At 69.4% G+C, this 57,671-nt stretch carries 49 protein-coding genes and 1 pseudogene (1 of these 50 running past the window's edge); 24 read left to right on the forward strand and 26 right to left on the reverse strand.

From position 1 onward, the window contains the following. Window positions 1-111: 111 nt before the first annotated feature. The gene (gene metG / locus AB0878_RS34910; RefSeq protein WP_364049188.1) at window positions 112-1,905 is read right to left on the reverse strand and encodes a methionine--tRNA ligase; all 1,794 of its coding nucleotides are present in this window, start codon (window positions 1,903-1,905) and stop codon (window positions 112-114) included. Window positions 1,906-1,967: 62 nt separating this feature from the next. Between metG and AB0878_RS34915 the strand changes: the two genes are divergently transcribed. The 5 genes from AB0878_RS34915 to AB0878_RS34935 all read left to right on the forward strand — a co-directional run bounded on the left by AB0878_RS34915 (window position 1,968) and on the right by AB0878_RS34935 (window position 6,374). Then, window positions 1,968-2,564, forward strand: coding sequence for a helix-turn-helix transcriptional regulator (locus AB0878_RS34915; RefSeq protein WP_366584595.1), 597 nt, complete (start codon window positions 1,968-1,970; stop codon window positions 2,562-2,564). Between the two features lie 82 nt (window positions 2,565-2,646). Further along, window positions 2,647-3,639, forward strand: coding sequence for an ATP-binding cassette domain-containing protein (locus AB0878_RS34920; protein WP_366584597.1), 993 nt, complete (start codon window positions 2,647-2,649; stop codon window positions 3,637-3,639). Then, entirely contained in the window at window positions 3,629-4,393 is a 765-nt protein-coding gene (locus tag AB0878_RS34925) for an ABC transporter permease (protein WP_366584599.1), read from the forward strand. The genes AB0878_RS34920 and AB0878_RS34925 overlap by 11 nt, the downstream gene beginning before the upstream one ends. Window positions 4,394-4,483: 90 nt before the next feature. Then, a complete protein-coding gene (locus tag AB0878_RS34930) occupies window positions 4,484-5,095 on the forward strand; it encodes a GH25 family lysozyme (protein WP_366584601.1) in 612 nt (203 codons plus the stop codon). Between the two features lie 34 nt (window positions 5,096-5,129). Continuing rightward, complete coding sequence (locus AB0878_RS34935) at window positions 5,130-6,374, forward strand: aminodeoxychorismate synthase component I (RefSeq protein ID WP_366584603.1); 1,245 nt, start codon at window positions 5,130-5,132, stop codon at window positions 6,372-6,374. Between the two features lie 175 nt (window positions 6,375-6,549). On the opposite strand, the gene AB0878_RS34940 is transcribed toward AB0878_RS34935, so the two are convergent. Then, a complete protein-coding gene (locus tag AB0878_RS34940; protein WP_366584605.1) occupies window positions 6,550-7,506 on the reverse strand; it encodes a zinc-binding dehydrogenase in 957 nt (318 codons plus the stop codon). Window positions 7,507-7,733: 227 nt separating this feature from the next. Between AB0878_RS34940 and AB0878_RS34945 the strand changes: the two genes are divergently transcribed. After that, complete coding sequence (locus AB0878_RS34945) at window positions 7,734-8,204, forward strand: QsdR family transcriptional regulator (protein ID WP_366584826.1); 471 nt, start codon at window positions 7,734-7,736, stop codon at window positions 8,202-8,204. Between the two features lie 51 nt (window positions 8,205-8,255). On the opposite strand, the gene AB0878_RS34950 is transcribed toward AB0878_RS34945, so the two are convergent. Together AB0878_RS34950 and AB0878_RS34955 are read right to left on the reverse strand one after the other, a co-directional pair. Continuing rightward, complete coding sequence (locus AB0878_RS34950) at window positions 8,256-8,642, reverse strand: hypothetical protein (RefSeq protein ID WP_366584607.1); 387 nt, start codon at window positions 8,640-8,642, stop codon at window positions 8,256-8,258. 17 nt (window positions 8,643-8,659) lie between these two features. Continuing rightward, complete coding sequence (locus tag AB0878_RS34955; RefSeq protein WP_366584609.1) at window positions 8,660-15,244, reverse strand: RHS repeat-associated core domain-containing protein; 6,585 nt, start codon at window positions 15,242-15,244, stop codon at window positions 8,660-8,662. Window positions 15,245-15,263: 19 nt separating this feature from the next. Between AB0878_RS34955 and AB0878_RS34960 the strand changes: the two genes are divergently transcribed. After that, entirely contained in the window at window positions 15,264-15,557 is a 294-nt protein-coding gene (locus AB0878_RS34960) for a hypothetical protein (protein ID WP_366584611.1), read from the forward strand. Between the two features lies 1 nt (window position 15,558). Here AB0878_RS34960 and AB0878_RS34965 read toward each other — a convergent pair whose 3' ends face one another. The 5 genes from AB0878_RS34965 to rsmI all read right to left on the reverse strand — a co-directional run bounded on the left by AB0878_RS34965 (window position 15,559) and on the right by rsmI (window position 22,901). Further along, window positions 15,559-19,731 (reverse strand): LamG domain-containing protein, encoded by a 4,173-nt coding sequence (locus AB0878_RS34965; protein WP_366584613.1) that lies wholly within the window; start codon window positions 19,729-19,731, stop codon window positions 15,559-15,561. Window positions 19,732-20,873: 1,142 nt separating this feature from the next. Continuing rightward, the gene (locus AB0878_RS34970; protein WP_366584615.1) at window positions 20,874-21,068 is read right to left on the reverse strand and encodes a hypothetical protein; all 195 of its coding nucleotides are present in this window, start codon (window positions 21,066-21,068) and stop codon (window positions 20,874-20,876) included. 3 nt (window positions 21,069-21,071) lie between these two features. After that, window positions 21,072-21,479, reverse strand: coding sequence for an SMI1/KNR4 family protein (locus AB0878_RS34975; protein WP_366584617.1), 408 nt, complete (start codon window positions 21,477-21,479; stop codon window positions 21,072-21,074). A gap of 12 nt (window positions 21,480-21,491) precedes the next feature. Then, window positions 21,492-21,875, reverse strand: a complete 384-nt coding sequence (locus AB0878_RS34980) for a hypothetical protein (RefSeq protein ID WP_366584619.1) — start codon at window positions 21,873-21,875, stop codon at window positions 21,492-21,494. Between the two features lie 198 nt (window positions 21,876-22,073). Beyond that, window positions 22,074-22,901 (reverse strand): 16S rRNA (cytidine(1402)-2'-O)-methyltransferase, encoded by an 828-nt coding sequence (gene rsmI, locus AB0878_RS34985; RefSeq protein WP_366584621.1) that lies wholly within the window; start codon window positions 22,899-22,901, stop codon window positions 22,074-22,076. Window positions 22,902-22,955: 54 nt separating this feature from the next. On the opposite strand from rsmI, the gene AB0878_RS34990 reads away from it, so the two are divergent. Then, window positions 22,956-24,524 (forward strand): phospholipid carrier-dependent glycosyltransferase, encoded by a 1,569-nt coding sequence (locus tag AB0878_RS34990; protein ID WP_366584623.1) that lies wholly within the window; start codon window positions 22,956-22,958, stop codon window positions 24,522-24,524. Here the strand turns inward: AB0878_RS34990 and AB0878_RS34995 are convergent. Then, on the reverse strand, window positions 24,475-25,257 hold the full coding sequence (locus AB0878_RS34995; protein ID WP_366584625.1) for a helix-turn-helix transcriptional regulator: 783 nt from the start codon (window positions 25,255-25,257) through the stop codon (window positions 24,475-24,477). The two genes, AB0878_RS34990 and AB0878_RS34995, sit on opposite strands and share 50 nt — an antisense overlap. Before the next feature lie 55 nt (window positions 25,258-25,312). On the opposite strand from AB0878_RS34995, the gene AB0878_RS35000 reads away from it, so the two are divergent. Beyond that, window positions 25,313-25,885, forward strand: a complete 573-nt coding sequence (locus AB0878_RS35000) for a class I SAM-dependent methyltransferase (RefSeq protein ID WP_366584627.1) — start codon at window positions 25,313-25,315, stop codon at window positions 25,883-25,885. A gap of 452 nt (window positions 25,886-26,337) precedes the next feature. Here AB0878_RS35000 and AB0878_RS35005 read toward each other — a convergent pair whose 3' ends face one another. After that, a complete protein-coding gene (locus AB0878_RS35005; protein ID WP_366584629.1) occupies window positions 26,338-28,065 on the reverse strand; it encodes a serine/threonine-protein kinase in 1,728 nt (575 codons plus the stop codon). Window positions 28,066-28,271: 206 nt separating this feature from the next. Between AB0878_RS35005 and AB0878_RS35010 the strand changes: the two genes are divergently transcribed. From AB0878_RS35010 to AB0878_RS35025, 4 genes are all read left to right on the forward strand, one after another. After that, on the forward strand, window positions 28,272-30,146 hold the full coding sequence (locus AB0878_RS35010; protein WP_366584631.1) for a propionyl-CoA synthetase: 1,875 nt from the start codon (window positions 28,272-28,274) through the stop codon (window positions 30,144-30,146). A gap of 46 nt (window positions 30,147-30,192) precedes the next feature. Next, window positions 30,193-30,975, forward strand: a complete 783-nt coding sequence (locus tag AB0878_RS35015) for an alpha/beta fold hydrolase (RefSeq protein WP_366584633.1) — start codon at window positions 30,193-30,195, stop codon at window positions 30,973-30,975. Between the two features lie 23 nt (window positions 30,976-30,998). After that, on the forward strand, window positions 30,999-31,820 hold the full coding sequence (locus AB0878_RS35020; protein ID WP_366584635.1) for a helix-turn-helix domain-containing protein: 822 nt from the start codon (window positions 30,999-31,001) through the stop codon (window positions 31,818-31,820). 99 nt (window positions 31,821-31,919) lie between these two features. Continuing rightward, window positions 31,920-33,494, forward strand: coding sequence for a beta-N-acetylhexosaminidase (locus AB0878_RS35025; RefSeq protein ID WP_366584637.1), 1,575 nt, complete (start codon window positions 31,920-31,922; stop codon window positions 33,492-33,494). 51 nt (window positions 33,495-33,545) lie between these two features. Here the strand turns inward: AB0878_RS35025 and AB0878_RS35030 are convergent, their stop codons facing one another. Next, a complete protein-coding gene (locus AB0878_RS35030) occupies window positions 33,546-34,241 on the reverse strand; it encodes an MOSC domain-containing protein (protein ID WP_366584639.1) in 696 nt (231 codons plus the stop codon). A 189-nt stretch (window positions 34,242-34,430) separates the two neighbouring features. On the opposite strand from AB0878_RS35030, the gene AB0878_RS35035 reads away from it, so the two are divergent. Beyond that, on the forward strand, window positions 34,431-35,576 hold the full coding sequence (locus AB0878_RS35035) for a hypothetical protein (RefSeq protein WP_366584641.1): 1,146 nt from the start codon (window positions 34,431-34,433) through the stop codon (window positions 35,574-35,576). Between the two features lie 69 nt (window positions 35,577-35,645). On the opposite strand, the gene AB0878_RS35040 is transcribed toward AB0878_RS35035, so the two are convergent. Both AB0878_RS35040 and AB0878_RS35045 read right to left on the reverse strand, forming a co-directional pair. Further along, window positions 35,646-36,020 carry a DUF779 domain-containing protein gene (locus tag AB0878_RS35040; RefSeq protein ID WP_366584643.1) on the reverse strand — a complete coding sequence of 125 codons (375 nt, stop codon included), beginning with the start codon at window positions 36,018-36,020 and terminating at the stop codon, window positions 35,646-35,648. Further along, complete coding sequence (locus tag AB0878_RS35045) at window positions 36,020-37,543, reverse strand: aldehyde dehydrogenase family protein (RefSeq protein ID WP_366584645.1); 1,524 nt, start codon at window positions 37,541-37,543, stop codon at window positions 36,020-36,022. Before AB0878_RS35045 ends, AB0878_RS35040 begins: the two co-directional genes overlap by 1 nt. Before the next feature lie 105 nt (window positions 37,544-37,648). Here AB0878_RS35045 and AB0878_RS35050 point away from each other — a divergent pair, with 105 nt between their 5' ends. After that, window positions 37,649-39,121, forward strand: a complete 1,473-nt coding sequence (locus tag AB0878_RS35050) for a GAF domain-containing protein (protein ID WP_366584647.1) — start codon at window positions 37,649-37,651, stop codon at window positions 39,119-39,121. A 20-nt stretch (window positions 39,122-39,141) separates the two neighbouring features. Here AB0878_RS35050 and AB0878_RS35055 read toward each other — a convergent pair whose 3' ends face one another. The 4 genes and pseudogenes from AB0878_RS35055 to AB0878_RS35070 form a co-directional block, all read right to left on the reverse strand. Then, window positions 39,142-40,050 carry an NAD(P)H-binding protein gene (locus AB0878_RS35055; protein WP_366584648.1) on the reverse strand — a complete coding sequence of 303 codons (909 nt, stop codon included), beginning with the start codon at window positions 40,048-40,050 and terminating at the stop codon, window positions 39,142-39,144. 892 nt (window positions 40,051-40,942) lie between these two features. Further along, complete coding sequence (locus AB0878_RS35060; protein ID WP_366584650.1) at window positions 40,943-41,269, reverse strand: helix-turn-helix transcriptional regulator; 327 nt, start codon at window positions 41,267-41,269, stop codon at window positions 40,943-40,945. A gap of 73 nt (window positions 41,270-41,342) precedes the next feature. Further along, window positions 41,343-41,519: pseudogene (locus tag AB0878_RS35065) on the reverse strand (LuxR C-terminal-related transcriptional regulator); the annotation flags it as partial. Between the two features lie 46 nt (window positions 41,520-41,565). Beyond that, the gene (locus AB0878_RS35070) at window positions 41,566-42,168 is read right to left on the reverse strand and encodes a DinB family protein (RefSeq protein WP_366584652.1); all 603 of its coding nucleotides are present in this window, start codon (window positions 42,166-42,168) and stop codon (window positions 41,566-41,568) included. Window positions 42,169-42,394: 226 nt separating this feature from the next. Here AB0878_RS35070 and AB0878_RS35075 point away from each other — a divergent pair, with 226 nt between their 5' ends. Further along, the gene (locus AB0878_RS35075) at window positions 42,395-43,180 is read left to right on the forward strand and encodes an SGNH/GDSL hydrolase family protein (protein WP_366584654.1); all 786 of its coding nucleotides are present in this window, start codon (window positions 42,395-42,397) and stop codon (window positions 43,178-43,180) included. After that, on the forward strand, window positions 43,177-43,746 hold the full coding sequence (locus tag AB0878_RS35080) for a TetR/AcrR family transcriptional regulator (RefSeq protein WP_220244346.1): 570 nt from the start codon (window positions 43,177-43,179) through the stop codon (window positions 43,744-43,746). Before AB0878_RS35075 ends, AB0878_RS35080 begins: the two co-directional genes overlap by 4 nt. Window positions 43,747-43,885: 139 nt before the next feature. Here AB0878_RS35080 and AB0878_RS35085 read toward each other — a convergent pair whose 3' ends face one another. After that, window positions 43,886-45,349 carry an NAD(P)/FAD-dependent oxidoreductase gene (locus tag AB0878_RS35085; protein ID WP_366584657.1) on the reverse strand — a complete coding sequence of 488 codons (1,464 nt, stop codon included), beginning with the start codon at window positions 45,347-45,349 and terminating at the stop codon, window positions 43,886-43,888. Window positions 45,350-45,479: 130 nt separating this feature from the next. Between AB0878_RS35085 and AB0878_RS35090 the strand changes: the two genes are divergently transcribed. From AB0878_RS35090 to AB0878_RS35100, 3 genes are all read left to right on the forward strand, one after another. Then, the gene (locus tag AB0878_RS35090) at window positions 45,480-46,208 is read left to right on the forward strand and encodes a DUF2786 domain-containing protein (RefSeq protein ID WP_366584659.1); all 729 of its coding nucleotides are present in this window, start codon (window positions 45,480-45,482) and stop codon (window positions 46,206-46,208) included. A 138-nt stretch (window positions 46,209-46,346) separates the two neighbouring features. Beyond that, complete coding sequence (locus tag AB0878_RS35095) at window positions 46,347-47,081, forward strand: GNAT family N-acetyltransferase (RefSeq protein WP_366584828.1); 735 nt, start codon at window positions 46,347-46,349, stop codon at window positions 47,079-47,081. Window positions 47,082-47,228: 147 nt separating this feature from the next. Then, entirely contained in the window at window positions 47,229-48,368 is a 1,140-nt protein-coding gene (locus AB0878_RS35100) for an adenosylhomocysteinase (protein WP_366584661.1), read from the forward strand. On the opposite strand, the gene AB0878_RS35105 is transcribed toward AB0878_RS35100, so the two are convergent. From AB0878_RS35105 to AB0878_RS35115, 3 genes are read right to left on the reverse strand one after another with little or no spacing between them, the layout of a single operon-like run. Continuing rightward, on the reverse strand, window positions 48,369-48,746 hold the full coding sequence (locus AB0878_RS35105; protein ID WP_366584663.1) for a VOC family protein: 378 nt from the start codon (window positions 48,744-48,746) through the stop codon (window positions 48,369-48,371). Beyond that, complete coding sequence (locus AB0878_RS35110; RefSeq protein WP_366584665.1) at window positions 48,743-49,111, reverse strand: SgcJ/EcaC family oxidoreductase; 369 nt, start codon at window positions 49,109-49,111, stop codon at window positions 48,743-48,745. Before AB0878_RS35110 ends, AB0878_RS35105 begins: the two co-directional genes overlap by 4 nt. Then, the gene (locus AB0878_RS35115; RefSeq protein ID WP_366584667.1) at window positions 49,108-49,707 is read right to left on the reverse strand and encodes a hypothetical protein; all 600 of its coding nucleotides are present in this window, start codon (window positions 49,705-49,707) and stop codon (window positions 49,108-49,110) included. Before AB0878_RS35115 ends, AB0878_RS35110 begins: the two co-directional genes overlap by 4 nt. Window positions 49,708-49,793: 86 nt before the next feature. On the opposite strand from AB0878_RS35115, the gene AB0878_RS35120 reads away from it, so the two are divergent. Next, entirely contained in the window at window positions 49,794-50,759 is a 966-nt protein-coding gene (locus AB0878_RS35120) for a LysR family transcriptional regulator (RefSeq protein ID WP_366584669.1), read from the forward strand. Between the two features lie 33 nt (window positions 50,760-50,792). Continuing rightward, window positions 50,793-51,281, forward strand: a complete 489-nt coding sequence (locus tag AB0878_RS35125; protein ID WP_366584671.1) for a VOC family protein — start codon at window positions 50,793-50,795, stop codon at window positions 51,279-51,281. A 2-nt stretch (window positions 51,282-51,283) separates the two neighbouring features. Here the strand turns inward: AB0878_RS35125 and AB0878_RS35130 are convergent, their stop codons facing one another. Then, on the reverse strand, window positions 51,284-53,953 hold the full coding sequence (locus tag AB0878_RS35130) for a P-loop NTPase fold protein (RefSeq protein ID WP_366584673.1): 2,670 nt from the start codon (window positions 53,951-53,953) through the stop codon (window positions 51,284-51,286). A gap of 65 nt (window positions 53,954-54,018) precedes the next feature. After that, window positions 54,019-54,495: a M15 family metallopeptidase gene (locus tag AB0878_RS35135; protein ID WP_366584675.1), complete on the reverse strand. Its 477-nt coding sequence runs from the start codon at window positions 54,493-54,495 to the stop codon at window positions 54,019-54,021. 86 nt (window positions 54,496-54,581) lie between these two features. On the opposite strand from AB0878_RS35135, the gene AB0878_RS35140 reads away from it, so the two are divergent. Then, on the forward strand, window positions 54,582-55,259 hold the full coding sequence (locus tag AB0878_RS35140) for a response regulator transcription factor (RefSeq protein WP_366584677.1): 678 nt from the start codon (window positions 54,582-54,584) through the stop codon (window positions 55,257-55,259). Further along, window positions 55,252-56,346: a HAMP domain-containing sensor histidine kinase gene (locus AB0878_RS35145; protein ID WP_366584679.1), complete on the forward strand. Its 1,095-nt coding sequence runs from the start codon at window positions 55,252-55,254 to the stop codon at window positions 56,344-56,346. The genes AB0878_RS35140 and AB0878_RS35145 overlap by 8 nt, the downstream gene beginning before the upstream one ends. Here AB0878_RS35145 and AB0878_RS35150 read toward each other — a convergent pair. Beyond that, window positions 56,318-57,403, reverse strand: coding sequence for a UDP-N-acetylglucosamine--N-acetylmuramyl-(pentapeptide) pyrophosphoryl-undecaprenol N-acetylglucosamine transferase (locus AB0878_RS35150; RefSeq protein ID WP_366584681.1), 1,086 nt, complete (start codon window positions 57,401-57,403; stop codon window positions 56,318-56,320). The two genes, AB0878_RS35145 and AB0878_RS35150, sit on opposite strands and share 29 nt — an antisense overlap. Beyond that, window positions 57,400-57,671 carry the final stretch of a D-Ala-D-Ala dipeptidase VanX gene (vanX, locus tag AB0878_RS35155; protein WP_366584683.1) on the reverse strand. 361 nt of this gene lie beyond the right edge of the window, so the window shows 272 of its 633 coding nt (coding positions 362-633); the start codon falls outside the window, past its right edge — the gene reads right to left on this strand; the stop codon is at window positions 57,400-57,402. The genes AB0878_RS35150 and vanX overlap by 4 nt, the downstream gene beginning before the upstream one ends.

A 57,671-nucleotide genomic window follows, 5' to 3' on the forward strand; every position in this document is an offset into this window, starting at 1 on the left:
ACACGCACCCCCACCTCGCCCTACTGAGAAAACCTCAATGTGGCGTTCGGTGCGCTCAACGCACCCCATGCGGCGTTCGGTGCGGCCGGCGCACCGAACGCCGCATGGGGGTCACTTGACGATCGGCGCCCAGTCGGGGCCGGTCTCGCCGAGGCCCGGGTCGAGCTTGGTGAACAGCGGCGTCGGCTTCTGCAGCGGACGGCCGACCTCGATCGGCTGCGACTCCCACTTGGCCTGCTCGCCCGCGTAGTCGCCGGTCAGGATCGGGTTGATCCGGCCCGGGATGTCGAGGTCCTCGACCTCCTGCAGCTCCGGCTGCGCGGCCCACACGCCCGTGCCGCCCAGCGCCTCGTGCACCTTCTGCGCCGAGTGCGGCAGGAACGGCGTGAGCAGCGTGTTCGCGTCGCTGACCACCTGCAACGCCGTGTGCAGCACGCTGTCACGGCGCGCGGGGTCGTCCTTGAGCTTCCACGGCTCCTGGTCCGACAGGTACCGGTTCGCCGCCGTGACCACGCGCATGGCCTCGGACGCCGCCGCCTTGAAGCGCGAGCGGGCCAGGTGGGCACCGGCGACGTCGAACGCCTTGCGCGACAGCGTCTTCAGCTCCTCGTCGGCCGCCGTGGGGGCGTCCGGACGCGGGATCGCGCCGACGTTCTTGTGCGCCATCGAGATCGAGCGGTTCACGAGGTTGCCCCACTCGTTGGCCAGCTCGAAGTTCGTGCGGCGGACGAACTCGTCCCACGTGAAGTCGGTGTCCTGCGTCTCCGGGCCCGCCACGGAGATGAAGTAGCGCAGCGCGTCGGGGCCGAATTCGCGCAGGAAGTCGTGCACGTAGATGACGGTGCCGCGCGAGGTGGAGAACTTCGAGCCGCTCATGGTGAGGAACTCGCTGGACACGATCTCGTCGGGCAGGTGCAGCTTGCCGTACTTACCCGGCTGGCCGCCGTGGTCGCCCTCGCCGTTGTGGCCGAGCAGCAGCGCCGGCCAGATCTGGGCGTGGAAGGTGATGTTGTCCTTGCCCATGAAGTAATAGGAGCGCGCGTCGGCGTTGTTCCACCACTCCTGCCACGCGTCGGGGTTGCCGGAGCGGCGGGCCCACTCGACGCTGGCGGAGAAGTAGCCGATCACCGCGTCGAACCACACGTAGAAGCGCTTCATCGACTGGTCGCGCCAGCCGTCGAGCGGGATCTTCACGCCCCAGTCGAGGTCGCGCGTGATCGGGCGCGGGCGCATGTCGTCGATGAGGTTCTTGGTGAAGTTGAGGACGTTCGGGCGCCAGTCGTTCTTCGTCGACAGCCAGTCGCCGAGCGTCTTGGTGAACGCAGGCAGGTCGAGGAAGTAGTGCTCGGTCTCCACGAACTTCGGCGTCTCGCCGTTGATGCGCGAGTGCGGGTTGATGAGCTCGGCGGCGTCGAGCTGGTTGCCGCAGTTGTCGCACTGGTCGCCGCGCGCGAACTCGTAACCGCAGATCGGGCAGGTGCCCTCGACGTAGCGGTCGGGCAGCGTGCGCCCGGTCGACGGGCTGATCGCGCCGCGCGTGGTCTTGGGGACCACGTAGCCGTTGCGGTTGAGCGCGAGGAAGATCTGCTGCGTGACCTCGGCGTGGTTGCCGGTGGAGGTGCGGGTGAACAGGTCGTAGGACAGGCCGAGGCCGCGCAGGTCCTCGTCGATCTGGCGGGTGTACTTGTCGGCGGTCTGCTGCGGGGTGAGGCCCTCGTTGTCGGCCTGGACGGTGATCGGCGTGCCGTGTTCGTCGGTACCGGACACCATGAGCACCCGGTTGCCGGCCATTCGCTGGTAGCGGGAGAAGACGTCGGACGGGACGCCGAATCCGGATACGTGGCCGATGTGGCGGGGGCCGTTGGCGTAGGGCCAGGCCACCGCTGTCAACACAGAGGTGCTCATACCTGTTTAGCCTACGGAAACCGTCCAAGGCATTGTTGGGCGGTACGCGAAGGGAGAACGCGGTGTCGGCGACGCGTCTGCTCGTGCTCGGCGTGGTGCGCATGTTCGGCCGGGCGCACGGCTACCAGGTGCGCCGGGAGCTGCTCACGTGGTCGGCGGAGAAGTGGGCGAACGTCCAGCCGGGCTCGATCTACCACGCGCTGAAGAAGATGACGGCCGAGAACCTGCTGGAGAAGGTGGACGTCGAGCCCGGCGACTCGGGGCCCGACCGCGTCGCCTACCGGCTGACCGACGACGGCGAGCAGGAGTTCCAGCTGCTGCTGACCCGGGCGTTGTCCGACCCCGAGGTGGGTCATCCGGAGATGTCGGCGGGCATCGGGCTCATGCCCGCGCTGCCCCGCCAGCACGCGATCAGCCTGCTGCGGCAGCGGCTCGTGCACCTCGAAGGCGAGGAGCGGCGGGCGCGGCTGATGCTCGACGATCAGGCCGATTGGGGCCAGCCGCCGCACGTCGTGGAGCTGTTCCGGCTGTGGGCCGGCATCTCGGGCGCGAGCCACACGTGGCTGGAGCAGCTGATCGAACGCCTCGAGAAGGGCGAGTACGTGATGGCCGACGACGCCGAACCGTTGTTCCGCAACCCGCCGAGTAATCAACTTTGACTAGCGCAACCGGCTCGGGCACAGTGTGCTCGTCGATTAGTCAACTTTGACTAGTTGATCTCTGGGAGGAGAGGGGTTCTTCATGATCACGGCACGCGGCCTCGAGCGGCGGTTCCGCCGCAAGGGCCGGGGCGGGGGTGAAGTCCACGCCGTCAAGGGGGTCGACCTCGATGTGGAGGCCGGCGAGCTGGTGGGGTTCCTGGGCCCGAACGGGGCGGGCAAGACGACGACCCTGCGCATGCTCACCACGCTGCTGAAGCCGTCGGCCGGGACGGCGACCGTCGGCGGGCACGACCTGCTCGCCGATCCGCTGGGGGTCCGGCGCAACATCGGCTACGTCGCGCAGGGCGGGGGCGCGTCGCCGGAGGTGCGCGTCGCCGAGGAGATCGAGCTACAGGGCCGGCTCTACGGCATGTCCAAGGCCGACGCGATCGCGCGCGGCGCGGTGCTGAGCGAGCAGCTCGACCTCGCGGGGCTGGACCAGCGGCTCACGAAAACGCTGTCCGGGGGTCAGCGACGGCGGCTCGACATCGTGCTCGGGCTCGTGCACAACCCGGGTCTGGTGTTCCTCGACGAGCCCTCGACCGGGCTCGACCCGCAGAGCCGCGCGAACCTGTGGGACCACATCCGGCGGCTGCGCGCGGAGCACGGCGTGACGATCTTCCTGACCACGCACTACCTCGACGAGGCCGACGCGCTGGCCGACCGGCTGATCGTGATCGACGACGGCCGAATTGTCGCCGAGGGCACGCCCGATTCGCTGAAGTCCCGGGTTTCCGGCGACGGCGTGGTGATCCGCGTCGACCCGTCGGTGGCCACGGACGCGGCGGATGTCGCCCGCCAGCTCACGGGCGCGCACGAGTTCGACGTGGCCGGCGGGTCGATCCGCTTCCGCGTGCCGCGCGGCGACACGGCCATGCCGGAGCTGCTGCGCGCGCTCGACGCGAAGGGCATCGTGATGGAGTCCATGCAGGTCACGCGCCCGACGCTCGACGACGTGTTCCTCACCCTGACCGGCCGCACCCTACGTGACGCCGAGCAGCCGAGTTCCCCGGAGGTGTCCGGTGTTGCTTGACGTCTGGCTGATCTTCCGCCGCGACATGACGGCGGCGCTGCGCAATCCCGCGTGGCTGCTGATCGGGATCATGCAGCCGCTGCTGTACCTGTTCTTCTTCGGGCCCCTGCTGGTGAAGACGCTTAACGCGCAGGGCCTGTCCGACGTCGACGGCTGGATGGTGCTCACCCCCGCGCTCATCGCGCAGCTGGCGCTGTTCGGCAGCTCGTTCGTCGGGTTCTCGCTGCTCGCCGACTACCGCTCCGGCGTGGTCGAACGGCTGCGCGTCACACCGGTGAGCCGCGCGGCGCTGCTGCTCGGGAAGGTGCTGGCCAACGCGTTGCAGGCGGTGGTGCAGTCGGTGCTGATCATCGTGCTCGCGTACCTGGTGTTCGACCTGAATGCGCCGGTCGGCGGGGTGCTGCTGAGCCTGCTGATCGTGTTCCTGCTGGCGCTGACGCTGGCTTCGTGTTCATACGCGCTGGCGCTCACGTTGAAGAGCGAGGAGTCGTTCCCCGCGCTGCTCAACGCGGTGCTCATGCCGCTGCTCCTGCTGTCCGGGATCCTCATCCCGATCACGGCCGGGCTGGCGCCGAAATGGCTGTACACGATTTCGCAGATCAATCCGTTCCGGCATGTGGTGGACGTGGAGCGCAACAGCTTCCGCGGCGACTACTCCATGGACGCGTTGTTCACCGGCAGCGTGGTGGTGCTCGTGATGGCCGCGCTCGCGATCTGGTGGGGCACGCGCACGTTCCAGCGGGAAAACGCCTGATCGGACGTCGGACACGCCGGGGTTCGATTTGTGCCGCCGCTCGTTTGCCGACGTAGGGTGGCCTTTCACTTCACCGGACGTGGGGCTGGCGTGACCGAACCGGAGAGCGAGCGTGGGCTCACGCTCACCCATCGCGAGCAGGTGCTCGACTGGACGGCGGTGCGTGCCGCCGACGTCCGCTTCGCGTCGGTGACGATCAGCGAGAACGTGAACTGGCGCGACCCCGGCGCGGAACGGATGCTCACGTCGGCTCAGCACGCGGGCCTGCACACCGGCGCCCGGCACTTCGCGCGGCCGGGCGCCGTGCACGACCAGGCCGAGCACTTCGTGCGGACGGCCAGCAAGCTCGGGGCTTTTGCGCCCGGCTCGCTGGCCCCCGCGCTGGAAGTGGACGCGGTCAGCGTCGACGACCGGTTCGTAAAGGCGTGGATCAAGCACGTGCGGCACGCGGCCCGGATCCGGCGAGTGCTCGTGTACGCCGGGCACGACTGCTGGGCCCATCGCCTGCACCCCGACCGCTGGGCCGACCCCGACGTGGTGCTGTGGCTGGTGCGGCACAACGGCATTCCCGGCCGGCCCGGCTGGTTCCACGCGCGGCTCGGGCTGCACCAGCACGCGTTCTCCAGGCTGCCGGGCGTGGCGGGACCGGTCGCGCAGGACGCGGTGGTCTATCCGTTCACTATGTCGGACGTGCTGCTCTGATTTTCTTGTCGGGGCCACTTGGCAAGATGTGCGCATGCGGTTCTGGCGGCAGCGGCTTTCGACGGACGTGACACCTTCACGGGCCGTGGTGTTGCTGTCGGCTTTCGCTGCGGCGCAGGGGCGGCCAGGGCCGGCGGCGCTGTGCGGGTCGTGGTTCGGGTCGTCGGCGGTGGTGGCGCCGTTTGTGTCGGTGTCCGCTGGGCCGTTTCCTTCTGGTTTCTCGTTTGACGCACCTGAGGAGTGCGTCGGAGGCGGGTGGTTCGGGTATCTGTCGTACGACTCGGCTGATCCCTCTGGGCGTTCTTCCGGGGTGCCTCGGTCCGCTTGGGGGTGGGCCGATCACGTGCTGCGGTGGGATTCTTTGGGTGACTGCTGGTTCGAGTCACTGGCGGATGACCCGAGGCCACTGTTGTCCACTGTGGAGGAGGCGCTGTCCTCTTATTCTTCGTTGACGTGGACGGCTTCGGTGTTGGAGCGCCCTTCTGTTGCTTCGCACGAGCAGGCGGTGAAGTCGTGCGTTGCCGCGATTGAGGCGGGCGAGCTTTTTCAGGCGAACATCTGCACGCGGTTCACGGGGTCTTTTTCGGGTTCCGCCGCGGCACTGTTCTCGGAGGGCGTGCGGCGGTTGTCGCCGACGAGGGCTGCTTTTGTTGGCGGTGCTTGGGGTTCCGTGGTTTCGCTGTCGCCGGAACTGTTTTTGTCGCGCCGGGGTCGCCGGGTTTCTTCGGTGCCGATCAAGGGGACTCTGCCGCGCCGGGGCCCTGCTGACGACGGGAATGCTCTGCTGCTGCGGCAATCAGCCAAGGACGTCGCCGAGAACGTGATGATCACCGACCTCGTACGCAACGACCTGGGGCGGGTGTGCGCGGTCGGGAGCGTGGTGGTGCCGTCCTTGCTGACCGTGTCACCGGCGCCGGGGGTGTGGCACCTGGCGTCCACGGTGGAGGGCGTGTTGCCATCCGGCGTTTCGGACTCTGCGTTGCTGGCCGCGACTTTCCCCCCAGGCTCGGTCACGGGGGCGCCGAAGATCCGGGCGTTGTCGGAGATCGCCACCCTGGAACCGGTGCCGCGCGGCGTTTACACGGGCGCGGTCGGGTTGTTGTCGCCGGTGGCGGGCCTGGAGCTGAACGTCGCGATCCGCACCTTCGAGATCTCCTCGGGCCGGATCGCCCTGGGCGTCGGCGGCGGCATCACGGCGGATTCGGACAGCGCAGCGGAGTGGCAGGAGTGTCTCCACAAGGCCGCCCCTCTGGAGACACTCCTGGCCACACCTGTTTAGGTCAGCTTTTGCGCCGCATGGACGCCTGCGGTTCAGCTCAGCCTTCGCGCCACACGGACGCCTGCGGTTCAGCTCAGCCTTCGCGCCGCCTTTCGCCTTGTCGGCTTCGCGGCGACCCGATCGCTCGTGCTGACCCGCCCGACCGGGGTAGGTTTCCCGGCCGAGCGTTGTCTCGCTACTTGCGAGGGTCGAGCAGCAGCTTGCCGACTGTGCCACGGGAACGCAGGGCTTCGTGGGCTTTCCGGGCGTCCTGGAGCGCGTACTCGCCGCCGGCGATGGCGCGGAGCTTGCCGTCCTGGATCAGGGCGAAGAGGTCGTTCAGGGCAGTGCCGAACACGTTGCCCGGCAGGCGGAAGACGTGCGGCAGCCACATGCCGGTGACCGTGGTGCTGTGCCCGAGCAGATTCCTGAGCTCAAGAGCCTTCGGCTGCTTCCGGCTCGCCATGCCGTAGAACGCCAACCGCCCGAACGGCGCCAGCGCCGCGATGCTCTGGTCGGTCGTCGCGCCACCCACCATGTCGAGGATGACGTCGATGCGCTTGCCACCGTTGGCCTCGACGAGCGCTTCGGTCATGTTCTCGGCGTTCGAGTCGACCGTCGCGTCGGCGCCGAGTTCCGTCGCGAGGTTCCGCTTCTCTTCACTGCTCGCCGTCGCGATCACTCGCCCGGCGCCCCACGCCTTGGCGAGCTGCACCGCGATCGTCCCGACCCCACCGGCCGCCGCGTGGACCACCACGGACTCGCCGGCTTCGAGGTGCGCGTTCTTCTTGAGCAGCACCCAGGCCGTCGTCCCCTGCACCAGCATCGAGAGGGCGTGCAGATCATCGACACCCTCGGGCACGTCGAACGCCATGAGGCTGTTCGCGACGGCCTTCTCCGCGTACCCGCCGCTGTTGATGAGCGCGACCTTGCGCTGACCCGCGGCGGTCTTCCCGACCACCTCACCACCGGGCACCAGCGGCAACTTGCTCGGCGCGAGGTACGAGTTCTCCGCCTGATGCGTATCCGCGTAGTTGACCCCGATCCGGTCCACGTCGATCAGGATCTCGTCGGCCCCGGCCTCGGGCTCCGGCAGCTCGACGAGGTTGAGCACCTCGGGCCCACCGAACTCGGTCACCTGCACAGCACGCATCTTGGTTTCGCCACCTCTTCGTTCGCGGTCTCTTGGCGAGACACTTTGCCAGATGTCTCACCGATGCGACACTCCGTGGTAACGTCTCACACATCGACACGCCTTCTGACCCCCACCCGACCCGCGCGACGACCTCGAACTCGGTCCCGACGTTCGCCTCACGTCCAGACCCCGCCACCGCGTTCGCCCTGGCCCGCGCCTGGTTCCTGGCCGGCCGCCGCGTGGACATGCGCGAGCTGGCCACGGAACTGGGCGTCTCGCGCGCCACCCTCCACCGCTGGCTCGGCAGCCGCGACCACCTCCTGGGCGAAATCCTGTGGTCGGAAACTTCCCTGGTATTCGACAACGTGTCCTTCACCGGCCGTGGCGCCGCCGGCGTGGCAGACGCGATCGGAGCTTTCGTCTCCCTGGTGAACGGCTCGGTCGCCTTTCGTACCTTCCTGCAACGCGAACCCGAGCGGGCACTGCGGTTGCTGACGACGAAGGCCAGCGTCGTCCAGTCGCGCACCATCGCCCAACTGACGGACCTCCTGACAACCGAGATCACCGCAGGGCGCCTGGCGTCACCTTTGCCAGCACCGGACCTCGCCTACGTCCTCGTCCGCCTGGGCGAGTCGTTCATCTACACGGACATCATCACGGGCGAGGAACCTGACGCCGCGAAGGCCCACATCGCCATCTCTCTACTGCTTACTTAGTGTTGCACAGTACTAGATTTTGCCGCACACCAAATATTCAATCACGGCTCCCTACTCACAATCGCAATCATCAGTATGCATATCCAATATCAGTCTTCCACCTACCGATGCGAGCAAGGAAACAAAATCAGCATCGAAGCCGACGCTGTCTTGGCCTCGCCTGGGCGTCCAGCTGATCATAATATTTATGTCCGCGGCGTCGGGTAAATTTGCCAGGCGATCAGCCCGCTCACTGATGACCTGGGAAACCAAATCAAGCTGGCTACTCAGGGACTCGTCGCCAGACTCGTACATATCCCTCACCCACCAGTTCGCGCCGACGCGCGCCTCCTCCACGACACTCGATCGAAGACCCAATTTCTCTTCGACTTCGAGCAGTGAGATCGACTCAAGGGAAACCCTCAGCGATACTCTCGCCCATTCTTCGTCGTCACACATCAAAACACTCCTGAGCACTAAGGCCGACGACCCCGATTTGCGCCACGGCCGCCATAGTCTTCGGGATCCGGCAAATAGTCATGAATATTCCCAATAGAGTCCTCACTTGGACACCCACAGGGCAGCTTCGTGTGAACCTCTCCCGTATTGACGTCTACCATAATATCCGGATTACTTCGCGCTCCTCCAAGCTTTCCCTGTCGCTTAACCGCGTGAATAGCATCCTTCACCTCACGAACACTGCGATCTAAAGACTTCGCAATCCTCGCTTCCTTAGAAACAAATTTCCCTTCAGGCGCAATGTAGTCTTCACCGCAGTTATGAACGAGGAGAGAACCAAATATACCAGCCACAAAAAAATCATGAATTCGGTCGACTGTCAGGTCGTATACGGAGGCACTCTGGGTGAAGTGCCGAACCGCGACGATTGTCGACGCGTGGTCATCAGCCGAGTGTAGGTGATCGCCGGGCTTCAGGTCGCCGATGGCCGTCCAGCCGCGGCCTTCAACCCAGAAGAGGTGCCAGTCCGTGGCTGTGACCGTGCCCGACTTGCCGTCTGACTCGACAGTGATCTGCGTGCGGGCGTCCTCGTCACCGTGGACGATGGTGCCCACCACAGTGTGACGTTCCTGTACGCCAGTCGCCGGGTCCGTCGTGAGGACGACGTCGCCGTTGTGAACCTGCTCGATCGACTTGGTTGTCCCGTCGGCCAGGAGAACCTGCGTGCCGGCGACGAAGCTGTTGCAGTCGGGGTGGCTCGAGCCAGAACCGGCGCTGCTCTCCGACGTACCTGAAGCCTTCGCCTCCTCGGCCGCCTGCTTCGCCTGTGCCGCGGACTCCTGCGCCTCGACGGCCATCTGCTCCGCGTCCGCGCCAGCGCGCTCGGCGTCGGCGAGGACACGTTCGGTGTCGACGACGACCTTTTCGGCCTTCTCAACCTCGCGGCCGAAGGTGACCAGAGCGCGGGCGCCCTTCCAGAAGGCCTCGACGATTTCGCCGGTCTTGAGGATCTTGCCCCACGGAATGAAGCTGATGATCGTCCTGACGCAAGCGCCGATCGCTCCCTGCGTTACGCAGTCCTTGATGTCGTCCCAGCCGATAAGGCTTTTGACGAGCTCCCCCGCGGCGTCGACGAAAACATCCCACTTGGACTTCTTAGCCGTGGCTTGAGCCTGGTGATACGCATCGAGGTCGACGTTGTGGCTCGCGACATATTGGTCTCGCTTCGCTTTACCTGACTGCTTCGCTTGTTGTGCAGCCTGACGCTGAGCCTCAGTGTGATAAAGCTGCCCACAGTTGCACGTTTTTCCCTGCGGTGTGTCCGAATAGCACCAGCGCCCGTCGTCACCACCGAACACCACGCACGCCGCCAACCCATCCGGGTCCGACATCGTCACCGGTGAGTTATTAGCGTACGAGTATGCGTTGAAGGACTGCGGACTCGCCGGATTCAGCTCCGGGTCTGTCTTCGTGAACCGCCCCGTCGTCGGGTCGTACTCGCGGGCGCCGAGGTGTGTCAGCCCCGTCGTGTCCTGATAGCCACCCACGAAGCCGTGCTTGTCGGGCCAGGTGGAGGTTTCCGCGCGGGCGTTCCCGAACGGGTCGGTGTACCGCTTGGTCGGCTGCAGAGTCCCCTGGGTAACCGACAGGTCGCCGGTTCCCTGCAGGTCGCCGAGCATCCACTTCAACCCGGCCGAGCCCGCGCGCTCCGCGATCTGGCTGCCGCCGTGCTCGTAGAAGCGGATCGCCGAAGTGGCGTGGGTGCCGGCGGTCTGGAAGATCTCGAGGTCACCGATAGAGAGGGTCGCCCCGGTCGGGTCGTGGGAGATCAGGCGGTTGCCGTCGGCGTCGTAGACGTAGCTGCTCTGCCCGCCCGGGTCGGTTTCGGTGGCTGTGTGGCCCTCGGAGTCGTAGGTGTAGGTCTGGGTGTCACCGCCGACGTCCCGGGTCTTGGTCGCACCCGACTCGTCGTAGGTGTACGACGTGGTCGAGGTACCGGTCGGACCCGTCGTCGCTGTGGCCTGGAGGCCGTGCGGACCGACGGCGTCGGGGCCCGCGTCGGGATAGTTGTACGTCGTGGTGACGTCGCCCGCGGCCTGATGTTCAACCTGCGTGCGGCGGTTGCCAGACTTGTCGTAGGTGTAGGAGTCCCAGTACGGCGCGGCGCCCGCCAGCGTCGACGAAGACCTCTGCGTGGCGCAGTCGCCCGAGGACGGCGTCCACGCGTCCGTCAGGCGCTGGAGGTAGTCGTAGTCGAAGCACTGGATGTCGGAAGTGCCCGCCGCCGGGGTGTCCGAAATCTTCCGGACGTTGCCTGCGGGGTCGTAGGTGTAGCTGCGCTTCGTGAGCTCGCTGCCGACCTGAGCTTCACGGCTGACGGTCGTCGTCTGTGGGCGGCGGGTGATCGTGTCGTAGGTCTGGGTCACGCCGACGTTGGAAGGCGATGTGAGACCGTCGAGCTGCAGCGTCGACATTTCGTTGAGCTGCGTGTAACCCGTCGCCGAGACGAGGTCCGTCCGGGCGCCGTTGGAGTCGAGCGTGTACGTCGTGGCCGGCCGGCCGAGAGCGGTGTACGTGTGCTCGATGTGCTCCTGCAGCAGGTTGCCGGCCTTGGGGCTGACGTTCTCGGTGACCGCGCCGGTCACGTCGTACTTAGTGGAGAACTCGTACGTCCCGGCGAGCGCGTCTTCCTTCGCCGGGATGTCGACCGCGGTCTTGGTCGGGCGCCCGAACGCGTCGTAGGACTCCACGCGATTGACGTACGCCGATGAGCCGTCGAACCGGGTCGAGGCGACGGGCTGACCGAGACCGTGCGTCAGGGTGTCGTAAGTCCAGGTGGCCAGCACCGGGCCGGTCGGCGAGTCCTGGGTTTCAGCTGTTTTCCGGCCCAGCTCGTCATAGGTGTAGAAGAGCTTCTTTCCCCGTGCGTCCGTTGTGGACGTGAGCTGACCGGCTGCGTCGTAGCCGAACGTCGCGGCCCCTGCATCGGGGTCGGTCTGCGCGATCTTGCGACCCCGGAGGTCGTAGCTCATCGTCCACTTGTTGCCAGAGGAGTCGGTCATCGCGGTCATGGCACCGGCCGCGTTGTACGTGTAATTGGTTACGTCAGCCGGGTTCACACCACCCGGCGTGTACCCGCTGGTGTACTGGAGCTGCTGGATCGGCTGCCCCTGCACATCGGACACCACCGTGACCGGCGAGCCACCCGCCGGCGGAATGGTCGTCGTCCGGTCGCCTGCGTAGATGGTGGTCGTCCGCCACTGCTCCACGCCCTTCGACATCAGGATCGACGCGGTCTGCCTTCCCCTGGTGTCGTACTCGTTCACCGTCTGATTCACGACGACGTTGTCCGCGACGGAAACGAGGTTTCCCGAGGGCGCAGAAGTGCCGTCGAAGTAGGCACCGTTCGTCTTGAACGGCAACCCCCTCGAGTCGTACATCGTGTCCGTGATGATCCGGCCGCCGCCCTCGGCGGGCACCTGGGTCTGCCGAGCACGCCCGAGGCCGTCGTAGATCGCGTACGAATCGCTGTAGGTGCTGTTGGCCTGCAAGGTTTTCGTGTGCACCGTCGTCGGCGCGGTGTTGCTCTCGGTGTACTCGAACTTCGCCGTCGGAGACGAAGTCGTCGACTGGCCGGGGTTCCAGACCGCCGTTTTGCGACCGAGGGCGTCGTAGGTGATATCGGTGCGGATGTTGTTCGCGTCGACCGACGACGTGGGGTTTCCGCGCGCCGGCTCGACAGTGGTCGTCGACGTCCAGCCCTTCGGGTTGGTGATCGTGGTCGCCGTCACGGGCCCGCCCACTGCGGGCGTGAACGCGGTCTTGGTCTCCTTGCCGAACACGTCGAACGCCGACGTCTCGCGACCGTAGTCGTCGTAGGAGTTCTTGCTGGTCGGCACGAAGTGCTTGCCCGACGCGTCCCACGAGTCCAGCGTGTCGTTCTCCGTGATGTCACCCTTGGTCGGCGCGCTGCCGAAGGTGCCGTGGTCGTAGATGACCTGGACGTCGGTGATGTTGTTCTCCGACGTCGCGGAGCCCGCGCAGGTACCGCCGAACATCGAAACCTCGTCGGCACGATCGAACATGCCGGCGTTGTTCACGACGTATGTCGTCTTCGTGCACGTGTCATCGGCAGCGTTCGCGAGATCGCCGAGGTCCTCCTGCTGGACGACCTGACCGTTGTCGTCGAACTTCTTGTTCACCTGCGTGCGCTGGTAGGTCTTGCCGTCGGAGAGCAGGCTCCGGCCCCGAACGGTGCCGGTGTCGATCATATACGCCTTGAGCAGGCCGTCGGAGCTCGTCGCCGTCGGCCCCCGCAGCCACGGGTCGTTGATCGACGAGGAGTCGATCGTCTTGCCGTCGTCCAGGTAGCTGCGGCTCTCCCGCACGAAGCCCTGCAACGGGTCCTGGTCGACGATCGAGCCACCGTCGGAGTCTGGCACCGAGACGTGCCGCGTGCCATTGGTGAGGTGGTCACCGTCCATCCCACGCAGGTAAACGGATTCACTCACGGTTCGTGTCTTGCCGACGGCACCGATCGAGGTGGTCACGCGGTCGTAGCCGCGCCATTCGCCCCAGGTCTTCTGCGCAGCGGGCGTGAACTGCCCTTCGTCGTAGTGCCAGGCCGCTCCGTCGACCGGGTAGTCGTAGTGGGTCTCGACCGGCTGCGCGGACGGGTCGACGCCATCTTCTTCGCGGACGTCGGTGACCACGAACTTGTTGAAATAGTCGAGCACCGGGTCCTTGGCCTCGGGCGGGCTCCAGTAGGACGCGTAGCACCGATAGGTGTCCGTCTCCGGCGAAGCCGGCATCTTCTGGCCGGGGACACAGTCCTCCGCCGAGTAGTTGACGGTGATCCGCCCACCCGTCTCCGTGCGGATCTCCTTGATCCGGCTTCGGGTCAGCGCGGCGTACTTGTCGTTCAACGTGTCGACGCGGTTCGCGAAGATGTACCGGTCGAACGTCGTCGGCGGCAGGGTGATCGGGGTGGGACCGCTCTTGCCCGTGTGCGTGATCGAAGTCAGCCAAAGCGCGGGTGGCGCGGCGTCGCCCGACCCGGGGAAGTCCTGGGCCAGATCCCATTCGTCGATGTCGTGCGGCGTGGTGCCCGTGAAGTACTGCGTGTGCACAGCGACGAGCCGCTTGCGAGTGAAGAACGCCGGAGAGCCATAGTCGCAGGTCTTGCCGGCGGCGCAGATCTGATCGAACGGCACATCGGGCCAGTGCCCCGCGTTCTCCCTGGTGAGCTGGGCCGGGTCGCAAGCGAAGGTCGACGTCGGGATGCACCGTTCCGCGGTGTCGAACACGACGCGGTGCGTGGGATCACTGCCGTACACGCTGTTGTCCGCCAGCCGCAGGCCGTACTCGACCCGCAGCGGGTAGCCGCCGGCGGTGTAGGCGGTTCCCGCGCTGGTGGCGTTGAGGTTCAGCCCGTAGTAGTTGGTTTCCGGTTGGTAGTAGAACGTGCTGACGTTGCCGTGCGGATCGACGATGTAGTCGAGGTTCCAACGCCACGCCTGGTTGCAGAAAGAGTGGGCGAAATCGTCGGCCTTGTAGCAATCCTCACCGGGGTTGTTGCCGAAAACGGGGACAGTCCAGGCCGAATGCGTCTCAGGCTTGCCGGTCGTCCAGCCGGGAAGGTGGTTCATGCCGAGGAAATACTGGGTGCCGTCGCCCGTGGTCACCTTCCAGTACTGACCGTGCGACACGTCGTTGGCGGCACCGGTCAGCAGCTCCACCTTGGAACCGTCGTCCTCCTTGGGACGCCACAAGGTGTCCGAGACCTTGATCAGCTCGGTCGACTTCCCACCGAGCACCAGCGTCGCGTTGTCGACACCCCAGCACTCGTCTCCGGTCTTGGTCTGGCCGTTGTTCCCGCCGAGGTCTTCACTGCACGACTGGTAGTGCCGTTCGACGTAGCCGCCCGGCGTGAAGTCCCAGCCGTCGCCGACCCACGACGTCTGGTTGTTCGTCGCCGAAGTCAATCCGTCGATGCTGCCCGACGAGTAAGCGAGGGCGAGGTTGGGGGTCTCACCTCCCGGTGCGTTCGCAGCGGGGAACGAGTAGGTGTAGGAGAAGTCGCCGGAAGCACCTCCGCTGGACCACGAGCCCGCGGGCGACAGAGGCAGCGCCGTGGGTGCCCCCGCGGACCCTTCCGACGCCGCCGCGACGGCGAGCACCTGGGGTTGTGCGAATGCGTTGGCCGTCATCGGGACGTCCGCCGTGACCTGTTTCGCCGCCGCGTCGTTGGTGGATCCCGGTACCAGCGTCCGTTTGCGACAGACCGGATCGTTCGGAGTTGTGAGCGCACAAGCCGGCATCGTGTACAGACGCAGCCGGTCGGCCCAGCCACCACCGAACGCACCCGCGAACGAACCGTAGTCAAAGCTGACGTGTGCGGGGTCGCCCTTGCCGGCGTTTCCGCCCACGGCGAGGACGACACCTTCCAGCCCCAGGGCATTCGAGGTCTTCTGATCCGCGACGTGGACGTGCAACGACACCGGTGCCGAGTCGGGCCGGCTGCGCCCCACCCGAACCGGGGTGTTGCCCACGTGCGCCTGAGCCGCGGACGCAGTGAACTGCTTCGCGTGCAGCGAGTCCACCGAAGGCAAAGAGACATCGGTGTCCGACGCGGCCGGCCAGACCGGCTTCAAGACGGGAGCGGACCCGACCTTGATCGGCGGAAGCTTGCGGAGTTTCGCCGGCGTGACCGGCGTGCTCGCCACCTTTTCGCCGGCCGGTACCGACCAGTCCGATCCGGGCCTGGGCGGTGCCGCGACCGCCGTGCCGCCGGAGGAGAAGACCACAGCGACGAGCGCGATCGCGGTGGCTCGCGTGAACCTGCCTGCTCTGGCCCATCTTCTGCCAGCACGCATGGATGACCTGCCCAATCGTCAGAAGCGGAAGGAGAAGTGAGCTACGGGTGGTCGACGATCGTGTCGGCGTTGATGTGCTGGGTGTCCAGCACGCCGGTGTAGATCCGCACGCCGCGGACGTCGCCGTACCAGTAGTCGGAGTCCTGGCCCTGCCAGCGACCACGACCGAGGAAGAGGTCTTCGAGGTCGTCGGCTCCGTTGAAACCGACCACATTGGACGTACACGTCGTCGGGTACTGGAAGGCATCCGTCGTGGCGTAGAGGCACGCTGTGTGCGAGACGGCGTCGTATGTACCGGTCAGGTGCGTCCACACGTTGTCCTGCGCGTCCACATCAGGAAGGGCGTACCACGCGGCCCCGTCGGCCGGAGTCGCCCGCTGCTCGGTCATGAGCCAGCTCCAGCGCGGACGCCAGACACCTGAGGCGTCCTTCACCCCGCGGTAGCCGAGCAGGTAGGGCGAAAACACCGACGAGTTGACCCCGACCGCGGCGCGACCAGGTCGGTCGATGCCCGCGGTGTCGGTCGGATCGACCAGCTTCTCCGCGTCTGCGTCGGCCTGCGTCCAGGTGTGCCGCACCCACGCTTCGACGGTGAAGCTTCGATCACTGCGCAGGTTCACCGGTCGCGGAGCCTCGATCTGGCCGCCGGTGTTGTGACCGAACCGGGCGACGTCGACGCCATCTTCATCGGTCGTCAGGCTCGCGCCACCGGACACCGTTCCCGTTGCTCCCGTGACGCCGTCCTCAGCAGAGCCGTCCAGCTGGTAGTCGGCTCGCAGCACCGGCGTGTTCGCCAGCCCGGCGATCTCCGGAGCCTGCAGGGGACGGTCCCACACCTCTACCTGGTCGATCCCGCCCGCGTACGCGGTGGCGACCTGACCGCCGGGGTTGGTTTTGCCGATCGACAACGGCCCCACCGACCGGATGACCGTCCCCGCGGGCACCGCGGTCTGCACCGATAGCTGGCCGTTGATGTAGAGCAGCTCCTTGCCTGCTCCTGCGTCGAAGACGGCGGTCAGGTGGGTCCACAGACCGGCGCTCGGCGCGGTCGGCGAAACCGCCCAGCGGATGTTCGCCGCGGAGCCGTCGGCATCCGCCGCGGCCACGCCTGCTCCCCAATGAGCCGCGGACATGGTCAACGCGAATCCGTTGGCGTGAGTGCTCTCCTGGACGACCAGGGCGTGATCACCGAGGTCCGCCGGTTTCACCCACGCCGAGACGGTGAAGCTCTGGGAGGTGTCCACCACCGGTCCCGAAGTCTGGACGGAACCCGCATTCGGGAACACGAGCCCTTGGCCGGTCGTCTGGCCGACCGCGTCTTCGGTGGCCGACTGGCCGGCCGCGTCGCTGTAACCGGCGCCGAACGGCTGCGCTCCAGTCGTGGTGAGGCGGCCATCGGTTCCCGTCGCGTCCGCCGTGTTCCCGTCCAGCTGATACTCACGGACCGGGTTCAGCCCCGTGGGAACGCCGTTGTTGCCGTACAAAGTGCCAACCTCGGCGGCGCTGAGGGCATGGTCGAAGGCCGACACCTCGTCTACCGCACCCTTGAACGGAGCAGTGCGAACACCGGCGTTCTTCCCCGTCCCGATGGTGAACGCTCCACTGAACGCCGGTTCCGAAACGTTCACGGTCTGCTGGGCCTGGCCTCCCACGTACAACGTCGCGGTGTGCGCCGACGCGTCATACACACCGGTCAAGTGCGTCCAGGTGCCGGTCTGCGGCGTCGCCGACGACGTTGCCACTGTGACCGCGGGACTCGACGCGTCGGCGCTGCTCAGCGCAAACGCCCACTGCCCGCTGGGGAGGTACTCCAAGGAGAAACCGTCGGTCTGGCTGCCTTCCTGCGCGACCACGGTCCGGGTGCTCGTGCCGAGCTCACTGGCGTTGGCCCACGCAGACACGGAGAACGACTTGCTGGTGTCGAGCACTCCGGCGCTGGTTTCGAAGAGGTCGCCGGACTGCCCGCTGAGCGCCGCCGCCTGTCCGACGCGTCCAGCGCCGAAGTTCGGGGCACCGGCGCCCGCGTAGCGCAGACCCGGGACCGAAGAAGTCCCGTTGCCCTCGAGTTGCCACGAGGCAACCGGTGCGGTTGCGTCCTTCACGGAGAAGGCGTAGTCAGAACGCGTCGACGGCGTACGGGCCCGGTTGCACGACCAGACGCTCAGCACGTGTGGTCCGGACATCCCGGGAGTGATCGCCGCAGTGCCGGGACCGTTGAACGCTGCCGGCTTCACGGTTCCCGGCTCGACGCCGTCACACAGCGGCGAGGCGGTGCTGTCCAGGCGCCAGACGTAGTGGTCCACCGTCGTCGGCGAGTTGGCCACGGTGAACGTGAAGTCCCCAGGCCGGCTGGGGCCGCCGCCGAAGCCGCCGCGAGGATACGTTTGCGAAGCAACAGTCGGTGCGACCGGTGGACTGAGCTCGACCTCGACCTCGCAGGGCACGGCCCACGACGTCTCCCTGCCGTCCGTCGAGTGCACATCCCACGAGTAGAAACCGTCGGCGTTCATCTCCGTGAGCGGAAGCGTGACCGCGGCGTTGCGGTTGTTCTTGTTCGTGTCGCTCACCACGTTGTCGACACCGAACTCCTGGCCGTCCCAGTGGTAGTCCGACGCCGAAACCAGTCCCTTGTAGACACGGAAACCGGCGTAGAGCGTGTAGCCGTCGGGGTCAGAGACGTTCGCGCGCGCGACGTACCCGGTGCCGGTGCGGCCGACGACCGGCCGGTCTGCGCCCATGACGCAGGGGAAAGCCTGACTGCCGTTGAAAAGAGCGAGGTTGGTGGGCTGGTTCGGCTGGGAGTTGTAGGTGATCGCGAATCCGACCTGCGTCGAGTAGCGCTTCCACGTCGCCTGGTCACCTTCGTTCGGCGACAAGATGCCGAATGTCCAGGTCGGCGAGTTTCCACCAACCGCCGAAGCGATCGTGGACGTGATGTTGTAGCTCACGTTGGTCGGGCACCCGACGACGCTCGCGATCGTCTGGAGCGACTGCGGGCCGCTGCCGAACCGCAGACCGGAGTGGATCGCCCCGGCCCACACGATGTTGTTCGAGGCTGAGCAGGAACCTGGTTGAGATAGGGACAAGTTGAGCTTCGCGTCGTAGATCTTCTTGCCTGCCATACCAGCCAGGCTCATTTCGACGTACGAGCGTGCGGTGACCAGGTGCGAGCCGCTGCAGGTCGCCTGCGGGTCGTTGACGTACCCGGCGCGGAGGGAGTCGTCGGAGTCCCAGACGGCGTCTCCGGGTGTCTTCCCGGAGCCACAGGCATACTGCACGAGGTAGTGGTTGCGCACGCACGGTCCGCAGAAGTTGTCGTGCCAGGTCGGGTCGATGAACACCGGGTACGCGGTGTCCGCGCCACCCAGCAGCGCCTGGTCGGGGGTGAGCGTCAGTTTCGAACCGGCCAGATCTTCCGCCACGCCTGCCTGCCGCCCGCCGGGAGCAGGACCGCGCACCAGGTCGACGTCACCGACGCCTGAGGAGTCCCACATCACCGCGGGCTGCGCGGTGAACTTCTCGGCTCCTTGAAGGTCCTTGGCGTGGAGGGTGCCGTCGGCGTCCTTCGTGACCGAGCCGTTTTCGACCGGCACGGTGAACTCGAGCGACGCGAGCGCCGGATTCTTGGCGGCGTCGGCGTTCTTGACGACAACCACCTCGTGGATCGTGTCGACGTCCACTTCCACCCGAAGATCTACTCCGGGGAGGACATCGGCATAGGTCGCCGTGCTGCCGTCGATCGTCGGCTCAGGAAGGGAACCGACCCAGTCGAGGCCCACGCTCGTGCCATCCCTGGTCAGCTCGACCAGCGGCTGGCCGTCGGGCGGCGCCGTCTCCGCGGCGCGAGCCCGCGCGAGGTGAACATCCGTGGTCGCGGCCCGCGGCGCGAGCGCACCCGGCTGGGCGACGAGGGTTGAGTCCGGGGCGACCCAGGACCCGTTCTTCCGGACGCGCACGGGCCTGACGTGGCTGGTCGTGGTCAGGGTTCCGTCGGGGTTCGCCACGGTTTCCGCGGTCTCGGTGGTCGAACCGGTCACCTGCACCGCCTTGCGCCCCAGCTGGGCGAGCCGTACTGCGGTTGAGGTGTCAGCTGCAGTGTCGGGAACCGCCGCGAGGGTGTCAGCGGCCGCCGGACGCAAAAAGGCCGTGGCCGGGAAGACCCCGAACGCCACGGCCAGCACCACGAAGACAGCACCGAGTCTCGATCTCAGCATGGACGTGCGCAGCTTGAAAGACACCGCAAGAATCCCCTCGTTAGCCACCGAACGCCGGTGGCGCCCCGGAGAAGGCTTGTCGATCATCGAGCCGGAGAAAAGCGGCCGAACGGATTAACTCACGCCGACCTCACCCGAACCAGACCAAACAGACATTGCCGACCTCACTGATGGTCACTGGGTCAAATGGCGGAATCGGGATAGACCGAGAAATGAAGTTAAAACTCTTGTTACCAAACATTGATCAACGACGAGTTGGATCTCTTGATTTTCATTCTTTCTCGAATCACCGAGTGGCTGCTTCCGTCCCCCAAGGATGTCCGCCCGAAGGTTCGGCCGCCTATTTTGAACCCCCACATCGACCGCTCACGCTGGTCAAGACCAATCTTCAGCCGCCCCGGGAGAGCAACATGCTTAGCGTGCCAGCAGCAATGGTTGAGTCTTCAATCAATCTTTGCCACGCATTCGAAGTCACCGACAAGCATGGCGGGAATCCCGGAATCAGCCTTGTTCGACCAGGTCAAGCGCAAAGTTGACCCCCGCGCCGCCATCATCCACGCAAACCGACCATTATTACTGAAAGTAACCGACAAGGACACCTGCCAAGTAGCCTGGCCACCCAATACGGATATTCGGGACATACACATCATGGTGACAACCGTCACAATTCGACACGTCTGCACGTTCGGCGAGCCTCGCCACCAAAGGCGAAAAATCTTAACGATCTTCAATCATTCGCAGAAAAGCACCGTCGCTCGATCGCCACGGAGAGAAAGGCCGCACCGTCGTCGACGGCGTAAATCTCCACGGCGGGCAGCTTCGTGCAGGACACAGCCAGCCGGACCTGATCCGGCGCAGCCGCCGCTGGCTCACTCATTCGTCGTGGGTCCAATCCCCGACCAACCCAAGGCGATCAGAGCTGCCCTTTTCGCCGCCACCGAGCGAAGGCTGAGGGCCGCTCGGGCTCGGTCTCGACGCGGAGAGGGAGGGAGAGCTCGTACTGCAGCAACGCCGTGAAGGACGGCCACCCAAATGACGGCGCCTCTTCTCCTTTGACGTACACAACGACTTCCGAGCCGGCCGCGTGCGGGCCTCCCATGACGTAGAACTCGCACTCCAGATGCATCCCGACGACAACGAAGTCACCGGCACGCGCGATCCGGCTGCGAAGCGACGACCCGGCGGCCCATGAGCGACAGGAAGCTCCGCCACTCCCCCGGCAGCTCGGCGACGTTCTGATCGCGCCTGACCTCCTCGATCTCGGCCTCTGAGAGGCCGACGACGTCCGTCTTTCCGTACCGGCCCCGCAGAACGCGCGCGATCTCGTCGATGTCCACCCGTCACTCCAGCTTGCCGAGAAACTCCGCGAACGAACCCGCCACCCGCCGCGGCACACGGTCTTCGTCGACGTACACGACGGCGGGCTCGCCGGCCGGGCCGGAGGCGGAGTAGTCGAGCATCACGGTGTCGTGGCCACCTGACGGCGTCGTCCCGATCACGACCCCGACGTCCGGGTAGTCCCACTCCGCGATGAGGTACGCGCTGCCGAACTCGCCGTCGATGCCGTCCGGGCCGCCGATGCCCAGCAACGCCTCGATCTCGAAGTGGTCCTCGGCCCATGACGTCGGGAAGGGAGTCGGACACCGGCGGCGCAGGAGCGGGCCGGCGGCCAACGCGGCCAGGTAGCTGCGCGGCAGCCGCACGCCCAGCACGTGCTCCGCTGCGGCCACCCGCGATGGCTCATCCACAGCTCCACTCCTTCACGACGGTCGGCAGAACTCGGCCCGGAAGCGCGCTTCGAGCGCCGGGCCGAACCGCGCGCCCGTCAGCTCCCACACGGTGGAGTCGTGGCCGACGAGCACGAACTCGCCGACGCCCCGCTCGGGTGAGTCGGGGGCCAGGTCCTCGGCGCGTTCGACAGCGACGAGCGTGCAGTCGACAGTCTGGCGGATGCCACGCGCGAACTCGACCAGCCGGGGCCACGTGAGTACGTAGCCGCTCGGACTCGCCAGTGCTTTCCCCTCAAGGCCCTCCGGGTCCCCGCCGAAGCCGTAGAACTCGTACAGGCTCCAGACGAGATCTTCGCCGGGGAGCAGGGCGAGGATGTCGCGCAGCTCGGTCAGGCGGCGGTCGGCGGTGGTCATCGGGAAGGAGAACACGGCTACCACCGCAGGTTCAGGTCGTCGTCCCACATGGCCGGTTCCGGGTGCTCGAGTCGAGGTCCGCTGGGGCGTCGGCGAAGGCGATCAGGGCGGCGGGTCTCATACGAAAACCGTAGCGAGGACCGACAACCGAATATCCCCTTCACGGCGGGAGGACGGGACCAGTCAACTCGCCCAAGATCACTTCCGGGAAGCGACCACAGCGTCATAAAGGTCCTTTTTAGACACCCCCGCCGCCTCCGCCACCTCAGCCGCCACGGCCTTCAGTCGCTCCCCCTCGGCCACGCGGGCGGAGACCTCCGAAACCAGGTCCGAAACCGACACGGCGGCGGCCACGGCCCCCTCCAGCACCACGGTGATCTCACCCCGCACCCCATCCGCAGCCCACGAGGCCAGTGAGCCCAGAGTGCCGCGTTTGACCTCTTCGTACGTCTTCGTCAGTTCGCGGCACACGGCGGCCCGGCGGGAAGCGCCCAGGGCCGCGGCGGCGTCCGATAAAAGGGACCCCAGCCGGTGCGGCGACTCGAAGAACACGACTGTCCGCGGCTCCGACGCCAAAGCGGCGAACCACCGCGCGCGCTCTCCCGGCTTGCGCGGCGCGAAGCCCTCGAAGCAGAAGCGGTCGCAGGGCAAACCGGACAAAGCCAGCGCCGTCGTCACCGCGGAGGGGCCCGGCAGGCAGGTCACCGGCAGGTCTTCCGCGACGCAGGCCGCGACGAGGCGGAAGCCCGGGTCCGACACCGAGGGCATGCCGGCGTCGGTCACGAGCAGCACGGTCGAGCCGGAGCGCAGGGCGTCCAGCAGCCCGGGCAGGCGCGCGGTCTCCACGTCCTCGTAGAAGGACACCACGCGCCCGGAAGGGGTGACGCCCAGCGAAGAAGCCAGTGAGCGCAGGCGGCGGGTGTCCTCGGCGGCGATGACGTCCGCCGAGGCCAGGGCGGAGACCAGGCGCGCCGAAGCGTCGCCCGGGTCGCCCAGCGGGGTGGCGGCGAGCACGAGACGTCCCATGCCCGCCAGCCTAACGACACGGCCATCACACCCGGGGTCGTAGTATCAGGCCCCGTGACCGCGCTGCTGACCCGTCCCGACGACGAGAGCGTGCGGCCGGACCCGGTCGACGCGCTGCGACCGCCGACCGACCGCGAGGCCACGCTGCTGGGCCGCGGCATGCCGACCGACCGCCTGCGCGGCTGGCTCGTCACGCTGATCCTCACGGTGATCGGTGGCGTCGTGCGCCTGCAGAACCTCGGGGTGCCCACGGATCACGGCACGCCGGTGTTCGACGAGAAGCACTACGTGCCCCAGGCGGCGCAGATGCTGCGCAACGGCGGGTACGAGGACAACGCCGGCTACGAGCTCATCGTGCACCCGCCGCTGGCGAAGGACTTCATCGCGATCGGCGAGTGGCTGTTCGGCTACAACGGCTGGGGCTGGCGCATCATGCCGGCGCTCGCGGGCACGCTGATCATCCTGCTCACCATCCGTATCGCGCGGCGGCTCACGCGCTCGACGCTGCTCGGCGGCATCGCGGGCCTCCTCGTGATCAGCGACGGCGTGCTGCACCTGCAGTCGCGCATGGGGATGCTCGACATCTTCATCGCGCTGTTCGTGCTGGCCGCGTTCGCGTGTGTGCTGTGCGACCGCGACCAGGTGCGGCAACGGCTGGCCGTCGCGGTGCGCGAGGGCTGGGTCAACGAGTCGGTGTGGGGGCCGAAGCTCGGGTTCCGCTGGTGGCGCTTCGCCGCGGGGCTGATGATCGGGCTGACGTTCGGCGTGAAGTGGTCGGCGCTGTACTACATCGCGGCGTTCGGCCTGCTCACGGTGTTCTTCGACGTCGCGGCGCGGCGCGCGGCGGGCGTCGAGCGGCCGTGGGTGGGGACGATCCGGCGGGACGTCGCGCCGGCGTTGTGGGCGATCGTCGCGATCCCGCTGCTGATGTACTTGGCCGCGTTCTGGGCGTGGTTCGCCAGCGAGACGGCCACCGACCGGCACTACACCGAGATCAAGGACATCGACCCCGGCCTGTTCGCCTGGGTGCCGCCCGCGTTGCGCTCGCTCGGCGACTACACGCTGAACGTCCTGCACTTCCACGAAACACTGCTGACGCCCAAGGACAACCCGCACCCGTGGGAGTCGAAGCCGTGGACGTGGCCCATGGGCCTGCGCCCGATGCTCTACTACTACGACAGCGCCGTCACCGGCTGCGGCGAGTCGCGCTGCGTCGGCGCGACGATGCTGATCGGCACGCCCGCGATGTGGTGGCTCGCGCTGCCGATGCTCGGCTGGGGGCTGTGGCGCTGGATCTTCCGCGCCGACTGGCGCTACGCCGCCGTGCTCACGGCCTACTTCGCCGGGCTGCTGCCGTGGTTCACGAACATCGACCGGCAGATGTACTTCTTCTACGCCACGCCGATGGCGCCGTTCCTGGTGCTCGGTTTGGTACTCGTGCTGGGGCAGATCCTCGGCGGTGCCCGGCGCGGGTTCGAACGGCGGGGCACCGGTCTGCTCGTCGTGGCGCTCTACACGGGACTCGTGGTGGCGAACTTCGTGTGGCTGTGGCCGATCCTCAACGGGGTGCCGATCACGACCGCGCAATGGAACGCGGAGATGTGGTTGCCCTCGTGGCGGTAGCGGCGGTGAAGTAGGCCCCGGGCGGCACTCCGACCGCCCGCCGGAACGCCGCGACGAACGCGCTCGCCGTCGCGTATCCCACGCGGTGCGCGACGGTCGTCATCGGCAGACCTTCGGCGAGCAACGGCAGCGACGCCCGCAGCCTTACCTGCGTGCGCCAGGTCCCGAAGGTCATACGGCAGTCGCGCACGAACGCGCGCGCCAGCGTCCGCTCGCTCGCCCCGACAGCGCGGCCCAGCTCGGCCAGCCCGCGGCGGTCGGCGGGGTCGGCGAGCACCATCGCCTCGACGTCCCGCGCCCGCGGATCCTCCGGCGACGGCACCACGATCGGCGCGACGTCCACCGGCTCCAGCACGTCGAACACCACGGCCTCGGCGCGTTCGCGGGCGTCCTGCGCCGGGTTGCCCGTGAGGTACTCCAGCAGCTCCCGCAGCAACGGTCCCACCGCGACGATCCGCGGCTGCGCCCAGGCCACCGGGCACTTCTGCGGATCCGCGTAGACACCGCGCAGCTCCGCGTTGGCCACGGCACCCGTCCGGTGCGGCACGCCGGCGGGCACCCACAACGCACGCGTCGGCGGCAGCACCCAGTGCGCTTCGCCGATGCCGACGGCGACCACGCCCGCGGCCGCCCACACGAGCTGGTGCACCGGGTGCTCGTGCCACGGGTACCACGCCCCCGCGGGCAACCGCAGCTCACCGAGGAGCATCGCGCCTTGACCGGTTGACGACATGGCTTGGCAGCCTATCGGCTATCGGACACGCGCGGCGATTTCTACCGTTTGAGGCATGCCCATGAACTTGATCCACGGCCGGTTGTGCTCCTCCGACAAGTGGGCGTCGATGATCGCCCAGGTGCTCCCGCCGTGGCTCGCGCAGCACGAGCTGGGCGACGACGTCCTCGAAATCGGGCCCGGCTTCGGCGCCACCACCCGGGTTCTCCTCGACGCGGTGCCACACCTGACTCTGCTGGAGATCGACCCGGCTTCGGCTGGGTTGTTGCGGGCCGAGTTCGGCTCGCGCGCCACGGTCGTCGAGGGCAGCGGCGCGGACATGCCCTTCGACGCGGGGCGCTTCTCGGCCGTCGTGTGCTTCACGATGCTGCACCACGTGCCCACCGCGGAGTTGCAGGATTCGATCTTCGCGGAGGCGTTTCGCGTGCTGCGTCCCGGCGGGGTGTTCTGCGGGACGGACAGCCAGCTGAGCTTCCGCTTCCGCCTGCTGCACCTCGGCGACACGATGAACGTGGTCGACGCTTCCACGCTGCCTTCGCGGCTCTCTGTGGCGGGGTTCGGGGAGGTGGACGTGAAGCACCGGCCGAAGGAGCGGCTGGAGTTCTCGGCGGTGAAGCCGGGTCAGTAGCTGATTCGGCGCCGCCACCACGGCCACTCGGCCGGTGCGGTCGGGTCGGGCACGGTCTTGCGGCGGATCTCCTCGTTGAACGAATCGACGACGGCCCGTAGAGCCCGGCGACTTCGCGGTGGCAGTGCGCGCAGAGCTTCCTCGATCGTCCGGCGAGTGTCGGGTTCGCAGCAGGGGCAGCCGAGTGTCAGAGACGCCCCGGTCCGGTGGGCCACGCGAGCGTATTCGCGCAGGTCACGAACCGCTGTGGCAACGTGGCCGGGTCTCAGGTGGGTCGCCTCGACGCGGTGGATGTCGGCCAGAACCCAGCGCGGCAACCCGGCGATGATTGAGAACGGGCGGCCCTCGCGCGGCCGCACCGGAAGCGCAGCCCGGACAGCGGCGGGCGGTCTACGCGCCATGGTCCTTTCGAAGCGTCATGCTCCGATCATCCCGCACGGCGCCACCTGATTTCAGCGGTGCAGCCGCCGCGGGACGATTTGGGTGACGGGGCCGTCCGGGGACTTGCCAGCGCGCGACAGCCAGCCCTCGACCTCGCGGCGCACCGCGTTCAGCGTCGGGCGGCGGCGGGGTTCCTGGTCCAGCGAAGCGCCCAAGATCCGCGCGTGCGCCGAACGCATCGGCAACCGAGACACGGGTTCAGCCCGCGCCGCCGCCATCAAAGCCGCCATCGGCGTTTCGCGAGTCCCGCGCGGAGGCTGGCCGGTCAGCGCATAGCTGATGGTCGCCGCCAGCTGCCAGGCGTCCGAAGCCGGGCTGGCCTGCGCGCCCATCGCCTGTTCCGGGGCGACGAAGTCGGGCGTGCCGATCATCATGCCGGTGGCGGTCATCTTGGAGTCGCCCTGGCTGCGGGCGATGCCGAAGTCGATGAGGTGCGCCAGGCCGGCCGGGTCGAGGACGATGTTGGACGGCTTGATGTCGCGGTGCAGCACGCCCTTCTCGTGGGCCGCGACGAGGGCGCCGGCCATCGTGGACCAGAGGCGGCCGGCGGCGACGTCGTCGAGGGGGCCCTGGCCGTCGACGACCTCGGCGAGCGGGCGGCCCTCCAGGTACTCCATGACCAGCGCGAGGCCGTCGGGCTCCTCGACCAGGTCGTACACCTTCACGCAGTTCGGGTGGTTCACCACGGCCAGCGCACGGGCCTCGCGCTGCATTCGCTCCGCGGTGTCGCGGTCGGGGGCGTGCGCGATCTTCAGCGCGACGGTGCGGTTGAGCTGCGTGTCGACCGCTTCCCAGACCGTGCCGAAACCACCGTGACCGAGCCGGCGGACGCGCCGATAACGACTCCCGCCGGCACCGCGCGAGCCGGGCGGCGGCGGGACCGGGCCGGGAGCCGCGGCCAGCAACCCGGGCTCGGGTGCGGAAGCCAGCGCCGTGGCCGGGTAAGGCTTGTTCACCGGAGGCGGCGGAGGCGGCGGCAGCTGCGGACGTGGCGCGGCCTGCGAAACCGGCGGACGCTCCGGCTCCCGCCGCGGTTCCGGACGCGGCTCCGGCCGGTTGATCACCGACCACGGCGGCGGCCCGACCAGGCCCACCGGAATCAGCCCCAGCACGCTGAACGGCAGGAACCCGAGCCAGAAGTGCACGGCCGTGTTGGCCGTCATCCCGACGCTCGCCACCGCCATCACTACGAACGGGATCCAGAAGAACCGCGACGGCCACTTCGGCCCGCGCCGGAACGCCGTGCGCGCCTGCAGCATCACGAACAGCAGCGAGCCCACGGGCAGCACGATGAACGCGAGCAGGTAGAGACCGTAGGAGAGCTTGAGGCCGTTGTTGTAGAAGAGCGCCTCGAAGACGTTGGGGCCGCCGCCGAGGTACTTCGACTGCACGCCGACGAAGCAGTACGGCGAGTCGAGCGTCGACCGCGCGGCCGCGCCCAGCCCGCCGGTGCCGCCCGCGGCGACCGACCGGAACGACTCGGAGATGCCGTTGGACAGCAGCCACGGCAGCACCAGCACGGTGACCACGCCGATCAACCCGAACACGGTGAGCGTCGTCGCGTCGTAGCGGTTGCCCGTGCCCTTGCGCACGATGGCCACCAGCAGCGCCCCCAGCGCGGGGAACAGCGCGACGAGCGCACCGGCTGTGGTCGTCGCCCAGACCCAGTCACCCGGGCAGAACCCCGGGCCGAACAGGGTGTGGGCGAACGAGAGCAGCGCGCTCGCGAATCCGCTCACCGCCTGGTTCCCCTCACTCTCCGTGGTCGCGTGATACCGCCACGCGGCCGAACTCCGTGGTCCAGCTTAGGACGCACGCCGCCTTCGCGGGGTTGCCGGGTCGGTGGGTCGTGACCGTGGTGAAACCTGCACGACACCCTTCCCAGGGCCATCATGAGTGACGGATCCGGCCGACCGGATCGAGTGACGCTGTCGAGGGAGACACCGTGGGCGCTTATTCCGAGACCTACCGGCGCAGCCTGGACGATCCCGAGGGGTTCTGGCTGGACGCGGCGAGGGCGATCGACTGGACGAAGCCACCGACGAAGGCCCTGGACGCCTCGCGCGAGCCCTTCTACCGCTGGTTCCCCGACGGGGAGCTGAACACCGCGTACAACGCGCTCGACCGGCACGCCGACAGCGGCCGCGGCGGGCAGCCCGCGTTGATCTGGGACTCGCCGGTCACCGGGCAGAAGCGGCGCTACACCTACGCCGAGTTGCGGGACGAGGTGGCGGTGTTCGCGGGGGCGCTCAAGGCGCTCGGGGTGACGCAGGGCGACCGCGTGATCCTGTACCTGCCGATGATCCCCGAGGCCGTCGTCGCGATGCTCGCGTGTGCGCGGATCGGGGCGGTGCACTCGGTGGTGTTCGGCGGCTTCGCGCCGAAGGAGCTCGCCGCGCGCATCGAGGACGCGAAGCCCAAGCTCGTGCTGGCCGCGTCGTGCGGGATCGAGCCGACGCGGGTGGTGGAGTACAAGCCGATCATCGACGCGGCGCTGGAGCTGACCGAGCACCAGCCGGACCACGTCGTGGTGTTCCAGCGCGAGCGGGCGCCCGCGGAGTTGTCGGGCACGGACCTGGACTGGGTGGACCTCGTCGAGACCGCGCAGCCGGCCGACCCGTTGCCGGTGAAGGCGACGGACCCGCTCTACATCCTCTACACGTCCGGCACCACCGGGAAGCCGAAGGGCGTGGTGCGCGACGCGGGCGGCCACGCCGTCGCGCTGGCCTGGTCGATGGGCGCGATCTACGACATTCACGCGGGCGACACGTGGTGGACGGCGTCCGACGTCGGGTGGGTCGTCGGGCACTCCTACATCGTCTACGCGCCGCTGCTGATCGGGGCGACGACCGTCCTGTACGAAGGCAAGCCCGTCGGCACGCCCGACGCCGGCGCGTTCTGGCGCGTGATCGCCGAGCACGGCGTGGAAGCGCTGTTCACCGCGCCGACGGCCTTGCGCGCGGTGAAAAAGATCGACCCGGGCGCGGCGGAGCTCAAGAAGTACGACCTGGCCAAGTTCCGCACGCTCTTCATGGCCGGCGAGCGCCTCGACCCCGAGACCTACCACTGGGCGAGCGACATCCTCGGCACGCCGGTGATCGACCACTGGTGGCAGACGGAAACCGGCTGGGCGATCGCCGCCAACCCGCGCGGCCTGGAGCCGATGCCGGTGAAGGCCGGGTCGGCGACGAACCCCGTGCCGGGCTGGGACGTGCGCGTGCTCGACCAGGGCGGCGACGAGCTGCCGGCGGGCCGCGAGGGCGCGATCGTGATCAAGCTGCCGCTGCCGCCCGGCTCGCTGCCCACGCTGTGGGGCGACGACGAGCGCTACCGCGAGGCCTACCTGTCGCGTTTCCCCGGCTACTACCTCACCGGCGACTCCGGCTACTTCGACGAAGACGGCTACCTCTTCGTGATGGGCCGCACCGACGACGTGATCAACGTGGCCGGACACCGCCTGTCGACAGGGTCGATGGAGGCCGCGCTCGCGTCGCACCCGGCCGTGGCGGAGTGCGCGGTGATCGGCGTGGCCGACGAGCTCAAAGGTCAGGTGCCACGCGGGTTCGTGGTGCTGAAGGCGGGCGTGGACGTCGACGAGGGCCAGTTGCGCGACGAGCTCGTGGCCGTGGTGCGCCGCGACGTCGGGCCGGTGGCGGCGTTCCGCGACGTCGACGTGGTCGAGGCGCTGCCGAAGACGCGTTCGGGGAAGATCCTGCGCAAGACCATGCGCGGGATCGCCGACGGGCGCGAAGAGCCGGTGCCGTCGACGATCGAGGACCCGGGCGTGCTCGACGCGTTGCGCGCGGTCCTGCGGCGCTGACATTTCTCCAAGACGGGCGGCGGTGCGCGGGCGCATCGTCGCCGGTATGAACGACTACCTCCACGTGGTCCAGGACGGCCCGGCCGGCGCGCCGCCGTTGCTGCTCATCCACGGCTCGGGAGCCACGAGCGGCTCCTGGAGCGAGGTGGTGCCGGCGTTGGCCGAGCGCCACCACGTCATCCGCGTCGACCTGCCCGGGTGCGGTCGGTCGACGCCGCCGCCGTCGTTCGCCGTGCCGCGGCAGGCGAGCCGGGTGGCGGCGGTGCTCGACGAGCTGGGCCTGGCCCACGTCGTCGTGGCCGGGCATTCGAGCGGCGGCTACGTCGCCACCTCGCTGGCCGAACAGCGGCCGGACCTGGTGGGCTCGCTCGCGTTGGTCAGCACCGGCCCGCGGCTCGACGCGCTCCTGCCGCAGCCGCTGATCCTGCGGCTGCTGCTGGCTCCGCCGTTCGGGCCGCTGCTGTGGCGGAGGCGGTCGGACACGGTGATCCGGCGCGGGATCGGGGCGACGATGGACCGGCCCGTGCCCATCCCGGACGACATGGTCACCGAGCTTCGCGGGACGACCTACCGCGCGTTCCGGCAGGTGCTGCACCACAACGGCGCGTACCTCGCCGAGCGGAGCGTGCCCGAGCGGCTGGCGGCGCTCGACGTGCCGGCGCTGGTGGTGTTCGGCGCGGCGGACCCGCGGTGGGACCCGTCGTCGGCGCACGACTACGACGCCGTCGCGCGCGTCGAGTACCTGCCGGGAGTCGGGCACGTGCCGCTCGTCGAGGAGCCCGCGAAGACCGGCGAGCTGCTGCTGTCCTTCGCGGCTACCCGTCTGTGACCCGCGCCGCCTAGCGTGGTCACGTGCAGGCCTTCGACTGGACAGGCGTCGACATCGCGGTCCCGCCGCGACGGCTGCCGGGCGTCCGCATGGCCGGGTTCCGGCAGGCGGTGCCCGCGCCCGTCGACATCGCGATGGTGGCGCACCCGGCCGTCACGGTCCTGGTGGACCTCAGCGACGGCCTCGGTTACGAGGCTTTCGGACGGCGTGGGCGGGGCAGCGTCGTCGTCGGGCTGTGTCCGGGCGAGCTGCGCGCCGCCGGCCGGATCGGGGAATGCCTGCAGATCCGGCTGGAACCGGCCGTGGCCGCGGCGGTGCTCGGGGAGACGCTGAGCGGGGCGGTGTCGCTGGAGGACGTCGTGGGCCGCGACGCCGCGCGTTGGGAAGACCGGCTGCGTGCGGCGGTGTCGTGGGACGACCGGTTCGCGCTCGCGGCCGAGCTGCTGAGGCAGCGGCTGGGATCCCGCCGCGTCGATCCGGAAGTGGCGCAGAGCTGGCGGCGGACGTTGGCGGCTCGGGGGCTGGCGCGCGTCGAGGGGCTGGCGGACGAGGTCGGGTGGAGCCGCAAACGGCTGTGGGCGCGATTCCGGACGCAACTGGGCATCACGCCGAAACGCGCTGCTCGCCTGGTGCGGTTCGATCATGCCGCGCACCTGCTGGCGGCGGGGCGGGCGCCGGCCGAGGTCGCCGTGGCGAGCGGGTTCGCGGACCAGTCGCACCTGCACCACGAGGTGCGGGCGTTTTCGGGACTGACGCCCGCGGCCGTCGCGGTGGCGCCGTGGCTGACGATCGACGACGTCGCGTGGCCGGAACCGAACCGCGGCGGTGGGCGACAGGGCACGTGACCGAGCCGCGGGCGATCCTTTCGGCTGTTGTCCGCGGACTGCCTAGTGGTCTATACCTCTTAGGGTCTGTCTTCTCCTCTCCCCGACCGGAGGTAGTCCGTGAGGAAGAGCTTGTCCAGAGCCGTGCTGGGGGCGACCGTGCTGAGCCTCGCGGCGCTCGGCCTGCCGGCGTCGGCGACGGCCGCGACCGCCGCGCCCGAACGCAGCGTCACCGACATCGTCCCGCTGCCCGTGCAGGCCAAGGCCGACCCGAAGGCGAACTTCACGCTGTCGCCGCTCACCGTGATCCGCGCGGGCAAGGGCACGAACCAGGTGGCCGACTACCTGCGCGGCCTGCTGCGCCCCGCCACCGGCTATCCGCTTCCCGTCGTGCCCGTGAACGCCGGCCTGCCGGCCATCTCGCTCGACCTGGGCCACGCCGACAGCCGCGTCGGCTCCGAGGGTTACCAGCTGTCCGTGGCGAAGACGGGCGTGACGCTGAAGGCCAACACCACCGACGGCCTGTTCGAGGGCGTGCAGTCGTTGCGGCAGCTGCTGCCTTCGGCGATCGAGGCGAAGAGCGTGCAGTTCCGCAAGTGGACGATCGCGGGCGGCACGGTGCTCGACTACCCGCGCTTCGGCACGCGCGGCGCGATGCTCGACGTCGCACGGCACTTCTTCAACCCGGCGCAGGTGAAGACCTACATCGACCAGCTGGCGCAGTACAAGATCAACACGCTGCACCTGCACCTGGCCGACGACCAGGGCTGGCGCATCGAGATCAAGAGCTGGCCGCGCCTGGCGACCGAAGGCGGCAAGGGCGCCGCGTACGGCGACCCCGGCGGCTACTACACCCAGGCGCAGTACAAGGACATCGTCGCCTACGCGGCGTCGCGGCACATCACGATCGTGCCGGAGATCGACATGCCGGGTCACACGAACGCGGCCCAGTCGGTGTACGCGGAGCTCAACTGCGACGGCGTCGCGGTCCCGCCGCGCACCGACACGGAGGTCGGCTACAGCTCGCTGTGCATCGACTCGCCGACGACGTACAAGTTCGTGGAAGACGTGATCCGCGAGCTGGCCGCCATCACGCCCGGCAAGTACCTCGGCATCGGCGGCGACGAGGCGCACTCGACGTCCGACCCGGACTACAAAGCCTTCTACGCCAAGGTGAACCCGCTCGTCGCGAAGTACGGCAAGCTCATCACGGGCTGGCACGAGATCGCGAAGTCGGACCTGCCGGCCACGGCGATGCCGGAGTACTGGGACCAGGGCGGCGCGAACCCCGACCTCGCCGCGTTCGCCGCGCGCGGCGGCAAGGTGCTGATGGCGCCGTCGAACCACGCGTACCTCGACATGAAGTACACCGAGGACACGCCGCTGGGCCAGGACTGGGCCGGTCTGGTGGAGGTCAAGGACTCCTACGACTGGGATCCCGCGACGCTCGTGCCGGGCGTCGGCGAGAGCTCCGTCTCCGGCGTCGAGGCTCCACTGTGGACGGAGACCATCCGCACGAACGACAACATCGAGTACATGGCGTTCCCGCGCCTGCCGGGCCTGGCCGAGATCGGCTGGTCGCAGCAGTCCGGACGCGACTGGGACACCTACCGCGTCCGGCTGGCGAAGCAGGCGCCGCGCTGGGTCGCGCAGGGGATCGACTTCTACCGTTCGCCGCAGGTGGACTGGAAGTAGTTTCTTCGACGAAGGCCCCTTCCCTGGATTCTTCGGGGAAGGGGCCCTTTTTCAGCCCGCGTTGCGCAGCCGCCAGCGCTCGACCGACGAGCGGATGCCCCCGGAGTACGACGGCGAAAGCGCGGGCGTCGCCAGGATCTTCTCCGCGCGTTCGACTCCCGCTTGCGCGATGCGCGGCTCGAGCTGCGCGAAGTTGGCGAAGGCGATCAGGTGCACCTCGGCCACGGTCGGTGCCTGCGCGTCGGACTCGACCACGCGCACGGCCCCGGACGTCGGCACGCGACCCGGCCGAAGCACCCGCAGGTACCAGCCGCACCGCCCGGAGTCGATGAGCGCCGGCACGACGTCCTTGCGGCCCGTCCGCATGGCCAGCTTGAAACACGGCTGCCGCGGCTGCGACACCTGCAACCGCGCGTCGCCCCACTCCCAGACGTCGCCGATGCGCACTCGGGACTCGTCCGCCCCGCTCACCGCGAGGTTCTCCCCGAACGCCCCGAGCTCCATGTCGAACCCGTCGGCCGCCCACGCGGCGTAGTGCTGCGCGGGGTAGACGTAGACCGCCTTGTCGACCCCGCCGTGCACGCTCAGGTCGGCCTGCTCGTCGCCGTCGAGGTTCAGCCGCGTGAGCTCCAGCTCGGCCGCGGCCACCCGGTCCTTGACGATCGCGCTGAGCACCGGCCGCTCGCGCCGCTGCCCGAGCACGGCGGGCCGTCCGACGAAAACACCGGCGAGTTCGAGTGTGGTCACGGTTCGGAAGCTAGCACGCGCGTCACCGCAGGTCAGGTGCTTTTGTCCGCCTCCGGAGCCGGTCCCGGCCGACTGCTCCGATCGGTGGGTTCAGCCGGGTGATGGCGACACGGGCCCCTTGATCTTGATCGAGGGGACCTTCGGGTGTGGCCTGGAGCACTACCGCACGCCGAAAGGACGGTTTCGACGATGAGACTGTGGCGCCGGGACCGCGCCTCCCGGGCTTCGCGACGCTCCGGCGACGACATCGCTTCACTGATGCCCTATGGCCCGCATTCGTCTGTGCGCGTCCGCAACGAGGCGGTCGAGCGGGGCGCCGCGGGGTGGGACGTCGCGTATTGCTGCTTCACCGATCCCGAAGAGGCGACGCGGTGTCACGCCGCGTGGCAGCGGCACGCTCCCACGCTGAAGAGCACGCTCCTCCACGGTCGCCGCAGCGCGTGTGAGCCGGACGTCGAGGGCTCTTACCTCCACGAGGACGGAACGTGGCACACCGGGCAGCCCGCCGAGATCATCGCGCTGATGGCCGAGCTGGCTCCGCCGAGCGCCGAGGAACTGGCGGCTCGCCACGCCCAGGAGGCCGAGCAGGCCCTCGAAACCGTACGCGCGGAGAAGGCCGCGTGGGAAGCGCGGCAGCCGAAGGAGATCGTGCTGGCGGAAGCGGGGGACGATGCCCCGATCCCCCACCACGACAAGTTCGTCAAGGCCACGCGGATGACCGTCGGCGGGCAGCCCGTCGACCGGGTGAAGTTCCACTTCGCCGAGTTCACCGGCGACGAGCCGGAGCCCATCGCGCCCGAGCCCGGCAGCAGCGACACCGAACGGCATCGCCTGGTGCACGACGAGTTCGCCGTGGCCCGCACCTTGTGGGCGAAGGCGGTCTACCGGCGGGAGGCCACGCCGGTGCTGCGCGCCGCCGCGTCCGCCTGGCCCGAGGTCGCCGAGGCCTTCGCCCGGATCGGCCGGGCCTGGTCGGACCTCGACGACCCGCCGCACGGCTGGGAAGCCGCGGTCAAGTGCCTGCTCGACGCGCACGACCACGCGCGGCCCATCGTGGAGAACTGGGAGCACCTCCACGCCCGGAAACTGGCCACCGTCGGCGCCGAGCTCACCTACAGCCCCGGTGAGCTGGCCGAGCTGCGCACCCAGCTGAGTGTCGAGCTGGGGATCGACACCATCGAGGAGTGGCACATCGGCCGGGTCGAGGACGGCACCCCCGATCCGCTCCACGCCGACATCCGGGACGGGGCGAGCGTGCAGCTCGAATCCCTCATCCAGCCCCAGCGCGACCGGCTCGCCCTGATCGCCGACGTCGCGGGGCGGCTCACGGCGTGAGCAAACGCTTGCGGCCCGGTTCCCGCCGTCGTGGCCGGGACCCGGGCCGCACGCGACCCCTCCGCTGTTTCAGCCGTTCAGCGCCGCCGACTCCTCGTCGCTGAAGAGGCGGGACCTGATCAGGAACCGCACGCCCTCCGGCGCCTCCAGGGAGAACCCGCTGCCGCGGCCCGGGACGACGTCGATGGTGAGGTGCGTGTGCTTCCAGTACTCGAACTGCGGGCCCGACATCCAGACCGGCACCGCGTCGATGCCGTCGACGGCGAGGTCGCCCAGGTGCACGTCGCGCTCGCCGACCTTGAACTCGCCGAGCGGGTAGCACATCGGGGCGCTGCCGTCGCAGCAGCCGCCGGACTGGTGGAACATCACCGGGCCGTGGACGGCCACCAGCTTGCGCAGGAGGTCGGCCGAAGACTCGGTGAGGTCCACCCGGCACACGTCCATCAGAAGAATCCCAGCGCCTGGTCGGAGTACGACACGAGCATGTTCTTCGTCTGCTGGTAGTGGTCGAGCATCATCTTGTGGTTCTCACGGCCGATGCCCGAGGCCTTGTACCCGCCGAACGCCGCGTGCGCGGGGTAGGCGTGGTAGTTGTTCACCCACACGCGCCCGGCCTGGATGTCGCGGCCCGCGCGGTAGACGGTGTTGCCGTCGCGCGACCAGACGCCGGCGCCGAGGCCGTAGAGGGTGTCGTTGGCGATCTTGAGCGCGTCGGCGTAGTCGTCGAACTTCGTCACGGCCAGGACCGGGCCGAAGATCTCCTCCTGGAAGATGCGCATCTTGTTGTCGCCCTCGAACACCGTCGGCTGCACGTAGTAGCCGCCGGAGAACTCGCCGCCGAGGTCGGCCTTGTCGCCACCGGTGAGGACCTTCGCGCCCTCCTGCTTGCCGATGTCGATGTAGGACATGATCTTCTCGAACTGGTCGTTCGAGGCCTGCGCGCCCACCTGCGTCTCGGTGTCGAGCGGGTTGCCCTGGCGGATCTTCTTCACGCGCTCCACGGCGTCGCCGAGGAAGCTGTCGTAGATGCCGCTCTGGATCAGCGCGCGTGACGGGCAGGTGCAGACCTCGCCCTGGTTCAGCGCGAAGAGCGTGAAGCCCTCCTGCGCCTTGTCGTAGAACGCGTCGTTCTGCGCGGCGACGTCGTCGAAGAAGATGTTCGGGCTCTTGCCACCCAGCTCGACCGTCACCGGGATGATGTTCTCGCTGGCGTACTGCAGGATCAGCCGGCCGGTGGTCGTTTCACCGGTGAACGCGACCTTGCGCACGCGGTTGCTCGACGCCAGCGGCTTGCCGGCCTCGACGCCGAAGCCGTTGACGATGTTGAGCACGCCCGGCGGGATCAGGTCGCCGATGATCGACATCAGCAGGTGGATCGACGCGGGCGTCTGCTCGGCGGGCTTGAGCACGATCGCGTTGCCGGCGGCGAGCGCGGGCGCGAGCTTCCAGACCGCCATCAGGATCGGGAAGTTCCACGGGATGATCTGGCCGACGACACCCAGCGGCTCGTGGAAGTGGTACGCCACGGTGTTCTCGTCGATCTGCGAGATCCCGCCCTCCTGGGCGCGCAGCGCACCGGCGAAGTAGCGGAAGTGGTCGATCGCGAGCGGGATGTCGGCGGCGAGCGTCTCGCGTACGGCCTTGCCGTTCTCCCACGCCTCGGCGACCGCGATCTTCTCGAGGTTCTGCTCCATGCGGTCGGCGATCTTGAGCAGGATGCCCGAGCGTTCCTCGACCGAGGTGCGGCCCCAGGCCGGTGCGGCGCCCTCGGCCGCGTCGAGGGCCTTGTCGATGTCGGCCGCGGTCCCGCGCGCGATCTCCGTGAAGGTCTTCCCGGTGATCGGCGTCGGGTTCTCGAAGTACTGCCCGCCGGCCGGGGCGACGTACTCGCCGCCGATGTAGTGGTCGTAGCGGGTTTCGTAGTCGACGACGGCGCCGTCGGTGTTCGGTGCGGCGTAAACGGCCATCTTTCCTGCCTCGTTGCTCTCCAGTGGCGGACGGGCGCCGAACGTAGGCCGCGCGACGTTGCACGGACGTTGCAGCCGTGTGAGCTGGGTCTCTACGCTGGTGTGGTGGCGGAGCCGCCCGAAGCCGACTTGCTGCGCGATCCGGAGGCGTACGCGCGGCTATTGGAGGACGTCCACTCGGCGGTGCTCTCGGGCGTTCCCGCGCCGCGGTCGCCACGCTCAGTGGTCTCAGCCTCGTGGCGGCGCTCCCTGGCGGCCCACGTCGACCCCGATTCGGGTGAGGCGCCGCTGATCTGCGAGCCGTCGGAAGTCACCGATCTGCGCGCCGAGCACCCGCTCGCGCCCGTGCTGCCGTTGCTGCGCCAGACACTCGTGAGCATCGCCGACGACGCCGAGCACATGATGATCGTGACAGACGCCGACGGTCTGGTCCTGTGGCGCGAGGGGGCCACCGGTGTGCTGCTGCGCGCGGACCGCGTGGCGCTGACCGAGGGCACGCGGTGGACCGAAGAGGCGATCGGGACCAACGCGATGGGCACTACGCTCGCGACCGGCCAGCCCGTGCAGATCTACTCCGCCGAGCACCTCGTGCGCCGCTACCACGCGTGGACGTGCGCGGCGGCGCCCGTACGCGACCCGGAGACGGGCGAGCTGCTCGGGTCGATCGACGTGTCCGGGCCGCTGCGGACGGTGCACCCGGCGATGCTCGCGCTCGTCACGGCCAGTGCGCAGCTCGCTGAAGGTCAGCTGCGCGCGCAGCTGGCGGTGCGCGACGAGAAGATGCGCCGCGCGAACATGCGCCACCTCGACGCGCTGCGCGGCCGCCCGGGCGCGCTGCTGTCGGCGGGCGGGCGTGTGCTGGCGGCCGAGTCGTGCACGCTTCCGTCCACAGTGGAGGTTCGCCGGGGCGGCGGCACGGTGACGCTGCCGGACGGCCGCATCGCGGTTGTCGACCCGCTCGACGACGGGTTCCTCTTGCGCGTGGCCACGTCCGGCCCGACGCACCGCCGCCGGCTCACGCTGGAGTACCTCACCGACGCCGCCGGCTCCACGACCCTCGACGGCCGCGAGATCCCGTTCACCCTGCGCCACGCCGAGCTGCTCACGTTGCTCGCCCTGCACCCGCGCGGGTTGTCCGCCGAGCGGCTCGCACTGCAGCTCTACGGCGAAAACGGCAACCCCGTCACCGTGCGTGCGGAAATCCACCGCCTGCGCACGCAGCTCGGCACGGGTGTCGTGCAGACGCGGCCCTACCGCCTCGCCGCCGACGTCGACGCCGACTTCCTCCGCACCCGCGCCGCCCTGCGCCGCGGCGACGCCCGTGAGGCCACCCGCACGTTCCGCGGCCCGCTGCTGCCGGAGTCGGAGGCCCCGGCGATCCTGGAGGAACGCGAGTCCCTCACGGCGCAGGTCCGGCAGGTCTCCCTCAACAGCACCGACCCGGACACGCTCTGGTCCTTCTGGGAAACCTCCTGCGGCGCCGACGACCTCGAAGTGCTCGACACCCTGTGCGCGGCCTTGGACCCGGCGGATCCCCGGCTGGCGGTGGCGCGGACGCACCGGTCGCGGCTGAGCTGAGCCCCAGTTTCCTTGTGCGGTCAGGCTTTCGCGGTCTCGCGGATGGCTTCGTCGACGGAGCGGTGGACGGGTGGCTCGACGAACAGCTCGCGCAGGAACAGCCCGTCGAGGTGCTCGATGGTGAGGCCGGGCTGCTTGCCGGTGAGGCCGTTCACGCGACCGCCGAGGCGGAACATCGCGCGGACGACGCCGGCGGGCAAGGTGCGGACCGGGCGAGGCTTTCCGGCGGCGCCGGCCATGCGGGTGAGCATGTCCGTCCAGCGCAGGTTTTCCTCGACCACGGGGAGGTCCGCGCCCGAGCCGTCCTCGAGGGCGTCGACGGTCACGATGCCGACGCCCCGCGCGCTCGTCGCCGCACTGCCGCCCCGGGGCGCGAACAGCGGAGCCGACGACCGCACCCACTTCACCACCGGCACCGACCACTCGGGCACCCGCCCCGGCGCGACGCCGAACACGTAGGGCACCTCGATGATCGCCACCGGCAGATCCGGCCCGGCCGTCTCGCGGGCGAGCTTCGCCTGCTCGATCCGGCTGCGCACGTACGGGTGCTTCGCCGCCAGGCCCCACTCGGGGTGCACGCGGTCGAAATACGTGTAGTACGACGCCAGCACCGCCGCCCGCGTGCACCCGGCCTCGCGCGCCGCCTTCAGCAGCGCCACCACCGGCGCGACGTTGCCCGCGTGCAACCGCGGCGCGACCGGTCCCTTGTCGACCCTCCGGTCGTCACTGCCGCCCGCGAACACCACCCCGTCGTGGCCGGCGAGGAGCTCGCGCAGGGCGTCTTCCGAGGCCGTCGTGACGTCGAGGACCCGATCGACGCCTTCGCGCGCCGTGCGGGCCACCGTGGTCGCCTCGTGCCCGCGCAGCCTCAGCTGCTCCAGCACGTGGTGTCCCAGCAATCCGCTTCCACCCACCACCAGGATCTTCATGGCGAAGATCATCGCGGACGGGCCCGGCCCGGTCCAGCGGCCTTCACCCCACCCTCACGCCACCCCACGGCAACGATGCCCGCAGTGCCCACACGGACCAGCACCGGCGCTGCGGAACGACGCGAGGTCCACGCCGCGGCCGCCACCCCACCGTCGCTGGGGAACGACGCGAGGTCCAGCGCGGTCGCGAGCCGCATCACCGAGACCGCCGGCCCGGCAACGCCAGCGCCAACGTCACCGGCCGGCCGCACCCCGGCCCCCACGGCCAACGACCGCTCGGGCGCACCGCCACCCCCAACCCTCAGCCGCGACGCTCGCCACCTAGCCCAACGCGGGCCGGCCGAACGCGGCGGCGTACTCGGCTTCTTCGGCACTGGCGGGGTCGGCTACTTCACTTGCCATGGCAGGGGTTCCGGCCCTCCGTGTCTCGCCACCCGGCCGCGGCCGCGCCGGGAAGTTCGCTTTCCTGCGCACAATTGGCGAGCAAACGCCGCCGCGGCTCGGCAACAGGACCGGCCTCCCCGGCTGCTTCACTTGCGGCCACACCGTTTCCGGGGGCACCCGGGACCACGTAAGCCCATCCCGGCAGCAGTGCCGACCTTGCTGACTGTTTCGCCTGGGAGCACTGGAATTCCGATGTCTCGTGCCGGACCATGCCGACCGAAGCCAGGCGCCCCAGCGGACCCGCCGTCAGCGAACCCGCGCGGCCATCACCCGCCGGCCCGGCACGGTCGAACCTGCCCACGCCGCCGGCGGCCATTTCGCCCCGCCGCAAAAGGGTTTCCGGCCGAACCGACCTCGACACGCCCCGGTTCGCCCACCAGGAACCAGCGTTCCCGGTATCACCGCGGCAGTAGCCGCCGGGTGGCTCGGGCACCGTCGCGAACGAGGTTCACGCGTGTCTTGCCTGCCAGCCGCGGAGGCGGGCCGTTGCCGCCTCGGCGTTGGCGTGTTGGCGGGCGGCCTCGGCGGCGACGGCGTCGGCGCCGGAGCGGGTCAGGCGGTAGTAGCGGCGCAGCCTGCCCTGCTGGACCTCTTCGCGGTCGTGCTCCACGAGACCCTCCGCGGTGAGGCGGTCGAGGGCGCCGTAGAGCGTGCCGACCTTGAGCTTCACGCGGCCCTCCGACAGGTCCGCGACTTCGCCGACGATGCCGTAGCCGTGGCGCGGCTCGCCGACCAGCGCGGTGAGGATGAAGAAGACCTGCTCGGACATCGCCATGCCACCAACGTATCGCCGAACGATATATCTCGGCAAACCCACCCGAGTGAACCCCAAGCCGACCGGCACCGGGTCACAGCCAGCCGTTGTCCTCGGCGAGCCGGGCGGCTTCCGCGCGGGTGCGGGCCCGGGTCTTGCCGATCGCCGCGGACAGGTGGTTGCGGACGGTGCCTTCGGACAGACCCACGGCCTCGGCGAGGTCCGCGGCGGTGCCGCCTTCGGCTGCGTCGCGGAGCACGTCGACTTCGCGGTCGGGGCCGGGCGGTGATGTCCTGCCCGGACGAACCCGCTCACCGTTACGACCGAAGGCCGTGCTGAGGCTTGGTGACGGCTGCTGCGGCGGCTTGCTCGATCTGGATGCGCCGGACTTCCCAGAATGCCGCGTCGCGCTGTCGGGTGGCGTAGTCGGCGGCCGTGCCGGTCGAGCCGTCCAGTTGTTCGCGCAGGATGTCGGCGTGTCCGGCGTGCCGGCTGGTCTCGGCGAGCAGGTGGACCAGAACGTTGAACAGCATCACCCGAGGTCGCGGCCACCAGGGCACGTGGCCAGGCGAATCGATGTCCAGAGCCGCGATCGTCGCGTCGGAGTGCGCCCAGACGCGTCGGTAGCGGCCGATGATCTCCTCACGCGTCTCGTGCTCGGTGGCCCACATGTCAGCGCCGCGTTGCCCGAGGTCGTCCCATCGGGGCAGGGGTTCGGCGAACGGCCGGTCGAAGACTTCGCCGAAGTACCGGGATTCCGAGAGCGCCAGGTGCTTGACCAGCCCAAGAAGGTTGGTTCCGGTCTGGGTCAGGGGGCGGCGGATCTCGTACTCGCCCAGCCCTTCGAGCTTCCAGAGCATCACCTCGCGGAGCTCTCGCAGATCGCTGTGCAAGTACTCCTTCGCGACATCATCGATCATGACGCGAGCCTGTCACGCACCGAGTCAAGTGCCTCGGCGGCGCCGAACGCCTGGTCTCTGACCTGCCGGTTGCGTTGGCACCCCGCCTCACGGCCCCGGCAAGGTCCGGACACCGACGACTTCAGCCGGACAGGACACCGTGAAGAAGTGAACCTCACGTAGACACCGTCTACTAGAGTTTGATAGACAGTGTCTACAAGGTGAACCACGGGTTACGGAGATCGACATGGGCTTTCAGAAATTCGTCGCCGTCGGCGACAGCTGCGCCGAAGGGCTCGACGATCCGTACCCGGACCACAGCCAGTACCGGGGCTGGGCGGACTTCGTCGCGGGCCGGCTGGCGCGGGACGAGCCCGAGTTCCGCTACGCCAACCTCGCGGTGCGCGGCCGGCGGCTCGACCAGATCATCGTCGAGCAGCTGCCCGCCGCCGAGCGGCACGAGCCCGACCTGATCGCCCTGTTCGGCGGCGGCAACGACGTGATGAGCGGCGGCTGGAACGCCCGCACGGTCGCGCGCCGCGTCGACGCCGCGATCCGCCGGTGCACGCACATCGCGCCCACCGTGGTCACCTTCACCTTGAGCGACATCGCCCACCGCATGCCCTTCGGCGCCCGCATGCACCCGCGCGTGACCGCCCTCAACGACGCCATCCGCGAAGCGTCGGTGAGCTACGGCGCCAAGCTCGTGGACCTGTGGCCCGACCACGCCGCCCACGACTCGCGCTACTTCGGCCCCGACCGACTGCACCTGTCCGAGGCGGGCCACCTGCGCGTGGCCGGCCACGTGCTCGACCGCCTCCACATCGGCCACGACAACGGCTGGCTCCAGCCACTCCCCGGCTTCCCCGCGCGCCCGAGCCTGCGCGCGGATCTGCAGTGGTTCTGGCAGGAGGTCGTGCCGGTCGCCGTCACCCGCCTGCACAACCGCCTGATCGGCCGCTCGCCCGGCGACGGCTTTTTCCCCAAGCGCCCCGACCTGCTGCCCGTCGCGTTCTCCGAAGCGCAGCTATGAGCGCCCGCCAGCGGCTGATCACCACCGCGGAGACCCTGCTCGCCGACGAAGGCGTGGACGCCGTGACGTTGCGGGGCATCGCGAAAGCCGCCGGCGTCTCCCACGGTGCGCCGCTGCGGCACTTCTCCGGCCGCGCCGAGCTGCTGTCGGCCGTCGCGACGCTCGGCTTCGCGCAGCTGCTCGAACGCGGTGCGAAGCTGCCCGAGGGCAACCCGCGCGAGCGCGTGACGGCCGCCTGCCACGCGTACGTGGCCTTCGCCCTGGCCAACCCCGCGATGTTCGAGCTCATGTTCCGCCGTGACCTCATCGACCCGGCCGAACCCGGGCTCGTGGCTGCGAGCAGCGCCGTCTTCGACTACTTCGCCGACCTCGTGCGCCTCGACCGCGAAGCCGCGCACGACGACCGGCTCAAGCCGGGGACCGACCCGCGGCTCGTCGCCGCTTCACTGTGGGCGGCGCTGCACGGGCTCGCGCAGCTCTGGCTGTGGGGTGGCCTGGCGGGCGCCAGCTTCGCACCGTCGCCGGAATCGGCCCTCGCGGTGACGCTCGACGCGTACCTGGGCTGACGCTCGGCGGGGGCAGGGCAACGCCGAATGGGTGGCCGTTTCGCTATCCGGACGAACCGCCAACCGTACGCGCCTACCGCGCTGGTGGTAGGCGGTCCTCCGCCGGTGTACCGGGGTGGGTGACCGCCCGCGCGGCTGATCACCAGCCGGCGGGCAGCGCGAGGCCGAATTCGCGCCGCAGCGCGGTTTTCGCGGCGTGCAGACCGGCCATGCCGTGCACGCCCGGGCCCGGCGGGGTCGCGCTGGAGCACAGGTAGACGCCACGCAACGGGGTCGTGTGGGGATTCCAGCGGACGACCGGGCGGGCGAGCAGCTGCCGCAGCGTCACGGCGGCGCCGGAGATGTCGCCGCCGACGTAGTTCGCGTTGTAGCTCTCCAGCTCGGCCGCGGGAATCGCGCGTGATGCGAGGATCGTGTCGCTGAAGCCGGGAGCGAAACGTTCGATGCGACGACGGACGACGTCGGTGGCGTCGAGCGGGTCCCCGTTGGGCACGTGGGCATAGGCCCAGATCGGCTGCTTGTGCGGAAGTCCGCGCGAGGGATCGGCGGCCATCGGCTGGGCGAGCAGCACGTACGGCTCCTCGGCGCGCCGCCCGCCGGCCACGGTGTTCTCACTCGCGCGGACCTGCGCGGCTGTCCCTCCGATGTGGACGGTCGCGGCCTTCGCCAGCTCCGGCTCGCGCCACGGAATCGGCTCCGACACGAGGAAGTCGACCTTCGCCGCCCCCGGTCCGTAACGCACGTTCTCGAGCGCGCGACGGTAGCCGGGTGGCGCGAAGGGTCCCGCGAGTTCGAGCAGGCCACGCGGACTGACATCGAGCAGCACGGCACGCGTTTTCGTGAACTCCCGCAGGTCCGTCACCCGGCTGGAGGTGTGGACCCGGCCGCCGTGCGCGACGAAATCGGCGGCGAGCGCGTCGGTGAGCACCTGCGTGCCGCCACGCGGAACCGGCCAGCCACCGGCGTGCGCGAGGTGCCCGAGCAGCAGGGCCGTGCCGCCGCCGACCAGCGACGGCAGCGGGCCCATCGGGTGCGCGGCCACGCCGGCGAGCAGCGCGGGGGCTTCGGGGCCGCGGAACAGGACCTCGTCGACGCCGGTGCCGAGCGCGAGGATCCGCGGCACGAGCAGGGCGGCGATGGACGGCCGCGGTGGACGTCGCAGGTCACCCAGCAGCAGATCGACGATCTCGGCGGTGTGCTCGACGAGCGGCCCCATCAGGCGGCGCCAGCGCTCGCCGTCGGCGCCGAGGCGGGCACAGGTGCGGTCGAGGTCCGCGTACGCGAGACCGGTGCGCCGCTCGTCGACGGGGTGCCCGTACGCGACTTCGGGCCGGCACAGCTCGACGCCGTGCGCGGCGAGGTCGAAGCCCTGGAAGAACGGCGAAGCGACGGCCATCGGGTGCACGGCCGAGCAGACGTCGTGGACCACGTCGGCGTCGAACAGCCGCGCCGAGCGCGCGCCCCCGCCGAGCTCCGCCGCGGTTTCGTGCAGGTCGACCGCGAGACCGGCGCGGGCGAGCAGCACGGCGGCGGCCAGGCCGTTGGGGCCGGAGCCGACGACCACGGCGTCCGGCACGTCAGGAGAATCCCCGGACGAATCCACTCACGGATCGTATCGACACGCGGGCACCCTGCCACGCGTCCGAACACCTGATCGAATATTGTCGTACCCCGCGCCTACCTTGGACCCCACGCCGGCCCGCCCGGGCCCGGCCCAGCAGGAGAGGGGGATCATGCCCGCCCACGACACGCAGCTGGAGCGCATCCGCAAGCTGCTCGCCAAGGCCGAAGACCCGGCGGTGACCGCGGAAGAAGCCGAGCTGTACAACACGAAGGCGGCCGAGCTGATCGCCCGGTACGGCATCGACAACGCGATGCTCGCCGCCACCGGGCAGGGCTCGGACGACATCACCGTGCTGAAGATCCCCATCGAAAACCCGTACAGCCGCGACAAGGCGAGCCTGCTCACGAACATCGCGTACCCGTTGCGCTGCCGCACGTTGCTGCACCGCGTGGGCCAAGGCGTGGACGCGGTCACGGTGTTCGGCTTCAAATCCGACCTCGGGCGCGTGGAGCTGCTGTTCACGAGCCTGCTGCTGCAGGCGAGCACCCAGCTCACCCGCGTGCGGCCCGACGACCGGGTGTTCCACGAGTCGCTCGCCGCGTACCGCCGCACGTGGCTGCACGGCTTCGCGCGCGCCGTCCACGATCGGCTGGTGCGGGCCGAGGACACGGCGGCGCGCGAGCACCCGGGGTCGGGCGGGCAGTCGGCGGAGCTGGTGGTGCGCGACCGGAACACGCTCGTGCAGAGTGCGTTCGACCGCGAGTACGGCGACCTGCGCGCGGCCGCGCCGCGCCGGCTCTCCGGTTCGGGGTACCGCGAAGGCCATCAGGCGGGCACGCGCGCCACACTCGACCCGGCCGCGCTGGCCCGGCGCAGGCAGGCCCTGCCGGTGCGATGACGAATTCTGGGGCTGTCCCGAGGATTCACGGTTTACCCTGCGAGCCATGAACGTTGCCGGTCACCTCGTCCCTCGCCCGGAGCCGCCCTCGGCTTCCGGCGGGAGAAGCGGTGCCCGGTCGTGAGCGGCGAGCCGGCCGTGCGCGTCGAGGATCTCGCGACGCGTCCGGACCTGCGGCGGCCCGCGCTGGAACTGGGCGTGGTCGGCGGGGAGTTCCTGGCGCACGACGTGATCGGCGACCTCGCCGCGTCGGTGCGGTTGGCTGCGCGCTGGCCGGAGTTCTTCCTGGTGCTGCTGGAAGACGACGTGCCGGTGGCCCGCGCGGCGGCGATCCCCGTGGCGTTCCCGACGGAAGAGCGCACCGAGCTGCCCGACCACGGCTGGGACGGTGCGCTGCTCTGGGCCGCGCAGGACGTGATGGACGATCGCGAGCCGACCACGCTGGTGGCGCTGGAGGTCAACGTCGCCGAGCGCGCTCGGGGCCAGGGCGTCGCGGCGCTGGCGCTCACGGAGCTGAAGAACCGGGCCCGGCGCGCGGGGCTGTCGCGGCTCGTGGTTCCGGTGCGGCCGACGGGCAAGGCCGACCACGCCGTCGAGTCCATTGTGGACTACGTCGCCCGGCGGGACGAGCAGGGCCGGCCGGCGGATCCGTGGCTGCGCAACCACGAACGGCTGGGCGCGCGGCTCGTGAAGATCGCGCCGTTCGCGATGACCGTCACGGGCACGCTGGACCAGTGGGAGGAGTGGACCGGCGTGCGGCCCGGCGACGGCCTCACGACCGTGCCCGGCGGGATCGCGCCCGTGCTGGGATCGGTGGCGCAGGACCTCGGGGTGTACGTGGAGCCGAACGTGTGGCTGGAACACCCGCTCTGACCTCGGCTATCGTGGTGATGTGTGCACTCGTCGGCAGGAGCTCGTGACGCCGATCTTCGGCGACCACTCCTACCGGTGTGACTTCTACGGCTGACGACGTCGTCTGTCCCCGTTCGAACGTCACCACAACCGAAGAGGAACACCGTCATGCCCGAAACCCATCCCGCCACGGCCTGGGCGCTCAAGCACATGCCGCTCACCGCGCAGGCGGTCGCCGAACTGACCCCGGTGCTCGCCGGCAAGCGGCTGGCGATGTGCCTGCACGTGGAGCCGAAGACCGCCGCGCTCGTGACGCTGCTCGTGCGCGCCGGCGTCGACGTGCGGCTCACCGGCTCGCCCGGCACCACCCACGACGACGTCGCCGATGCGCTCGCGGAGCTGGGCGTCGCCGTGTTCACCCGCCGCGGCGACGGCGAGGAAGAGCACGCCCGCAACATCGAACGAGTGCTGGAAGTCGAGCCCGACCTCACGCTGGACAACGGCGGCGACCTCACCGTTTCGCTCCTCGGCTCCGGTACTCCGGCGGGTTATCTCGGCGGCACCGAGGAGACGACCACGGGTGGAATCCGGCTGCGTGAAACGAAAGCACGGATCGGCAAGCCCATGGTCGTGATCAACGACTCGCGGCTGAAGCTCCTGGTGGAGAATGAGTTCGGCGTCGGGCAGAGCGTGGTGCAGGGCTTCCTCAACGCCACCAACCTCATGGTGCCCGGGATGCGTGCCGCGGTGCTCGGATACGGACCGTGCGGCAAGGGCGTGGCCGACACGTTGAGCCGCCTCGGCGCGCGTGTTTCGGTCTGCGACACCGACCCGATGCGCGCGCTGGAGACGATCCTCAACGGCCACAGCGTCGGCTCCGCCGCCGAGGTGGTCGCCGACGCGCAGCTGGTCTTCACCGCCACCGGCCACCCGGCGGTGCTGGGCGCGGCCGAGCTCGCGGCGTTGCGCGACGGCGCGGTGCTCGCCGGCGTCGGGCACTTCGCGTGGGAGATCGACCGGGCGGCGCTCGCCGAGAAGACCGTCCGCACCGTCGAGTACGGCGCGCCCTCGCGACGCACGGGCCACGTCCTCGACGACGGCCGTGAGATCGTGCTGCTCGACCAGGGCCGGATGCTCAACCTCACGGCCGCCAACGGGAACTCCATCCAGGCCATGGACCTCGGCCTCACGCTGCAGGCCCGCAGCCTCGCCGCGGTCGCCGCGGGCGGGCTGGCCGACGAGGTGCAGCCCGTGCCCGCGGACGTGGAGCACCGCATCGCGACCGACCTCGTGGCCGCGCTGCGGTAGCTACTCCGCGAGGCCCGGCGGCAGGAAACCGTGTTCGGACAGGTCGAACCAGTTGCCTTCCGGGTCGATCGCGCGGTACTCCGCGAACGGGCGGTCCCCGCCGCGCAGCACCGGCCGGGGGACGCCCGCTTCGGCGAGCTGCTCGGCGATCGGCGGGATTTCCGAGACCTGGAAACCGAAGTGGTTGAAGCCGGTGGCGACGTCGCCGTCGAGCTGCTGCTGGATCAGCGCCAGGTTGAGGTAGCCGTCGGTCACGAAGTGGCTGCCGTCGGGGTCGGTGTGGAACAGCTCCATGCCGAACTGCTCGCAGTAGAAGGCGGCCATGCGCTTCGCGTCCTGCACGACGAAGGCGAGGTGACGCAGGCGAGGGCGGGTCATGCGGAGGGTCCCTTCGGGATCATGTTGTGGAAAGCGGCGATCGTCGGATCGCCGTCGTGGCGGACCACGGCTTGCGCGTGCGTCACCACGCCGGCGGGCCCGATCTCCGACGTCGCGTGCACGAGCGAAAGCACCGGCGACAGGGGGCGGATCAACGTGACTTCGGCGGACAACGTCGTGCCGCGGTAGGCCGTGGCGAACAGCTGGGCGTGGCCTGTTTCCACGGCTTCGCGGCCGACGAGTGCTTCGCCGCGCACGTTGACGAAGTCGACGTCGGACGCGAAGACGGAGGCGAACTGCGTGGCGTCGCCGTTTGCCCAGCCGTCGGTCATCGTCTGCCAGAGAGCGCGAATCGACTCGTTCACGCCGTCACCATCCCCACGCGCAGTGGCAGCGATTCGCAGTCGCCGTTCCACGCGGCCAGCGAGTAGTAGAAGTCGCCGTGCCGGCGTTCGAGGTAACACACGACGTTGAGCGGCCAGCCCGCGCTGCGGAAGACGTACGCGTCCATGGGCGTCGGGCGTTCGCTCAGCGGGCGGCCGCGTTCGCATTCGGGCCCGAGGCGGTGCCAGTCGGGGTGCAGGTGGACGGACCCGAGCACGTCCAGACCACGTGCGTCGGCCTCGCGGGTGATGCGCAGCAGATCCGCGGGATCCAGCCACCACGCGCGCACCGAATTCTCATACGCGGAGCCGAATTTCGGCACGATGGTGGTCGTGAATTCCTCACGCGCGCTCGGGTCGGTGACCCGAGCGTTGCGGCCGAACGCGAGGTCCGAGACGATCAGCGCGTCGTCGGCGAAGGTGCCCAGCAGCACGGCGAAACACGGTCTCGGTTCCTCGGGCGTGATGAACGCGTATTCGATGGCCGCCGCGTCGAGGAACCGCTGCAGCACGTCGTCGGAGAACAGGACGGGAAGCGTCGTTTTCCCGATGAGCGGAACGGGGACCAGAGATGTCACGCCGGGCACCGTAACCAGGCACGATGCGGTGTGGCCATGATCATCACGGGATCGGCCCTATTGCATCCGGCGATAATGTTTTCCCCATGCGCCTGGAAATCCGGCACCTCGAGCTCGTGGTCGCGATCGCCGAGGCCGGCAGCCTGCGCAGAGCCGCGGGCCGCCTGCACCTCACGCAGCCGGCGGTGACCACGCAGCTCAAACGGATCGAGCAGTTCCTCGGCGGGCCGCTGTTCGTCCGTTCGGCCGAAGGCGTGCTGCCCACCCACACCGGTACGGAACTGGTGCGCGACGCCCAGAAAGTGCTGCACGGCTTCGACGCCCTGCAACGCGCCGCGCGCCTCAACGCACAACACGAAGCGGGCGCGCCCGTTCGCGTCGGCGGGATTCCGGCGCAGCAGTTCAGCCTCCTGGTGAACGCGTTGACGACCATGCTGCCCCGGCGCGAGGTCACCAGCCGCACGATCCGCGAAACGGGTGCGCTGACAGCGTTGCTGCGCTCGGGTGAGCTGGACGTCGCGGTGATGCGCGCGTTCCCGGGCTTCCCCCTGATCCCGCCCGACGGCGTCGAACACCGCCTGCTGCTGCGGGAACCGTTTTTCATCGGCGTCGCGGAAGACCACGCCCTGGCCGCGCGCGGCGAGGTCGCGCTCGCCGAATTGGCCGATGAACGCTGGGTGATGCCTGACCCCGACGACAGCGGAATGAACGAGTTCTTCGCCCGCACCTGCGCGTCGGCCGGCTTCGACCAGCGCATCACGCACCTGACCAACGAGGCGCACGTCGCGTTCGCCCTGACCGCCGAGGGCCGCGCGATCTGCCTGCTCTACCCCATCGGCACCGACCGCACGGGCATCTCGACGGTGTCGCTGACCGGCACCCCGCTCTACCGCGAGCTCGTCCTCGCGTGGCGCACCGACTCCCCGATCGCTTCACTGGTGGACGAGATGTGTGCCAAGATCGAGGCCGGGTACCTCGCGCTGGTCGAGGACTCGCGCTTCTACCGGAAGTGGTGGCACGACGGCGGTTCCGCGTTCGCGCTGCCACTCTGAAGTTGCCGTTGTCGTTGCCATGAAGGAGTCACCATGCCGATCCGAGGCCTGAACCACGCCGTCCTCTGGGTCCGCGACGCCGCCCGCAGCAGCGCCTTCTACGTCGACGTCCTGGGCTTCCGCGCGGTGCACACCTCGGACCGCGCCGTCTTCCTCCAGGCCCCCGACTCCCACAACGACCACGACCTGGGCCTCTTCACCCTCCCGGACGCCGCCGCGGCCCCCGCCGGTTCCGTCGGCCTGTACCACCTCGCCTGGGAAGTCCCCACCCTCGCCGACCTCCAGACCTACCTCGGCGCCCTGCAGACCGCCGGCGCCCTCGTCGGCTCCACCGACCACGGCACCACGAAAGCCCTCTACGCCAAAGACCCGGACGGCCTGGAGTTCGAGATCTGCTGGCTGGTCCCCCAGTCCCGGATCACGCCCGCCGACCGCGCCCACAACGGCCCCCTCAACCTCGCCACGGACATCACCCGCTTCGGCGCCGACACACCTGGTGAATCGGCTCGTATCCCGGCCTGAGTTCAGGCCGCGGGCGAGAGCACGTAGGAGAACCGGCGGATCACCGGAACCCACTTCTGGAAGTGGGCCAAGCGGTCGACCTCCAGCGCGGCCGACGCCTGCGCAAGTCCTCGATGCAACCGAAGCCAGACGCGCGCTTCCTCTTCGCTCAGGGCGCCGACCACCGCGTTCCACCATCGCTCGCCCTCGCGCTGGGGCTCGCAATCGGCGACGAACTCGGCCCACGTCGCTTCGCTCGACCGGCGGGCCAGACCGCCACGGACCGACCGGCTCGCGTCGGCGGCACCGTCCAGCGCGTTGCCCAGCAAAGGGGCCGGCGCGGTCAGCAAGCCGAGCAGTGCGACGACCACCTGGTATTCGCCCGGTTCCCCGTCTTCACCGAGGAACCGCGACACCTCGGAGAGATCCCGGGTCGAGCGGAGCATCCGGTAGAAGTTGAACAGCCGTTTCGCCTCGCGCGGCGTGGCAACCAGCCGGTCCAAGGAGGACAACAGCTCGATCTCCCGGTCGGTGAGCGGACGTGGTGGTTTCACGGCCCGCTCGGGTCGCCGTCGACTGTCTACTTCGGACCCGGCTTCGATGTCCGGAACCGCCTCCTGCGCAACCGGCGGCGGGGACGGCAGCTCAGTGACGGATCGGGCTCGAGTGGTCTGTGTCGGCACGAGCGAGTGCAGCAACCGGCGCAGGCTTCCCGACGACATGCCGGGCAGAACCAGCGGCAGGTTGATGATCTTCTCCAGGTAGTCCTCGGGCGTCACGTGCCCGCCGCCCGGGGTCTCGGCGAGGATCTCGTCGTAGTGGCTGCTCAGCGACCGCACCAGCCACCGGGGGTCGACTCCGACCACCACCACGAACAGTTCCAGCGCGAGCAGCAGGTGTATCGCTTCGAGCACCTCGACCACCTGCCGCGAGCTGCACCGGTCGAGGTCGTCGATGTACAGCACGATCCGGTCGATCGCCTTCCCTCCCGGCTCGGGATGCGCTCGCCAGTCGGCCATCAGCTCGACGAGCTGCTCGAAGTCCTTCCGGATCGTCGAGACGAGGCCGAGGTTGCGTCGGTAGGAGTCGTCGCGCGCGCGTTCGGCCAGGAAGGTGTAGAGACTTCGGCCCGGCGTCAGCTCGGTCAGCTGCCGGCCGAGCTCACCGACGCGAGCCACGACCTCGTCCAGCTGGGCCTCGGCGACCCGCTGGTCGGCCTCGGTCCTGCGGATCTCGTCCAGCAGCCCGGTGACCTCCGGCGACGCCTGGTCCATCCCGCTGCGCAGCTGGTCGCCGAGTTCGCGCAGCGCCTGGATTCCCGACCTGGCCCGGGCCAGGAACGCGATCCCGGTGCCGGCCACGGCGACGAACCCGGCGCCCGCCGCCGTCAGCCACTGCCACGCCGCCGGCGCGACCACCGCGACGAGGAAGCCCACCAGCAGGATCACCGCGGCCGCGGCAAGCGCGACCTTGCCCCAGCGGTCCTTGGGCGACCTCCGCAGCGCGTCGGCCTCAGTCAGCGCGCCGCGCAACTGCTCGACCAGCAACGCGCCTTGCTCGGCCTCGTCCTGAACGCCGAGGTGCCGCCACACCTGCCCGGAGCCCGCCAACGCGTGGACGAGGGCTTTCCCGGTGGTTTCGCGCCTCGAAGTGGCTTTGTCGACGTCGGCCTGGAGCTTCGCGACCGTGGTCTGTGCCTGGTCCTTGGCGTCCTCGAGTTCCTTGGCCTGCTCGAGCCGTCCGCTGAGTTCCTGCCGCAGCTTCACGCGGCGTTCCTGCGCGCTCGGACCGGGGCCGGCGAGCTGGCGGAAGATCTCGTCGCCGAGGCTGGCCCACAGGTTGGCGTCGGCGTAGTGCCAGGCGTTGAAGCCGATCTGGACGACCTCGTGCGTGTAGGCGCGGTTGCCGGAGCTCGCCAGCCGGCCCACCTCTTCCCGCAGCAGCCCCATGAAGTAGCTCTTGCCCGAGCCCCACTCGCCGAAAACCCCGACGGACAAAGGCAATGGGGTGCTGCGGTCGGCGATCACCGTGGCCATCATGGACACGTACGGCGCGACGCCGAGGCGGTCGCGGTCGAGCGGAATCCCGACGTTGGGGTCGACCCGATCACTCGAAACGCCACCGGCCAGGTCGGCCGCACTTGTCTCACCACTCCAGGCCGCACGGATCGCCTCTTCCGTCGCGCTGTCGAGGCAGAGGAAAACCAGCCGCTGGAGACTTCCACCGTCGAGGCCTTGAAGCGCCTTCACCGCCGCAGGAATCGCTACGGCAGCAACTGCGTCCGGCTCGAAACCGAGGCTGCCCGCGCCCAGCAGCGGCAAGCCCAAGGCGACCGCGCCGGCCTTTGCCGCCGCCTGCACGACGGCTTCGGTGGAAGTGGCGATCGCAGGAAGCGTCGGGTCTTGGAAAGAGCCACCGTCGTGCGGTGTCGCGAGCAGGGCGAACCGCAGCGAACCGGTGACGGGTTCGCGCAGATCGAGGACTTGTGGCAGCCCCGGTGTGATCGAGTCGAATTCGATCGCAGCCCAGTCGACTTCGGGAAACTCGCGGCTGACCGCGTGCCCGAGCGTGCCGAATGTGCCGCCGACGGAAATGACGATGGCGTCGATTCCGGCTTCCCACGGACGATCCGTGCGCACCACGTGACACGACACCGCGCCCACTGAGCCGAGGTCGCCCGGTTTCCTTGCCATATCAGCGTGCGGCCTCCCCGTCGCGACCTGACCTTCGCGAGCAGCGTATCCCGGGGAAAGCCCCGTCACCGCCTCATTCGTGGATCTTCCGACGGATCCGCATACATCGGCGGACAACCACCCTGAACCGCCTCCAGCCGTAGCTCGTAATGCCACGGTTCGTTCCGGTAGATCTGATACAACCCAAACCGCGAACCATGCTCCGACAACCACACCCGAGCCGCCGACGGGCCGACATCCACCGCGTGCCCCGACACGTGCGCGGAAGTGTCCGGAGTGGCCACCCACCGCGCGGCCTCGGCTGCCGAGCCGTAGCGCGCCACGGCGTCCACGAGCAGCCACTCCTGGTACTCCGGTGACCGCCAGCCGCCGTTGACGAGGATCTCGACGCCCTCGGCGGCGGCGACCGAAGCGGCCCGGCGCAACGCGGCCAGCAGGGCGGGATCGAGATTCACCACGGCGGCGGCCCCGTCGTCGAAGACCGTTACCGGAACGGGGACGGCGCCGTGGGACCGGGGCGGCCGGGTTTCGAGGTAGGGCATGCCGCCAGTGAAGGGAGCATTGTGTTGCCGGCGCGTTCGAGATTTTCGATATGCCGGCGATAGGGACCGGCTCGTAGCATCGGAGCATGCGGGTGCTGGTGGTCGAGGACGAGCCCTACCTGGCCGACGCGATCCGCGCCGGGCTGCGGCTGGAGGCGATCGCCGCGGACGTCGCCGGGGACGGGGACGCCGCGCTGGAGCTGCTGGGTGTCAACGCGTACGACATCGCCGTGCTCGACCGCGACATCCCCGGGCCGTCCGGGGACGAGGTCGCCAAGCGGATCGTCGCGTCGGGCAGCGGCACGCCGATCATCATGCTCACCGCCGCCGACCGGCTCGACGACAAGGCGTCCGGGTTCGAGCTCGGCGCCGACGACTACCTCACGAAGCCCTTCGAGCTGCGCGAGCTCGTGCTCCGCCTCAGAGCGCTCGACCGACGGCGCGCCCACAGCCGGCCGCCCGTGCGGGAGATCGCCGGCCTGCGGCTGGACCCGTTCCGCCGCGAGGTCTACCGCGACGGCCGCTACGTCGCGCTCACCCGCAAGCAGTTCGCGGTGCTCGAAGTGCTCGTCGAGGCCGAAGGCGGGGTCGTCAGCGCCGAAGACCTGCTGGAACGCGCGTGGGACGAGAACGCCGACCCGTTCACCAACGCCGTGCGCATCACCGTTTCGGCGCTGCGCAAACGGCTCGGCGAGCCGTGGATCATCGCGACGGTGGCGGGCGTCGGCTACCGCATCGACCCCGGTGGTGTGGACCATGACTAGGCCGCCGGGGCTGAGCGTCCGGCTCAAGCTCACGCTCAGCTACGCCGGGTTCCTCATGATCGCCGGGGTCCTGCTGCTCGCCGCCGTGTGGATGTTCCTGTTGCGGGACCGGCCCACCGGCGACGTCGGCGTGCTCAGCTTTTCGAACTTCCTGCGCGCCTTCAACCCGCGCAACTTCGGCCCGGCCGTCTTCGGGCCGGCGGCGGTCATGGTGCTCGTGTTCCTGCTGGTCTTCGGCCTGGTGGGCGGGTGGATCCTCGCCGGGCGCATGCTCAAGCCGCTGACCCGCATCACCGACGCCACCCGCGTGGCCGCGCACGGCTCGCTGTCCCACCGGATCCGGCTGCGGGGCCGCGAGGACGAGTTCCGCGAGCTCGCCGACGCTTTCGACGCCATGCTCGAACGGCTCGAAGCCCACGTCGTCGAGCAGCAGCGGTTCGCCGCCAACGCGTCTCACGAGCTGCGTACGCCGCTGGCGATCTCGCAGGCTCTGCTCGACGTCGCCCGCCAGGACCCGGACAGCGACCCGGGCGAGCTCGTCGAACGCCTGCACACCGTGAACGCGCGGGCGATCGAGCTGACGGAGGCGTTGCTGCTGCTCAGCCGCACCGATCAGCGGTCGTTCAGGCGCGAGCCGGTCGACTTGTCGCTCATCGCGGAGGAAGCCACCGAGACGCTGCTGCCGTTCGCGGAGGAGCACGGCGTGACCCTGGAGACGGTCGGGGACGTCACGCCCGCCGACGGCTCACCCGCGCTTCTGCTGCAGCTGACCACGAACCTGGTGCACAACGCGATCGTCCACAACCTCCCCGAGCACGGCAGCGTGCGGATCGAGACGGCCGTGCGGGCGGGGTTCGTGATGCTGACCGTCGAGAACACCGGAGAGAAACTCAGTCCACAACTGGTCTGGACGCTCACCGAGCCGTTCCAGCGCGGCACCGAACGCGTCCGCGGTGCGCACGCCGGGGTCGGCCTCGGGCTGGCCATCGTCCGGAGCATCACGCGAGCGCACGACGGAATCCTCAGCCTCGCGCCGCTGCCCGGCGGCGGCCTGCGGGTCACGGTGCAGCTGCCCTCGCCGCGGTGAGGACGTGGCGGGCCAGGGTCAGGCCCGCGTCCGGTGCGCCGGCCGCCGACGCCCGGGCCGACATCGCGCGGAGCCGTACGGGATCGGTGAGGATCGGGATCACGGTGGCCTCGATCCAGTCCGGGTCGAGGTCCGCGTCGTCGACGAACAGCCCGCCGCCCGCCGCGACGACCGCTTCGGCGTTCAGCCGTTGCTCGCCGCCGCGCAACGGCAGCGGGACGTACGCGGCCGGCAGCCCGACCGCGGCCAGCTCCGCGCACGTCATCGCCCCCGAACGACACAGCACGAAATCGGCCGCGGCGTAGGCGTCGGCCATCTCGTCGACGTAGGGAACGACGACGTGGGCGCTGTCTGGTACCTCGACGACGTGGCGCGGCCCGGTGATGTGCAGGACCTGCACCCCGGCCGCGTTGAATGCGGCGGCCGCGCCGGACACCGCGGCGTTGATCGTCCCGGCGCCCTGCGAACCGCCGGTCGCCAGGAGCACCGGCCCGTCGGGACGCAGGCCGAACCGTCGGCGGGCCTCTTTACGCAAGGCGGGCAGGTCGAGCGCGGTGATCGCCGGCCGCAGTGGGATCCCTACGGCGGTGGCGTGCTTCAGCCGAACCCCGGGGGCGGCGGTGAACACGTGAGTCGTCAGCCGCGTGGCCAACCGGTTGGCCACCCCGGGCCGCGCGTTCGCCTCGTGGACGACGATCGGCAGCCTCCTCGCGCGGGCCGCGAGGTAGGCCGCAACGGCGACGTACCCGCCGAAACCCACCACGACGTCGGCCCGCACCCCGTCGAGCACCGCCCCGGCCGCGCGCACGGAGTCACGCAGCCGGCCCGGCGTGCGCAGCAGATCCGGGCCCAGCTTGCGCGGCAACGGCGCCGGCGGGATGAGTTCGAGTGAGTAGCCGCGAACCGGGATGAGCGTGGTGTCCAGCCCGCGGACGGTGCCGAGGGCGGTGATCTCCGCCGTCGGCTCCAGCCGGCGCACCGCGTCGGCGAGGTTCATCGCGGGTTCGATGTGCCCCGCCGAATGGCCGCCGGCGACGACGACACGCGGTGGCGTCACGCGGACTTCTTCAGGCTCGGCCAGGTGACGGGGAAATCGAAGTAGGTGTCCGGGAAAGGCTCGGCTTTCAGCGTGTAGTGCCACCATTCGCATTCGTAGGAGGCGAAGCCGCAGGACTCCATGATGGCGCGGAGGTGCTGCCGGTTCCCGGTTTCGGCGTCGGTGATGCCCGGCGCGCCGTGGTGGGAGATCACATCCATCAGGTCGTGGTCGCCGCCCATGGCCGCGAGCTCGCCGGTGGCCAGGTGGTACAGCGTCAGGTCGACGG

Origin of the sequence: Amycolatopsis sp. NPDC047767 (genome assembly GCF_040704195.1) — a bacterium.
Classification (GTDB): Bacteria; Actinomycetota; Actinomycetes; order Mycobacteriales; family Pseudonocardiaceae; genus Amycolatopsis.

Excerpts from the sequence above, each read along its gene's own strand:
- AB0878_RS35135 (WP_366584675.1), bottom strand. The coding sequence starts at position 54,495 with ATGCCCTACCTCGAAACCCGGCCGCCCCGGTCCCACGGCGCCGTCCCC.
- AB0878_RS34935 (WP_366584603.1), top strand. The coding sequence starts at position 5,130 with ATGCGGTTCTGGCGGCAGCGGCTTTCGACGGACGTGACACCTTCACGG.
- AB0878_RS35040 (WP_366584643.1), bottom strand. The coding sequence starts at position 36,020 with ATGGACGTGTGCCGGGTGGACCTCACCGAGTCTTCGGCCGACCTCCTG.
- AB0878_RS35125 (WP_366584671.1), top strand. The coding sequence starts at position 50,793 with ATGCCGATCCGAGGCCTGAACCACGCCGTCCTCTGGGTCCGCGACGCC.
- AB0878_RS35105 (WP_366584663.1), bottom strand. The coding sequence starts at position 48,746 with ATGACCCGCCCTCGCCTGCGTCACCTCGCCTTCGTCGTGCAGGACGCG.
- AB0878_RS35045 (WP_366584645.1), bottom strand. The coding sequence starts at position 37,543 with ATGGCCGTTTACGCCGCACCGAACACCGACGGCGCCGTCGTCGACTAC.
- AB0878_RS34940 (WP_366584605.1), bottom strand. The coding sequence starts at position 7,506 with ATGCGTGCTGTGCAGGTGACCGAGTTCGGTGGGCCCGAGGTGCTCAAC.
- AB0878_RS35130 (WP_366584673.1), bottom strand. The coding sequence starts at position 53,953 with ATGGCAAGGAAACCGGGCGACCTCGGCTCAGTGGGCGCGGTGTCGTGT.
- AB0878_RS34950 (WP_366584607.1), bottom strand. The coding sequence starts at position 8,642 with ATGTGTGACGACGAAGAATGGGCGAGAGTATCGCTGAGGGTTTCCCTT.
- AB0878_RS34995 (WP_366584625.1), bottom strand. The coding sequence starts at position 25,257 with ATGTCGTCAACCGGTCAAGGCGCGATGCTCCTCGGTGAGCTGCGGTTG.
- AB0878_RS35120 (WP_366584669.1), top strand. The coding sequence starts at position 49,794 with ATGCGCCTGGAAATCCGGCACCTCGAGCTCGTGGTCGCGATCGCCGAG.
- AB0878_RS35075 (WP_366584654.1), top strand. The coding sequence starts at position 42,395 with ATGGGCTTTCAGAAATTCGTCGCCGTCGGCGACAGCTGCGCCGAAGGG.
- AB0878_RS34945 (WP_366584826.1), top strand. The coding sequence starts at position 7,734 with ATGCGCGAGCTGGCCACGGAACTGGGCGTCTCGCGCGCCACCCTCCAC.
- AB0878_RS35015 (WP_366584633.1), top strand. The coding sequence starts at position 30,193 with ATGAACGACTACCTCCACGTGGTCCAGGACGGCCCGGCCGGCGCGCCG.
- AB0878_RS35140 (WP_366584677.1), top strand. The coding sequence starts at position 54,582 with ATGCGGGTGCTGGTGGTCGAGGACGAGCCCTACCTGGCCGACGCGATC.
- AB0878_RS34920 (WP_366584597.1), top strand. The coding sequence starts at position 2,647 with ATGATCACGGCACGCGGCCTCGAGCGGCGGTTCCGCCGCAAGGGCCGG.
- metG (WP_364049188.1), bottom strand. The coding sequence starts at position 1,905 with ATGAGCACCTCTGTGTTGACAGCGGTGGCCTGGCCCTACGCCAACGGC.
- AB0878_RS34980 (WP_366584619.1), bottom strand. The coding sequence starts at position 21,875 with ATGACCACCGCCGACCGCCGCCTGACCGAGCTGCGCGACATCCTCGCC.
- AB0878_RS35000 (WP_366584627.1), top strand. The coding sequence starts at position 25,313 with ATGCCCATGAACTTGATCCACGGCCGGTTGTGCTCCTCCGACAAGTGG.
- rsmI (WP_366584621.1), bottom strand. The coding sequence starts at position 22,901 with ATGGGACGTCTCGTGCTCGCCGCCACCCCGCTGGGCGACCCGGGCGAC.
- AB0878_RS35060 (WP_366584650.1), bottom strand. The coding sequence starts at position 41,269 with ATGGCGATGTCCGAGCAGGTCTTCTTCATCCTCACCGCGCTGGTCGGC.
- AB0878_RS35070 (WP_366584652.1), bottom strand. The coding sequence starts at position 42,168 with ATGATCGATGATGTCGCGAAGGAGTACTTGCACAGCGATCTGCGAGAG.
- AB0878_RS35055 (WP_366584648.1), bottom strand. The coding sequence starts at position 40,050 with ATGAAGATCCTGGTGGTGGGTGGAAGCGGATTGCTGGGACACCACGTG.
- AB0878_RS35090 (WP_366584659.1), top strand. The coding sequence starts at position 45,480 with ATGCCCGCCCACGACACGCAGCTGGAGCGCATCCGCAAGCTGCTCGCC.
- AB0878_RS35145 (WP_366584679.1), top strand. The coding sequence starts at position 55,252 with ATGACTAGGCCGCCGGGGCTGAGCGTCCGGCTCAAGCTCACGCTCAGC.
- AB0878_RS34965 (WP_366584613.1), bottom strand. The coding sequence starts at position 19,731 with ATGCTGAGATCGAGACTCGGTGCTGTCTTCGTGGTGCTGGCCGTGGCG.
- AB0878_RS35080 (WP_220244346.1), top strand. The coding sequence starts at position 43,177 with ATGAGCGCCCGCCAGCGGCTGATCACCACCGCGGAGACCCTGCTCGCC.
- AB0878_RS35100 (WP_366584661.1), top strand. The coding sequence starts at position 47,229 with ATGCCCGAAACCCATCCCGCCACGGCCTGGGCGCTCAAGCACATGCCG.
- AB0878_RS35035 (WP_366584641.1), top strand. The coding sequence starts at position 34,431 with ATGAGACTGTGGCGCCGGGACCGCGCCTCCCGGGCTTCGCGACGCTCC.